The organism is Bacillus sp. EB01, from assembly GCF_000613125.1.
Lineage (GTDB): Bacteria > Bacillota > Bacilli > Bacillales > Cytobacillaceae > Bacillus_D.
The window spans coordinates 3,264,644-3,307,750 of sequence record NZ_HG964497.1 but is presented as its reverse complement, the minus strand read 5'-3'; the positions used below and the strand labels follow the sequence as shown (position 1 = coordinate 3,307,750).

The following is a 43,107-nucleotide window of genomic DNA, read 5'->3' as shown; positions in this document are numbered from 1 at the left end:
GTTCCCATCCCGAACACGGAAGTTAAGCTTCTCAGCGCCGATGGTAGTTGGGGCGTAAGCCCCTGTGAGAGTAGGACGCTGCCGGGCTATCCCAATTTTATTTTTGCGCTGTAACATGAAGTGTAGTTAGTGCATAGAATATTTAAGGGAAAAGTCATTGCTCGCTAAGAGCATGGTGAAAACAGAATCATTTTTATCGTCGCGGGGTGGAGCAGTCTGGCAGCTCGTCGGGCTCATAACCCGAAGGTCGCAGGTTCAAATCCTGCCCCCGCAATTATATTGGTCTGGTAGTTCAGTTGGTTAGAATGCCTGCCTGTCACGCAGGAGGTCGCGGGTTCGAGTCCCGTCCAGACCGCCATTTCAGTTTCATAGACTGATAAAGGAAAACGAAACATTGGTTTCGTCTTTTTTTATTTCTAGAGAATTTCTCCATTACTTCTGGCCTTTTTGCCCATTTTCATAAAATCATGTAAACTACATATAGGCGTATTATCCTTAGGAACTTACTTCCTAAGGTTTTTTTGCAGCCATAACCAACAGGTGTATCTAAAGTTCCCTGAATAAAGGTGATGACATGAACGTATTTGAATATATTTCATCAAGTACTGAGGAAACAATGAGCCTTTCTGAAAAGCTCGCCGGTTATCTTCAGCCAGGTGATGTACTAACTCTTGAGGGAGACCTCGGTGCAGGAAAAACAACATTTACAAAGGGATTGGCAAAAGGACTGGGCATTGAAAAAATGGTTAGTAGTCCGACCTTTACAATTATTAAGGAATATTATGGCCGTTTGCCCTTATATCACATGGATGTATACAGAGTAACAGATGAGTATGAGGACCTTGGCTTTGACGAGTACTTTGAAGGGGAAGGCGTAACAGTCGTTGAATGGGCACATCTGATTGGCGATCAGCTTCCCCTGGATAGACTAGATATAAGAATAAGCCATGAGCCAGACAATAAGAGGAAGCTTCTTTTTAATCCAAAAGGAAGCCGGCATGAGCAATTATGTAAGGAGTTCTTTTCATGAAAATACTTGCTATTGATACATCAAATTACCCGCTCGGTGTGGCAGTTACGGATGGGGATAAAGTAGTTGCAGAATATAGTACCAACTTGAAGAAAAACCATTCCATCAGAATTATGCCCGCTATCGAACTTACGCTACATGAAGCAGGTCTTAAGCCTGCTGATTTGGACCGTATAGTTGTCGCGGAAGGACCTGGTTCTTATACAGGGGTTCGAATTGGAGTAACTGTTGCCAAAACAATGGCCTGGTCCTTAAATATTCCGCTGGTGGGTGTATCGAGCCTTCATGTACTAGCCATGAACGGACGTTATTTTGATGGCTGCATTGCACCTCTATTTGACGCAAGACGTGGACAGGCTTATACAGGACTTTACAAAGCAAAAAGTGGATTGGTTGATGCTGTTGTATCAGATCGTCTGGTTCTGATGGATGATTGGTCTAATTATTTGGCGGAGCTTGGGGAAAAGGTATTATTTATAGGCAATGACTCAAGCCTTCATCAAACCGTGATACAGGCTTCACTAGGAGGAAAGGCATTTTTTGCAAGTCCTGCCGAAATGAATCCAAGGCCCTCAGAGCTTGCTTTTCTGGGAAAAGAATTGGAGGCTGCAGATACTCATTCCTTCGTGCCAAATTATATCCGTCTTGCCGAAGCGGAAGCAAAGTGGCTTGAAACAAGGGGAAATGGACATGAATGATATTCATGAAACCTTGTCGTTCAGATATATGAAAGAGGAAGACCTGGATCGAATTATGATAATTGAGAAAGAATCTTTTACACTTCCCTGGAGCAGGGAAGCATTTTATAATGAACTTCATCATAACCAGTACGCCGTCTATATAATCTTGGAGGAAAAAGGAGAACCTATAGGTTATTGTGGAGTATGGATCGTTGTAGATGAGGCACATATAACAAATATTGCTATCCTTCCGCAGTACAGGGGTAGAAGGCTTGGTGAAGCATTGTTGAGAAAAGTGATGGAAACATCAAAGCAAATGGGAGCAACAAGCATGACCCTCGAAGTAAGAGTTTCCAATCTTCCTGCAAGAAATCTTTATAGGAAGCTGGGCTTTCAGGATGGCGGAATAAGAAAAAACTATTACACGGACAATGGTGAAGATGGGATTGTAATGTGGGTGAAATTAGGATGAAAAATCAATTGATTTTAGGAATTGAAACGAGCTGCGACGAAACGGCTGTAGCCATAATAAAGAATGGAAGGGAAATTGCGGCAAATGTTGTGGCCTCCCAAATTGAAAGCCACAAACGCTTTGGAGGAGTTGTACCAGAAATCGCTTCACGCCACCATGTTGAGGAGATGACAATGGTACTAGAAGAAGCTTTGAAGCAGGCAGAGGCCACGATGGATGATATTAGTGCGATTGCCGTAACTGAGGGCCCAGGTTTGGTTGGAGCGCTTTTAATAGGTGTGAACGCAGCGAAGGCACTTGCTTTTACACATCAAAAACCACTTGTCCCAGTACATCATATTGCTGGCCATATTTATGCTAATAGGATTGTAACTGAAATGAAATTTCCCTTGCTGGCTCTGGTCGTTTCGGGTGGGCACACGGAATTGGTTTATATGAAAGAACATGGCCATTTTGAAGTAATTGGAGAAACGCGTGATGATGCAGCCGGAGAGGCTTACGATAAAGTAGCGAGGGTATTGGAGATGCCATACCCTGGCGGCCCTCACATCGATAGGCTTGCCCAAGAGGGGGCTGCTACTATCCCACTGCCCCGCGCCTGGCTGGAGGAGGGGTCCTATGACTTTAGTTTCAGTGGACTGAAATCGGCTGTTATTAATACCGTCCATAATGCGCAGCAACGTGGTGAGAGTATAATTCCTGCCGAACTTGCTGCAAGCTTCCAGGAGAGTGTCATAGAGGTACTTGTCACTAAGACTCTGCGGGCCGCTGAGGAATACAATGTAAGGCAGGTCCTGCTTGCTGGTGGTGTTGCGGCCAATAAGGGATTAAGAAGTGCGCTTAAAGAGGCATTTAGAGACAAGGAAGGCTTAGAACTGATTATCCCGCCTCTTTCTCTTTGTACAGACAATGCGGCTATGATTGCTGCTATAGGTAGTATTATGTTCGACAAAGGAATTAGAGCAGACATGACGCTGAATGCAAACCCTGGCTTGGCAATTGAAAAATATAACGAATAGAGTCATACTATTTAAAAGAAGCATCGGAATTTCCCGGTGCTTCTTTTTTGTGGATAACCAAAAACATAATAATCTTCATTTTGAAAAAATTGTGGATAAGCACGTGTGTTCCTGTTGATAATGTGGATGATTTTATTGAACTCTGTGGACAAAGTGGATAAGTCAGTTGATAACCCATTTATAAAGGAATCTCATGTGGACAAAAATGTGGATAAAAGTGTAGAAAAGCGCAGGATAACCTGCGCTTTATTCTGCTAATTCGGCCCATTCTTCGAGAAGGCTGTCAAGCTCGGACCGTGCCTGTTCATTTTGCTGATTAATAGCCAGTACCCATTCATGATCCTGATAAACCTCAGGGTCACAAAGGAGAGTCTCATTTTTATCAATTTTTCCTTCCAATTCCTCAATGCGGTTTTCAATTTCCTCGAGTCTTCGTTTCCGCTGTCTATCAAGTTTCTTTGATTCCTTGTCCTTTTGAAAAGTAGACTTCGCTGTATCTGTACTAGTTTCACTATCTATTTGAGCCTTTTTTTCCAGTTCAGCAATTTCAAGCATTTCCTGCTTTTTCTCCAGGAAATAATCATAATCACCAAGGTACTCGTTACAACCTGCCTTATTTAATTCAATAACCTTTGTGGCAATTCGATTGATAAAATAACGGTCATGGGAAACAAACAAGAGGGTTCCAGGATAATCAATTAAAGCATTTTCCAATACTTCCTTGCTATCAAGATCAAGGTGGTTGGTTGGTTCGTCAAGTATTAGAAAGTTTGATCTTTCCAGCATAAGTTTCGCCAGGGAGAGCCTTGCCTTTTCCCCGCCGCTCAATGCAGAAACTGGCTTAAGAACATCATCACCAGAGAATAGGAAGTTTCCCAGAATCGTCCTGATTTCCTTTTCAGGCTTTAGTGGATAATCATCCCAAAGTTCATTCAGGACGCGCTTATTGGATTTTAAGTTTGCTTGTTCCTGATCATAATAACCTATCATGACGTTAGTACCATACCGGATTGAACCCGAAATAGCAGGCAATTGCTTGACGATGGTTTTAAGTAATGTTGATTTGCCAATCCCATTTGGCCCAACTAGGGCAATGCTGTCTCCTTTTGTAATGCTGAAAGTAACATTTTTAGATACTGCTTGCTCATAGCCTATCGAAAGTGCGTCAGCCTCGAGAACATCATTGCCGCTTTGCCGTTCAATTTCAAAGGAGAATACTGCAGATTTTTCATCCCCAGATGGCCGCTCCATTAATTCGATTTTTTCAAGCTTTTTTCGCCTGCTTTGGGCCCGTTTTGTCGTGGATGCCCTGGCTAAATTTCGCTGAATAAAATCTTGGAGTTTTGCAACCTCATCTTGCTGCTTTTCAAAAAGCTTTAACTCACGCTCATAATTTTCGGCTTTTTGAACTAAATATGAACTATAATTCCCGGTGAATTTCTGAATTTGCATTCGGGATAGTTCGTAAACCTGGTTAACAACCTTATCAAGAAAGTATCTGTCATGAGATACAATTAAAATTGCACCGTCATAACCTTGCAAATATTGCTCAAGCCAGGAAAGTGTTTCAATATCAAGATGGTTGGTTGGCTCGTCCAAAATCAGGATGTCCGGTTTACGAAGGAGCAGTTTTCCTAAAGCAAGCCGAGTTTTTTGGCCGCCGCTCAAGCTTGAAATATTGGTTGAATAATCATAGCTCTGAAAGTTCAGACCGTGTAAGACTGAACGTATGTCTGCCTCGTATTGATATCCACCTTGTTCCTTATAGCGGACTTGAAGGCCATCGTATTCTTTAAGTATCCTCTCATACTTAACCACATCTTCAAAAACTGCCGGGTTTGCCATCTCGTTTTCAAGTAAGCGCAACGAGGCCTCCAGCTTGCGTACCTCCTCAAATACTTTCAGCATTTCATCCCAAATTGAGAGACTTGATTCAAGACCTGTATTTTGAGCAAGGTAACCGATAGTGACATCTTTTGGCTTGATAATTTCTCCACCATCGTGGCTAATTTGGCCAGCAATGATTTTTAAGAGCGTGGATTTTCCAGCTCCATTCCTTCCGACAAGCGCAACCCGGTCCCGGGTTTGCAGTTCTAGCTTTATATTAGATAAAATAAGATCAGCACCAAAGTATTTTGCAACCTGGTTTACTTGAAGCAAGATCATAAGTAATCACCTCATTACTATTAAAGTGTAACGTATCCCCCGTTTAACGGCAATAACCGTACCTGACAAGAATTTTTGCTGCCTTGAACTTGTGAATCAAAAAACATAGCCCATACACAATTTGCGGAAAATAGTGTATTATTCAATAAGAAACTAATAATAACATCCATACTATGGATAACTGAACGGTTAAATACAGGGAACCGCACTCGAGAGGAGTATAGCAATGGCTGAATTCACCCATTTTAACGAAGAAGGCCGGGCAAGGATGGTAGATGTCAGCAATAAGCCTGAAACAGTTAGAACCGCAGTTGCCTATTCGAGCATATTAGTGAATAACGAAATATACGAACGAATTACCAACAATCAAATGAAAAAGGGAGATGTTCTTGCGGTAGCCCAGGTGGCAGCAATTATGGCTGCAAAGAAGACGTCTGAAATTATTCCAATGTGCCATCCCATTCCTCTGACGGGTGTGGACATCACGTTCCTATGGGAAGAAGAAAAAGAGGGACATAGGCTGAAAATAGCCGCTGGCGTGAAAACAAAAGGGAATACGGGTGTGGAGATGGAAGCGCTAACGGCAGCCTCCGCATGCGCATTAACCGTTTATGATATGTGCAAGGCAATTGATAAGGGAATGGTTATTGGCCCAACTTATCTTATGGAAAAGACAGGCGGGAAAAATGGGGATTTTAAACGAGATTCTGAATTGGGCTAAAGTAATAAGTCACATTACCTTGGCATGGAAGAGAATTGGGGGATAAGGGATGAGTGAAACAATGAAAATACCGCAGGCCACAGCAAAACGCCTGCCACTTTATTACAGGTTTTTGAAGAATCTCCATTCGTCTGGAAAGCAACGGGTTTCATCAGCTGAGCTGAGCGAGGCGGTCAAGGTTGATTCAGCTACAATCCGCAGGGACTTTTCTTATTTTGGGGCGCTTGGTAAAAAGGGTTATGGGTACAATGTCAATTATTTGCTCGGGTTTTTTCGAAAGACACTGGATCAAGATGAATTGACAAAGGTTGCACTTATTGGTGTAGGTAATTTGGGAACAGCTTTTTTAAACTATAACTTTTTAAAAAATAACAATACAAGGTTTGAGATGGCGTTTGATGTCGATTCATCAAAAGTTGGGACTAGCATTAGCAATGTGCCAATTTATCATATGGATGAATTGGAAAGCCGCTTAAATGAAGACCCCATTTCAGTTGCAATTTTAACTGTACCTGCTTCAGCAGCCCAACCGATTACGGATAAACTTGTTGAAGCTAATGTAAAAGGGATTTTAAATTTTACTCCAGCACGATTGAATGTACCGCCGTTCATTAGGGTACATCATATTGATTTAGCGGTTGAATTGCAATCATTAATTTATTTCTTAAAAAATTATCCTACGGTAGATCTTTCAGAAGAAACCGAGGAAGAAAAAAAGTGAGTCCACTTTAAATGGGCTCACTTTTTTTTGTCAGTCTGTGCTCTTTTAATTTTATAATATAACATAATGATCCTAATTCCAGCTCCCAAATCAAAGGTTGCCAAAATAACGAGGAGCCAGGAAAAGAATCCCCATCCTTCTTGTTTGACATTCTCTATAGCAAAATAAGTAAATAATACGCCTAACAGAATATAAATGAAGGCTGAAAACAATGGTGTTGGTCTCATAGGAACCCTCCGATGAAGTTTTGCATTTTTTCTGCTTCACGCATTATTTTTTCAATATCATCTTTAAAGACGATCTGAATAATAACAACCATCGTATTCATGGCAACGTGGGCAAAAATCGGTACGATAATTCTTTTGGTTTTAACATAAAGGTATGCAAAGGTAAAGCCCATGGCGGAATATAAAAGGATATGCTCAAATTCCATATGTGCAGCAGCAAAAATAATAGAGCTGAGAAGTGCGGAAATAAAAAAGTTAAAGCGGTGATGAAGGCTGCCAAAGATAATTTTCCTGAAAACAAGTTCCTCCAGTATTGGTCCTACTATCGAAGTGACAAGCATAACGGCAGGGAAACCAAAAATCATCTCCATAATACCTTGAGTATTTTCCGATCCAGGTTTTATTCCAAGCATTTGCTCGATGATGATCGCAACATATTGTGCGAAGTAGGCAAGAAAAATACCGCCGATTCCCCATTTTAAGATTTCCCTGACATCTTTGCCTTGCATCGAATTTAGAGATTCCCTCATTTCCTTGCGAAGGATAAAAAGGATGATGAGAAGTGCACTTATAAAGCTGATCAAAATCCAATAATTCATGGCGTTAATCCGGGCTGATTCTAAGCTTTCCCCATTCCCGGCAATCAAAAACGCGAGGAGCGGAACACCAACAAGGCTTGAAAGCTGCATTGCAATATAAACAATTAAGACAAATCCATACTCACGTTTCAAGTCAAATACTCCTTTTTATAAATAAAGTACCCTTATCTTTAGTTTGAATGCTTAGTACTTTCAATTCCAGGGATTAAGCGTGGTTCTTTCTATCTCCTGCCTTTGCACTATCCTTAATTCTTTCATAAAGCAAAGTGTATTTCAATCAAGAAAGCTTCGCGCATATCTTTTAAGGGAAAGGAAATACTTTTATGGTGATTTTTTTCATAAAAAATTGACTTCACGCTTGCAAAAGAAATAAGGATTCATTATTATAATAATTGTGTTAGCACTCGAGTTGATAGAGTGCTAATAAAAATTCTACATATGCTTTGAGGAGGTTGTTCGAATGTTAAAACCACTTGGTGATCGCATTATCATTGAGCTTGTTGAGTCGGAAGAAACGACTGCAAGCGGAATCGTTCTGCCGGATACAGCTAAAGAAAAGCCGCAAGAAGGCAAGGTTGTGGCAGTTGGCACTGGCCGCGTCCTCGATAACGGTGAAAAAGTTGCTCTTGAGGTTTCAGAAGGCGACCGTATTATCTTCTCAAAATACGCTGGTACAGAAGTTAAGTACCAAGGCGCAGAGTATTTGATTCTTCGTGAAAGTGATATCCTTGCTATCATCGGCTAATTTAGCAGGACGAATTATGAATAAATACATGGAGGTTTTGAACAATGGCAAAAGACATTTTGTTCAGTGAAGATGCACGCCGCTCGATGCTTCGCGGTGTAGATGCACTTGCAAATGCTGTTAAAGTTACACTTGGACCTAAAGGGCGAAACGTTGTTCTTGAAAAGAAATTCGGTTCTCCGCTTATTACAAACGACGGTGTAACCATTGCGAAAGAAATCGAGCTTGAAGATGCTTTTGAAAACATGGGTGCCAAGCTTGTTGCTGAAGTTGCAAGCAAAACAAATGACGTTGCTGGTGACGGTACCACTACTGCAACTGTTCTGGCGCAAGCGATGATCCGCGAAGGATTGAAGAACGTTACAGCGGGTGCCAACCCAATGGTTCTTCGCAGAGGGATTGAAAAAGCAACGAAGGTTGCTGTTGAGGAGTTAAAGGCAATTTCCAAGCCAATTGAAGGAAAAGAATCGATTGCACAGGTTGCTGCGATATCGGCTGACAATGATGAAGTAGGCCAATTGATTGCAGAAGCAATGGAACGCGTTGGAAATGACGGCGTTATTACAATCGAAGAATCCAAAGGCTTCACTACAGAGCTTGATGTAGTTGAAGGTATGCAATTTGATCGCGGTTATGCTTCTCCTTACATGGTAACAAACACTGATAAAATGGAAGCTGTCCTCGACAATCCATTTATCTTGATTACTGATAAGAAGATCTCTAATATCCAAGAAATCCTTCCTGTTCTTGAGCAGGTTGTTCAACAGGGAAAGCCGCTCTTGATGATTGCTGAAGATGTTGAAGGCGAAGCTCTTGCTACATTGGTAGTCAACAAGCTCCGTGGCACATTCAACGCTGTTGCTGTTAAAGCTCCTGGTTTCGGTGACCGTCGTAAAGCCATGCTTGAAGATATCGCTGCTCTTACCGGTGCAGAAGTCATTACTGAAGAACTCGGCCGTGACCTCAAATCTGCAACCATCCAATCACTTGGCCGCGCGTCCAAGGTTGTTGTAACAAAAGAAAACACTACAATTGTTGAAGGTGCTGGAGACTCTGCAGCTATCGCAGGCCGTGTAAACCAGATCCGCGTTCAGCTTGAAGAAACAACTTCCGAGTTCGATCGGGAAAAGCTTCAAGAGCGCCTTGCAAAACTAGCTGGCGGCGTAGCTGTTATCAAAGTTGGTGCTGCAACTGAAACTGAATTGAAAGAGCGCAAGCTTCGCATCGAAGACGCCCTGAACTCAACTCGTGCTGCAGTTGAAGAAGGTATCGTTTCCGGTGGTGGCGTTGCCCTTCTTAACGTATATAGCAAAGTAGCTGAAATCCAGGCTGAAGGCGATGAAGCAACTGGAGTGAACATTGTTCTTCGCGCAATGGAAGAGCCAGTACGAACAATTGCCCACAATGCAGGCCTTGAAGGTTCTGTTATCGTTGATCGCCTGAAGCGTGAAGAAATCGGCATTGGTTTCAACGCTGCTAACGGCCAATGGGTAAACATGATTGAAGCTGGTATTGTTGATCCAACTAAGGTGACACGTTCAGCGCTTCAAAACGCTGCATCTGTTGCGGCGATGTTCCTGACAACTGAAGCGGTTGTTGCTGACAAGCCAGAACCAGCTGGTGCAGGCGGCGGAATGCCTGACATGGGTGGAATGGGCGGAATGGGCGGCATGATGTAATTAAGGTTTTAGAACCTTGTTATACCAACGTTTAAAATGAATATATGCTTTTCTTGTCCTCGTTTTACAAAAAACAAGGCAACCTAGGACAAAAAAGTTAACTAAAGGAGAAGGTCTTTCATCAGTTTGCTAAACTGTTGGGAGGCCTTTTCTTCCATTTTTGCAGTTATATGGGCGTAAATGTTCATGTTATATTGTTATCGGTATCACCTAACCGCTGCTGAATTTCTTTAATCCCACCCGGGCTTGGATTAATAAAGAAGTATGAGTATGTCTGAACGAATGTGCGAGGATATTTTTTTCTATCCTGATTTATTCTGCAATCGTTTAAGCCTTGTTTCAATTACTTTTCTTAATTGCGGATGTCCATCATCCCGGGCAAATATAAACCCACTGTCTTTATAAATGAGTCTGTTTTTGAGTTTAATCTTATTTTGCTTTACACGATACTTTTTAAGTAAATTGACCAGATATAATCAATCTTTGCTATTCGGACGGATTCCTTTGTTTTGGGAGTAGGTAGCTGATAGCCTTCAAAATTGTTATTTGGATTATATAGGGTTTTGGTAACCCGTCATTTATTTGGTTAGGAAAAACAGAAAACATATGTGGGGTTATCAAAAAAATTTGTCCAAACTTTAGATGGGAATTACATTTAGAAAAATTATAATAATAATGCTTTCTATTTTATAATAGAGGCTTTTTTTTTTGCCAGAGTACTGTTGCGGATAGGCGAAGGCCCATTTTTAGTCGACCACCAACATTAGACTGCACCGGAGAATATAATGAAAACAGATCCCCTGTATTTAATGTACCTGAGAGGATGTGCAAGCTTGAAAATTCATTTTGTAAAAACTGAGCCTGACGTTATGTTGTTGCCGAACAGACAGATTGTGGAGTATCAATTAAATAAGGATTGGTATTGGCTCCATATTGGAAAATGGTCGAAAAAGATGAAGATTAAAGAGGCTGAAGGTTTGGAGGATCAGTCCATAGGGGTGAGTAAGCAAATAGATTTTCCTTTTGAACTGCCTGATTTAAGCTATGAGATCTCGGTTGATGATAACGGAATTCACATAGGACCAGTCATTGCGATGATTCTAACAAACAAGAAACTAACGCCTAAAAGGGTGGAAAGCTTGAAGCCTTACTTTAAACAATATGAAAGTGTCAATGGTTTAGCTTATCTAGCACGTTGGTCAGATTTTGACTGGAAAACCCAAACGGTCAAAGGATATTGTTATTCGCCAGATTCTCAAGGGGAACCAAACTGGGTGAGTGGTACGTTTCCATTGCCAGAAGTCATCTATAAACGAAAAAATCCGCCTAACGAGCTCGAGGAACAGTTGAGCGAAAAATATAAAGGAAAGATGTTCAACTCGTATATGTTTAACAAATTGGAATTTCACGATGCCCTAATGAAATCAGATGAAACAAGTACCTACCTTTTGCCAACCTGCCAATACACTGACCCCCACAACTTATTCGAAATGTTAAATACTCATCATGAGATATACTTAAAACCGGTGAAAGGCTCGCTAGGAAACGGGATTTTTAAAGTCGTCAACCTCCGCAGCCATTATGAAGTGATATTCGTCAAAGGACAAAAACAACTAGCTAAGAAGAAGGGAATGGAGCATTTTTGTGAAAAAATGCTTAGCCGAAAAAAATATCTAATCCAAAAAGCCGTTACCTCAAAAAACCAAAACAAGAATGTCGATTTCAGGGTCATCATGCAAAAAGACGAGACAAAAGAATGGAAATGCACGACGGTCATTGCCAGGTATGGAAAGCCAAAACACATTATTACGAATGATGCAGGTTCACTTGTAAGCGGGATAGAGGCCCTTGAAACAGTATTTCAATTGAAACACAACGCCGCGATTAAAAAACAAAATGAAGTCATCTCAGTTTGTAAAGAGGTTTGTCTTCAATTGGAGTCGGTTTTTGGGGTTTATGGTGATTTAGGTTTGGATGTCATCATCGATAAAGAGTTAAAACCATGGGTATTAGAGGCCAATAAATTTCACGCACATAAAATGATCCTGGATGCAGTTGAGGTTGATATGGAAATTTATGAAAAGATTGTCAGTACACCGTTGTTGTATGCCAAATCATTGGCGGGGCTTACTGTAGTTTAAACGTATGTGAAGTTTTGAAGAGGATGTATGAACCTATATTTCCAATATATTAAAAATAGGCACAAACAGAAGGTTAGGCGCCCTTACAACTTGCTTTAAAAAGAATAATGTATGAAGGAGAGCGAATAAAATAGAAGGAGATGGGCAAGTTGGGAGTAAAAAAAGACAAACATTGCTGCTGTAATGAGAGACATTCATGTAAAAAGGATTGTCTTTGTCAAATTCTCAAGAAATTTAGATTTCAAGAGGTGACAATTAAGACAAAATCAGGTGATATTATTGAGGGTGAATTGGAGAATGTAACGAAGGATTGTTGCATAAAAATTATTGAGCCTGGTATGATTACACCTTTTGTTGAGTCAAGGTTAACGGTTATACGTTGTAAAGATGTTGAGAGTTTTTCTTTAGATTTACTTGATAATTAGGAGTAAAGCTTCTATATATATAATGCTCCTAGGGACTCATTTATTTGGTATGAAAAAACAATCCACTAATAAATTAAATGGATTGTTTTTTTTATAATCTTAATTTTTTTAGAAAGGAGCTGAGTTTGGAGAGATTAATTACTATATTATCTGTACCATGCCACCCTTGGTCTGATTTGTACTTATCCTGTTCACTTAATTGTCCAATGTAATAATGGTAATTTAGATTACCGAAATTGCTAATGGTCCAATAAAGAGGAGTTATATAGGTAGGTGAGAAAATTTCAAGTACCTGTGTACCGGGGGTACAAAAGGTCAGATTTGCTAAACCCGCTCCATGTGCGGCGATAATAATTTCAGCTGAAGAAAATAGCTGCACTTGCTCAAAAAAGGAAAGGGTTTCAAGTTCAACCTGTAAAAATTTATACTTAAAGAGTAACTCGTCTATATCCCCTTGGTTTGTAATTCTCCGGTAGCCCTTCCTGCGTATATAAATCCTTTTTGATGGCTTTAAGGAATTTTCCTTTAAAAATGATCTTCTTAAAAAGTCAAAACCCCATTTCGTTGCGTAGGATGGCTGTGAAGGTACAATTAACTCTTCAGCTTGTAAATGGGTATCGTGGTTGGTTATTACTATTTTTTCCAAAAATCCTAATTGGCTTAACGTTTCAGATTGAAAAGGTAAAGCGTTGTATTTACAGATATAATATTCGGGTTTTATGCCTCTTTGTTCGAGTAAATGAATTCGAGGAAGCACCTCATATAACCAGTGATAGTAATTTTCACTAAACACATGTGTTAAGTCTGCTGCGCTTTTGTAATAGTGGGATACAGGAGGTAAAGACTTTTGTTTGAAAATTGAATGTTTATACGGAGTTTCAACCATTTCTTTTGAAACATCCCAAATTAGGTGATTATTAGCAGTAATAATGGCGCCATTTAATCCCCATATTCCACCATGAGGTATAATTCCAATATCTCCCCCCTCTAATACTATGGGATACCGAGAAGGCGGGTGTTTAATTGTTCTTTTAAAGGAGGTGGCAGGATATATTTGATGATATTCGCTTTCATTGGGGTCCGTATATGAAAACCAATCCTTTAGTGAGTTATAAATTCCTATCGGTGGCAATAATTGCTCCAAGTTTTTCCCTCCAAACATTTTTAAGGTTTATGCCAAATAAAAAGTAAAGCAACCTTTCTAGATTATTACCCATACAATGCTTTCGCTTATCCCATATTATGTAGGAGGCTGGTTAATAAGTGTCTTCCCATTTGCATTTTAAAATAGGGGCTATATTTGTTAAGGAGTGAAAATGTTGATTATATGTACTGTTTGCTGTAACAATCACCTTCCACTGTCTTTAAATATGGCAAAATCCGCAAAACAGCATCATCCATTTAGTGAGCTAGTTTTATGCCTTGTTGAAGAAGAGATTCATCCAATTGTAAAGGACTTTCCATACTTTGATCGTATCGTTCTTGCAAAAGATATTGGGATACCAGATTTTGACAAATTTGTGTTTAAATATAACCAATACGAAGCCGCATGTGCAGTTAAGCCTTATTTGTTGTCATATCTAGTGAATGAATATAAGCATATTAATGAGTTTATCTATTTGGACTCGGACATGAAGGTGTATAGCCCGTTAGAAGAGGTTAGGGAATTGCTGCAATCAAAGTCTATTATGGTTACCCCTCACAATACAGAACCGGTTGAAATCAATTATCACGAGGAGTTTTCAAGATTACGAGATGGAGTGATTAATGGTGGGTTTATTGCCATTAATAGGTCCAAAGAAGCCAAGGATTTTCTTTATTGGTGGGCTGAAAGATGCCGTTTTCATTGTTATATCGATTATAAAAATGGTTTATTTTTAGATCAAAAGTGGTTAGAATTTGTTCCATGTTTTTTCCCCAACTCCCACCTTTTACTTCATCCAGGATATAATATTGCTAATTGGAATTTTACAAAACGAAACATCAATAAAGGCTCAAATGGACAATACGTTGTAAATGGAGAGCCAGTCCGCTTTGTTCATTTCTCCGGATTAGAAAATATTTATTTACCCGATAAAACTAATTTCTTTTCTCTCTTAAGAGATGAATATTTAGATGAAATTACTGAGATGAAATATCGGGAACTAAAGGATATCGCGTGGAGTTATAATTATTTTACAAGTGGTGAACAGATCAAACCTCGCACAAAAATTTATTACCGCCACAATCAAAAATTACAAGATAAATTTCCCTTTCCCTTTAAATACTCAAACAGGGTGTTAGCAAGAAGAGAAAAATAACGAGCAGAATACAGTGGGCATCTAATTCAGGCTACGGCTATGTATATTCTCATTTGAAGGGAGAGTGTGTATGAAAATTATTTATTTAGTCCATCAATTTGTACCTGAACATTACCGTGGAACAGAAAAGTTTGTGTTAAACCTTGCAAAGCAAATGAAGGTATTAGGGCATGAGATTAAGGTCATTACAATGAGCTTTTATGAAGAAACTTTTTATGACCAATCTTTTAATGAGATCCTATATAGAGAATTTTCATATAAAGAAGTTGAGATTATTGCTTTAAAGAGGCCAGAACGAGATTGGAAACAATTAACCAGCGAAAAAGACCTTCGAGAGCTTGCGAAGGAATTGCTCATAAAAGAAGCACCTGACCTTGTTCACGTTAGCCACACCATTAGAGTGGCCGAATTTGTCGAAGCAATTCAAGAGCTTAATATACCCTATATCTTAACTCTGACAGATTTTTATCTCATGTGTCCTTATGCAATTCTAAAAAAATCGAATGGCGATTTATGTTTTGGTGCCAATCAAACAAGGGCATGTTTGAAGTCATGCCCAGAATTTGAGCAGGAGTGGATAGGGCATAGATACAATAAGTCTAAAGACATTCTATACGGTGCAAAGACTGTCGTTGCTCCTTCTAAATTCTTAGGAAGTCTATTTAAGCAAGAGTATTCTGGACTTAATCTGGAAGTCATTAACTACGGAGTAGATGTGGAACACCTTAAAGTGAACAAAAAATTTTATAAAAAAGAGGATAAACTTACTTTTGGATATGCAGGAAGTATTGAACAACATAAAGGAGTCCCATTATTATTAGATGCCTTTAAAAATTTAAAATCAAATTCAAACAGTCCATTATTAAAAATGTACGGTTTGGGAGACGAGGGACTTATCCAACTATGTAGGGATAGTGAAAATATAGAATATTGTGGGGTCTATGATGAAACTCAATTAGGAGATATTTTTAATCAAATAGATGCGCTAATCGTCCCTTCAACTTGGCATGAAAATAGGCCGCAAGTAATAAATGAGGCATTATCTTGTAACTTACCTGTTATTGCCTCGGATGTGGGGGGGATTACAGATATCATCACCAATGGCTATAATGGATTTACATTTAAATTAGGTAACGTTTCGAATTTGAGAAATACTTTACAAAAAATAATTACCAACCCAACGATTCTTAATTCAATAAAGAAAAAGCTGGATAGATATGCGAATTTTACCGTTGCAGAAGAGGCCTATAGCTATCAGCAAATATATCTCGATATAGTAAAAAATAAATAGTAAAAAAGAATAAAAAAGTGTTATGTTGACTTTTGCCTGACATAACACTTTTTATTATGAGTAAAGACAAAGACAGCAACCTGTATGCTTTTGACATGATACTTATCTTTTTCCATAGTTTGACCTCAATATTTTATATCTTAGAGACATAAATATGTATAAATGAATATAGGAGGTAAAATATTGATTTCTGTTGTAACCAGTACAATGAGACCAAATATGTTAGATCGAGTAATCGATAACTTTAAAAGGCAAAATGTGGAGAAAAAAGAGCTAATTATTATTTTGAATAAAAATGGAATAAAAATCCACAAGAGCACATCACCGAATATTAAAGTATTCCATCTAGATGAGGCTAAAACATTAGGGGAGTGCCTAAATTATGGTATTAGTAAAGCACAATATGATGTAATTGCTAAATTTGATGATGATGACTACTATTCCCCATATTATTTAAGTAATTCACTTAAATTGCTTGCAGACACAGGTGCAAGTGTTATAGGGAAGGCATCCATATTTGTTTATTTTAAAAAGGATAAGTTGTTATCATTATATCGGCCAAGAATGAATGACTTATTTTTAAAGAATAAAAGGGTACTCCTGGCAGGAGGTACATTAGTTTTAAAAAGGCAGGTAATGGAGAAGGTACAATTTCAGGAATTAAATACTGGTGAGGATGTACAATTTCAAAAGGATTGTTTTGATCAAAAAATATCTTTATATTCAGGCAAATATTACGATTACGTATTGATACGATATGAAGATCATCATCAACACTCTTGGAAGATTGACAACCAAACCTTTCAAAAAGAGTGTATAAAAATTGGCTTAACAGAAAATTTCGAAGAGGTTATTTTGGAAAGAAGGGGAGATTCTTGACTTCAGTAGTTGTTTGTACAAATAGGGAGAGCTTCTTACCCAACATCCTCTACAATTTTCAAAGACAATCATTAAAGGAGAAAGAACTCATCTTAATTGTTAATTCTATGAGAGTAAATTTAGAGGAGATATACAAAAAGTTACCAAGGAATAAGATTAAATTCCAATTAAGGCAATTCCCTGAGGAAATGAGTTTGGGGAATTGTCTAAATAAAGGAGTGGACATTGCCTCCAGTAAATATATAGCAAAGATGGATGATGATGACTTCTATGGCTCCCAATTTTTATTAGAAGCACGTGAGACTTTAGATCATACAAAAGCAGATATTGTTGGGAAAAGTAGTTTTTATGTTTACTTCAAAAGGGATCAAGAATTACGATTATACAACCCTAACCATGAAAACAGGTGGATTTTAAATAACGGAAACGATCAATACAGATCCTCTTATTTTTTTAGTGGTGCCACACTTGTCTTTAAAAAGGATATTTTTAAAAGTGTGAGTTTTCCAGATTTGAATCGAGGGGAGGACAGTGGATTTCAACGAGAATGCTTTCAGCAGGGTATGAAAATGTATTCGCTATCTAAGGAGCATTATGTATATATGAGATATAATCAGCCAACTCACCATCATTCGGATGTGAATGACTTTTTATTAAAAAGAAGGAGCATTTATGCAGATATTCCTTCTATAATGCCAGGTTTTTATGACTGGGAAAATAATTAGTGTTTTTACTGTCTCCTAAGCACCGACCCTTTCTGCACTTTTCTTAGACTCTCTTGCATTGTTAAAGATTCCTAAACAATTAGAACTTTCTTGCATATTATGTCTGAGAAAAGTGATTAAATTGTGGAGGGTTATAATTTGAAGAAAATTATTATAACAGGTGTAGCAGGTTTCCTCGGTTCACAGTTGGCAAAGGAACTAGTAGAAGAAGGCGATACAGTCATAGGAATAGATAATATCGTCTCGGGGAAATTGGAGAATATCAGGGAAATAAACAATGACCGCTTTTTCTTTATCCGAACAAATATTTGCTCCGATGAATTACTACATGATCCTAGGCTAACCGGTGTGGACGAGATTTTTCATTTGGCCTCTCCAGCATCACCAAAATATTATCAAAGGTATCCATTCGAGACCATTAATGTAAATACATTAGGAACAAAGAATATGCTTGAAATTGCTAAACAAAACGGGGCAGGAATAGTATTTTCCAGTACAAGTGAAGCTTATGGGGATCCAGAAGTTCACCCCCAAATTGAAGACTATCGTGGAAATGTGAACACATGGGGACCAAGGGCATGTTATGATGAATCAAAAAGATTAGGTGAAGTTTTATGCTACCTTTATTATTCTCTTTATGGAGTAAAAGTGAAGGTTGCAAGGATCTTTAATACTTATTCTGCAGATTTAGCTAATGATGATGGCCGGGTCATTTCGAATTTTGTCACACAAGCTTTAACAGGGAAAGATATTACAGTTTATGGTGATGGAAAACAAACTAGGTCGTTTTGCTATGTTTCTGATACCATCCGCGGATTGAGACTCCTTATGGAAAAAAAAGAAGCTAATGGGGAAATTATAAATATTGGAAATCCAGTAGAGTTAACCATTCTTGACCTTGCAACCAAAATAAAGTTATTAACTGAATCAAAAAGTAATATTACATTCCATCCACTTCCCCATGATGATCCAAAAATGAGACGACCAGATATTGCAAAGGCAAAAAGAATATTGTCCTGGGAACCTAAAGTTTCTATTGAAGAGGGATTGAAAGTAACCATTGAGAAGTTTAAAGAGAAAATAAACTTGTCCAATTAATTTTTGTTGAGTCATAAATTTAAAAAAGCCATGCTCGAGTTATACCGGTGGTCGAGCATGGCTTTTTAATTTAAATTGACTTGGCTATTTAAACCCCTCCGGGTACTTTTTATGCCAAGACCATGCAGATTGAATGATTTGGTCTAGGCAGTATTTTGGACTCCATCCTAGAACCTTTTTGACTTTCTCAGAGGAAGCTACTAACTTCGGGGGATCGCCACTCCTGCGTCCCAGAAATTGAATAACAGCCCGTTTATTTGTTACCGCCTCGCATGTTTTAATAACATCCATAACTGAATATCCCATACCATTGCCAAGGTTAAAAGTTTCTGAACACTTATGTTTGCTAATCAAATATTCAAGTGCCAAGATATGAGCATTGGATAGGTCAGAAACATGGATATAATCCCTAATACATGTACCATCTGGAGTATTGTAGTCTGTACCAAAAATTTCTATAGAATCTGTTTTTCCTTGTAGGTGTTTTAAAACATTGGGAATCAAATGAGTTTCTGGTTCATGATCTTCTCCAATTTCCCCTGAAAAGTGAGCACCGCCAGCGTTAAAGTATCTTAATACCACAAAATTTAATCCAGTACTAGTGTAAAGATCTTTTAAAATTGTTTCTATCATCAGTTTAGAATGACCATATGGATTAATAGGATTTGTTGGATGGTCCTCTGAAAGAACTTCAGTGGTTGGTAATCCATAAGTAGCACAGGTTGAAGAAAAAATAATCTTGTTAATATTAAATTGTGTCATTGTTTTAAGTAAAACAAGGGTTTTACTCACATTATTTTCATAATATTTTAATGGATTTTTAACAGATTCACCTACCAAACAATTTGCAGAAAAATGCATTACTGCTTTTATCGGTAAAGTACTGAAGATTTTATCTAATAATTTTTCATCTCCCATATCACCAAAGATAAAATGTGCCCGTTTATCAACAGCCTTTAAATGCCCAGTTGACAAATTGTCTAAAATTGCCACCTTATGTCCAATGTCTAGGAGATCTTTGGTAACATGGCTGCCGATATACCCTGCACCACCAGTTACGAGTATCATTTACTATCACCTCGAAACTATGTTTTTCTATTAAAATCTACTTCACCTTTATATGGGAAGAGGTTTAGTTGTTAATGGTCCCTAATCCTTATCTTAATGTTAAACATTTCTAATCTAAGCACATATTATACTGTGGAAAAAATGAACTTAAAAGGTGACTTTTAAGTTCATTTTTTAAATGATGAAATCTAACCATTCGCTATTCCCACGTAATGATAACCCAAATCAACTACTCTATTTTTGTCCACTATATTCCTCCCATCAAAAATATAATACTGCTTCATTAAACCTTTCAATTGGTCCCAATCCAGATTCCGATATTCTTCCCAATCAGTACAGATGATAACTGCATCTGCACCAGTAGCTGCTTCCTCAAAGGATGAACACTGAGTAAATTTGTCAGGTTTGAGTTTAACGATTGGATCATGAACTTTTACATTGCTTTTATGGTTCACCAAATAATCAACGACAGCCAGACTAGGAGATTCCCTAGTATCATCCGTGTTGGCTTTAAAGGCTAATCCAAACACGGCAATGGTTTTTCCGCTTAGGTCTCCAAGTGTATCCTTTATTTTTTCCAGAAAATAGACTGCCTGGGTTCTGTTCACTTCAGTTGCGCGTTCAAGGATGGATAGATTGATTCCTTTTTGGCGTGAAGTATGAAGCAAGGCCTGCACATCCTTCGGAAAACATGATCCCCCATAACCAATGCCTGCTTGAAGGAAATGAGAACCGATCCTATGATCTAGGCCGATCCCTTTTGAAACTTCTTTAACGTTTATTCCAAGTACATCACATAATCTCGCCAGCTCGTTCATAAAGGAAATTTTTAATGCCAAAAAGGAATTGGCTGCGTATTTAATCAGTTCAGCCGATGTTGGGTTGGTTTCGATAATGGGACAAGAAACCTCTTTGTACAGTTCCTTCATTATTTGAGCTGCCTTTCTGCTTGTTGACCCAATGACAACTCGGTCAGGGTGCAAGGCATCACTCAAGGCAGACCCTTCTCTTAGAAATTCGGGGTTGGAAACCACATCAAAGGGGACTTCCGAGGTTTGATTTTCTTTTATGATGTTTGAAACGAGCTCCGCTGTTCCAACGGGGACCGTACTTTTGTTAACCACTACTTTATACCGATTCATATGAGTTCCAATTGAGCTTGCTGCATTTTTGACATACTGCAAATCAGCGCTTCCATTTGGACTTTGCGGGGTACCGACGCATAAAAAAATAACATCGTTTTGTTTAATGGCTTGCTGTGTATCCGTGGTAAAGGTGATATTTTTAAGGTGGAGATGCTTTGAAAGAAGATCATTTAAACCAGGTTCGTAGAAATGGAGTTTTCCGGATTGCAGAGAATTTACCTTTCGTTCATCAAGGTCCAGTCCGGTTACATTGTGGCCCATTTCACAAAAAACAAGCCCAGTGGTTGTCCCGACGTACCCTGTACCAATAATTAAGATTTTCATCATCATCCTCCAGTTATTCTAAGTTGTTAATCATCGGCAGCAGAAGATAGACCGCAAATTTTATTAATAAGCTTTACATAGTCCGAAACGGTCGCAATATCATATCTGGACCCGAGTATTTTCACCCCATAACAACGGGCATCATGTAACATCAGTTTAATAGCATCCGTTAACTGGATTTCTCCTCCTTTGCCGGGAGGGATTTTCTCTAGAGACTGAAAAATTGAAGGTTCTAACACATACCGCCCAATCACAGCTAAATCAGACGGCGGCGAACGATCGGGTTTTTCGATAATATTGGAAATCTTAATAATACCGTCTTGCCGCCCTTCTGGTTCGACAACCCCATATTTGTGGAGGAATTTCTTGTCTACCTTATTTAATCCAAGAATATTGCTTTGATGGAGATTATATAAATCAATCAGCTGCAGTAAAGCCGGTTTTGCATCGGAAAGAATGATTTCATCTGGCAGCATTACGGCAAAAGGTTCGTTTCCAATAAACTGTTTGCCTAGAAGGATGGCATCTCCCAAACCTCTTGCATATGGTTGTCTTACATATTGAATATGAACTTTAGGAAGTTCAAGTTTCTCTAATAAATGGTGTTTCCCGCTTGATGCTAAATGATTCTCTAATTCTGGACAACGGTCGTAATAATCGAGAATCATATTTTTAGAGCGTGAAACAACGATTAGAATCTCTTTTATCCCTGATTTTATGGCCTCATCAACAACATAGTCGATGGCGGGGCGCCCACAGATAGGCATCATTTCCTTCGGTAATACTTTTGTAATCGGTAAATTTCGCGTGCCATACCCAGCTGCAGGGATAATTGCTTTTTTCACCATGGTTAATCCCCTCCTTCCTAACTGATTTCAATATATTCAATTTTGTCCGAGAAGGGGATAGTTCTACAGCATAAAGGGCGATAAATAGGTGATTATCAGGCCTATTGGTTCACCTGGCTATTATAACGGGGTGTGCATTTCCTGTATCAGCGCTCGAATACTAGTCCGTTAGCCTTTGATGGAAGCGGATTTGTCTCCAAACCCAAAGAAAGACCTTGCTACGTTCACCACTGGCAAAGAATATCATGCAGACCTTTCTGCTTCCTACAATATCGGAGCAAGATCTTTATCCGAGAACTAACAAAACCCTTTTCAGAAATGAATAGGTTGTCCATTCAGGCAAAAGTCCTGAATTGGCAAAAAGGACTTTGCAGACATTGGCTTCATTAATTAGTCTTCACTCGGTACCCGAGACAAAAGCGTTGTCTCACAGCTAGGCGTAGACTGTATTTAAGTCAAATGAAGCCGCTGCCGTTAATTTGCACTACCATGTCTTTAGGACAATTAAAGATGCGGGAAATCGGTTGAAAATCAGTGGGTAAAAGCGCCTGTTGAAGCGTAAGTTGGAGGATAGCGGCAAGATGTGCTACCGCCAATTAACCTCTGATATGACTGAGTTTTTAAGTAAGATGAAAGTATTTAAATAAGTTAACAGAGGCTTTCCTTAAGATGAGAAAACTTTTGGGGAGCTTCTTTTTTTCATTTCTTGAGTAACATTGTCTGAGTGAAACCAGTTTCAACATATTTTACTATCAAACTGACGGGAAAGATTTAATAACATCTTGTAATATTAAGCCTGCCATTGTCATAATAAATCACTCAATTAACGAATAATAGTTGGTATTTATTTGAAATCATTCGTCTTTTATTGACAGTTATAATTCTCGGTGTTACGATGTGTTAGTAAAAATTAAATATTATTCTCGTATAATATTGGGGATATGGCCCGAAAGTTTCTACCAAGCTGCCGTAAATAGCTTGACTACGAGGTTGTGTATATTTTGTATGGAGATATATTTATTTTTATGTCCATCATCTACCTTCCTGAAGTCAAGCACCGGTATTTTACTCGGTGCTTTTTTTAATTTTTACATGAGCGACAATTCAACAAGACTATCAGAGGAGGGTCATTTTAATGACTAAAGGTACAAAGAAACTAGCAATGGTATTATTCATTGCTTTACTAACTCTTGTTATGGCAGCGTGCGGCAATAACGCAGATAAGAAAAATGAAGCTAAGGCTGGAACCGATAAAGACGGGTTGAAAATTGCCATTGTAACAAGTCCTTCAGGCGTTGATGATGGCAGCTTTAATGAAGATAACTATAACGGTATTTTGAGTTTTATTGAAAAGCATCCAAATGCAACAGTGAAGGCAATTAAAGAAGAAACAGGTGATCCTGCCGCAGCTGTACAAGCTGTTGCTGATATTGTGGCAGATTATGATGTAATCGTAACACCTGGGTTTCAATTTGCTGGGGTTTCTAGCATTGCTGTAGAAAATCCTGATAAAAAATTTATTTTAAATGACTCTGAACCTGCACCAGTAGGTGACCAAACAAAATTTGATAATATCTATGCGATGAATTTTGCTGAACAAGAAAGTGGTTTTTTTGCAGGAATGGCTGCAGCACTTGAAACAAAATCAAATAAAGTAGCCGTAGTAAATGGTATTGCATATCCTTCAAATGTAAACTATCAATTTGGCTTTGAATCAGGTGTAAATTATGTGAATTCGGTTTTTGGTAAAAACGTTGAACTTGTTGAATTATCAGGTTATGCAGGGACAGATGTAGAAGGTACTGATGTTGGAGGTAACTATGCAGGTTCGTTCGCGGATGAAGCAACTGGAAAAGTGATTGGAAATACCTTGATTAAAGAAGGCGCAGATATCATCTTTGTTGCAGCAGGCGGGACTGGGAATGGTGTATTCACAGCAGTTAAGGAAGCCAAAGACGATGTAAAAGTAATTGGTGTCGATGTTGACCAATTTGATGACGGTAAAAACGGCTCTGAAAATATCGTATTAACATCTGCAGTAAAATTCATGAGCATGAATATTGATAAGGCATTAAATTCTGTTGTTGATGGAAGCTTTAAAGGTGGAAACGTCGTTCTTCATGCAGATACAGATTCAACTGGTTTCATAAAAGAAGAAGGCCGCCATCAATTATCAGATGATACACTTACTAAATTGAATGAAGCTTACAAGTTAGTACAAGACGGTACAATCGTACCTGCATCTAACTTTAATGGCCATACTCCAGAAAAGTTCCCTGGTTTATAACAGTAACTAGTAAATTATGAAATGACCAGCAGAAGTTTATCATTCCCTAATCTCTGGGGGATGATAAACTTCTTATTTTTCCTAATAAAGGAGCAGAAAGATGTCTGATTATATTGTAGAAATGAAACATATAACCAAACGATTTCCTGGAATAGTGGCAAATGATGATGTGTCCATTGGCATTAAAAAAGGGGAAATCTTTGCCTTGCTTGGGGAAAATGGCGCGGGTAAATCAACGCTAATGAGTATGCTTGGCGGTATGTACGAACCGGATGAAGGAGAAATTTTCCTTCGGGGTGAGAAAGTGCAAATTAGCTCACCCAATCATGCTGCAAAGCTTAACATAGGCATGGTCCATCAGCACTTTAAGCTCGTCTCCGATTATACGATTACAGAGAATATTATTTTGGGAGTTGAGCCAATTAAAAAATTGGCAGGTCTTTTTCCATACGTAGACATTCGAAATGCCAATCGCAAAATTGAAGAACTGTCTAAAAACTTCGGCTTAGAAGTGGATGCTGCAAAAAAAATAGACGACCTGACTGTTTCCATGCAGCAACGAGTGGAAATTTTGAAGGTGCTTTATCGTGAAGCGGAAATCCTTATTTTCGATGAACCAACTGCAGTCTTGACGCCACAAGAAATTGATTTCTTGCTCGGTATTATCGAAGGTCTGCGAAACGGTGGAAAAACAATCATTTTAATTACACATAAGCTGGAAGAAATTAAGAAAGTTGCCGATCGATGTGCTGTTTTGAATAAAGGAAAATTAGTTGGCATGTTGGATGTAAAGGAAACGTCTACAGGGGAAATGGCACGGCTCATGGTCGGACGGGAAGTAAATTTTGAATCTAATAAAGCCCCAGCTGTAATGAAAGAGGAAGTATTGAAGGTAGAAAACTTAACCATTAAAAATGATGATGGTTTTGAAGTAGTTAAGGATGTATCGTTCACCATCCATGGCGGCGAAATTTTTGCTATCGCGGGAGTCGCAGATAATGGACAAGTTGAAATAGCAGATGCCATTGCCGGATTAACAAGTGTTAATAGCGGAAAAGTGTTCCTCCAAGGTAAGGACATTACGACTGAAAGTATAAGAAACAGAACAGAAATTGGGATATCGTATATACCTGAAGATCGACAAAGATTTGGACTTGTATTGGATTTTGATTTATCTACTAACTTAGCATTAAAGCAGTACTATCAGGAGCCTTTTTGCAGTAAGGGAATCCTGAATAAAGATGAAATTGACCAATTTGGCAGCAAATTGATTGATAAATATGATATTCGAAGTGGCCAAGGTATTAAGACGCAAGTTCGCTCAATGAGCGGCGGTAATCAGCAAAAGGCCATTATTGCCCGTGAGATTGAATTGCAATCGCCGCTGATGATTTTCGTCCAGCCGACAAGAGGAGTAGATATTGGTGCGATTGAAAATATTCATAGAATGATTATTCAAGAACGGGATAAAGGAAAAGCAATCTTGCTCGTTTCATTGGAACTGGATGAAATTATGAATATAGCGGATACCATTGGAGTTATTTATAATGGCCAATTTCAAAAAATCGCCAGCAGTGAATCGTTAACAACTAATGAAGTTGGCGAATATATGATGGGGGCAAAGCATGAATAAAGATAGTAAAAGAAAAAGCTTACGTTATAGTCTTCTTCAGCCAATAAGCAATGAGAAATGGCAGCCTATCTCCATTCCATTCGTCTCCATCCTAATAAGTTTTATTGCAGCGGCCATTGTTATCCTATTGATTGGCAAAAATCCCTTGCAGGCATTTTTCAATCTGCTCCAAGGGGCAGGAATCTTGCCTAAGCCTTCTTATGCTGGATATAAGAGCATGTTGACTGATTTTTTGAGTTTGCTAAACGCGATGACGCCGCTTGTGTTTGCAAGTTTGGCAGTTGCTGTTGCATTTAGGGCGGGCCTATTTAATATTGGGATTTCCGGTCAAATGCTCGTCTCTGGTTTTTTAGCGACGATTATCGTTGGCTACAGTGGTTTGGATGCGATACTCGCCAAGCCGCTTGTACTGATAATCGGACTTGTCGCTGGGGGATTAATGGGGGGATTAGTAGGGTGGCTAAAATATAGATTTAATATTAATGAAGTCGTATCAACTATCATGTTAAATTATATTGCTCAATATGTGATAAGCTTTTTTATTCACATGTATTATATTGATCCTGTTTCAAGACAATCCAAGTATATTGGAGAAGCAGCAAGGTTGACTTTAGTTAATGTCGAGATAGCCAACCTGAAAATGGATATTCCACTGGGCTTTATTTTAGCTATTATTACCGCTATTTTAATTAAATTTGTTATGGATAAAACTGTGGTTGGTTTTGAAATTAAAGCGGTAGGTTCCAACCGCAATGCAGCTAAGTATGCAGGAATTAATGTAGGAAAAAATACGGTCCTGGCAATGGTTATGTCAGGTGGTTTAGCTGGCCTGGCAGGTGTGACATATTATTTAGGTTATTTTTCTTCCATCCAGCCAAAGGTTTTATCGAGTATCGGTTTTGACTCGATTGCTGTATCACTATTAGGAAACTCTCATCCAATTGGCGTCATTTTTTCATCATTTTTAGTATCGATTATTGATCAGGGAAGCACATACATGAGTTCACAGGCTGGAATCAGACAAGAAATTTCTTCTGTTATCATCGGGTTAATCCTATTGTTTAGTGCATGTGGCGGATACTTGAAACATAAAGCCAGCCGCTTGAAGGAAAAAGAAGTAGAACGAAAGGAGAATGAATCATAATGGATACAGTAATTATTGATGGATTATCCTTTGCTCTGCCTCTTTTTATTATCGCAATAGGCGGCATATATAGTGAAAAAAGCGGCATTACCAATTTAGCACTCGAAGGCTTTCAAGGTTTCGGGGCATTCATCGGGGCACTTTCAGCTGTACTAATCGCAAATGCTTCTGGAAGAGATATTCAAGATCTTGTTTACGTCGCGTTACTTTTTTCGATGATTGGCGGGATGGGTTTTTCGATTATTCATGCTGTACTAAGCATTAAGTTTAAGGCAGACCAAGTGATCAGTGGTGTTGTTATAAATATATTGGCATTAGCACTAACGACCTTTTTAACGACTCAAATAAATGCCCTTGTATTTGGATCGGCTTCTGACAAGTTTCGTTTGGGTGTATCCGAGCGGTTTACGATTGAGGGTTTGTCCGCTATACCTGTGATTGGTGCGGTTTTTACGAATGTGTATCCGTTCGAAGTAATTATCATCATGATAGCCATTTTTGCCTGGTATCTTTTATATAAAACAAAATTTGGCATTCGTTTAAGAGCGAGCGGAGAAAATCCTCATGCAGTTGATGCTGCAGGTGTAAATGTATCAAAAATTAGATATTCCGCAGTCCTTATATCGGGTCTGCTAGCAGGTCTGGGCGGCATGTGTTTTGCCTATTCCATATCAGCTAACTTTTCATCAAATATTTATATGGGATATGGATTCTTGGCGATCGCTGCCTTAATTTTTGGGAATTGGAGGATTCTCCCTACTTTAGGCGCTTGTCTTTTATTCGGGTTTGCAAAATCCGGGGGAACGTTTATTGCCCAGTCAATGGCATTGCCGAGCAGTTTCACCGATTTGTTCATGATTTTACCGTATGTATTGACGTTATTGTTATTAATCTTTTTCTCTAAATCAAATCGCGCTCCAAGAGCATTGGGTGAAATATATGACAAAGGGAAGAGATAGATATAACGTGGAACTTCAAGCAAATGGTTTTTAGTGTTTCTAAGGGGTTAGATCCAACGGTTCGACTGAATTAAGAAAATGAGTCTGGACAGTTGGTTAGACTTTGGGGATAGAGGCCTAACCTTTTGAGGTTAGGCCTTTTTCTTTTGACAACAGCGACTTTATCTGACTTGGACCAAAGTTTCATATTTAGGAATAAGGGATTCATGGATACTTGCATAATTTGGATGGTCAGAGGGCCTTTCAGACTATTTTGATAAATGCAGGTACCGAATGTTTATTCATCCAACATTTTTTGTGTATAGTATTTTTATGTATATAATCCGTCAAATTTCGAAAAATACTAAGGTTCATAAGAATAACAATGAGGAATTTAAAATGCAGATTACTTTAACGGAATTGCTTCGCAAGGTTGGAATCTCCTGCAATAATGATAGTATTATTACCGGGATTGAGTCCGATTCAAGAAAAATTAAACAAGGTAATCTATTCGTGGCAATCTCTGGACATGATTCTGATGGACATGAGTTTATTAGGCAAGCGATTAAGAATGGAGCAGCTGCCATAATAGGTGAGCGCGAAATTGAAGATGTTCTGCCAACTCCTTATTTCAAAGTGCCCAATTCGAGGTATTTGGTTTGGGCATTGGCAAACTCTTTTTATGGGCAGCCTCAAAACAAACATAAAATGATTGGTATTACCGGTACAAATGGAAAAACAACCACAGCATATCTCTTACACCACATCCTAACTTACAATGGGAAGACATCATCTTTGCTAGGAACAGTGGAGTATTTTTTAAATGGGGAACGGCATAAATCAACATTAACAACACCTGATGCTATTTCGTTTCAAAAAATGATTCATGAAAGCAAGGATGAATTTGTTGTAATGGAAGTGTCCTCACATGGACTAGACCAGTACCGGGTTGCTGGCCCGATGCTAGACTATGCTATTTTCACCAATCTTAGCCACGAGCACCTTGATTATCATTCAGATATTGAGGAATATTTTAAGGCGAAAAAAATGATATTTCAGTGTCTGAAGCCTGGAGGAAAAGGGATTGTTGGAGCGTATACTCCATGGGGTGAAAAAATGGATGAGGAATTGGCACAGGAGCGGGTCCCTGCTATATCTTTTGGGTATAGAGGGAAAAAGGAAACAATCAAGATTAAATCGTTTATTTCAGCTCCACACCTGTCCCTGATCATTGAAGATAACGGAAAAGAATATACAATTAATATGAAAATCCCAGGAAAACATAATGTATACAACGCTTTGGGAAGCTATATATGTGCAAGGGATATAGGGTTTACACCCGAACAAGTCATCACTGCTTTGCAATGTTTTCAAGGGGTGCCGGGAAGATTTGAGCAAATCGAACTTCCTACTGGCTCAAAAGCGATTATCGATTATGCCCATACTCCGGATGGGCTGCGCCACGCTTTAGAAACAGCAAGCCATTGTGTTGAAAAGGATCTCTATCATATATTTGGTTTCAGGGGAAAGCGGGATTCATCCAAACGCCGTGAAATGGTTGATATCAGCCAAGCTATTTGCAGCCATGTCTATTTGACTCTTGATGATTTAAATGGAGTGGAAAAAGAACAGATGATAGAGGAGTTAAAGGAATTAAGCAAACCTTATCAGAATATTACCATCATAGAAGATCGTACCGAAGCAATAGCTTTTGTCATAAACTCTTTAGAGAAAGGTGATGGCCTCATCATAACCGGGAAAGGGCCGGAGCCTTACCAGGAAGAATATGCATATAAAACCAAAAGCGACAGGGATACTATTCTTCATTTGATTTCTGAAGAAATGGCCTTTGAGCCTATAAATGGTTAAAGCAAATGTAATAAAGGGCAGCTGACTTTGGTCAGCTGCCCTTTTGTATGGAAATAAATTGAGGAGTTTAATCTAGCGTATCTACATCTAGCTGCAGCGCCTACGCGTGCGCAAACAAAGGTCTCCTCCCTACGATAAGTCATTATTGAATGACTATCGCTCTTCGTGTTTCCTTTATCCCACACTTAAGGCTCAGTAAGTCTCCTTGGGAGACAACTGAGCCTAAAGGTCCGATTCGTGAAATAAGATTTTTCTTAGGGCTTCAGCCCTTAGAAAAATCAATCGGGCTCTGCGCGACTAACCATCAGCAAAAAACGCTGATGGAAGTTTCACTTTATCTCCTACGAGGCCTTCCAGTCCATACGGCGCTGGGTAAGGTGCTTCCGCTTTTGTCCTACCAGCTTTGGCGGGCTGTCCTGTTTTGTGAACGGTACGCATCGATCAGTATAACGACCGCGGAAATCATATGCATAATCATGCCCAATACAGGAATCCAGCCGAGTAAAGAGGTGACCAGGCCGAGGATGTTGCCCGCTTTCGGCTCATTTTCCTTAACCGCAAATACAATTGTAACAATATGAAGGATGGCCATTAAAAATAGCGGCGTCCAAGCTGTAGAAATAATGATTAGTCCGCCGAGTACAGGGATTCCCAGCAAAGCCTCAAGGCCTCCTGAAACCCACTTAAGGGTTGTTGATACATTATTCATATTTCCGTCCCCTTTCTTTTCGTATTTAGTTTACGTATTGGTTATAGGTTTAGTTTCACCTAATCTTTATATTTTTTGGACATCGAACTAGAAGATATCTTTGTCATGACGATATATTCAATAAAACCGCTTTGAAAGCGGCAGATTTCCTTAAATCCCTCCTTACGATATAAGGTTATTGCCCGCAAATTAAAAGCCGCGACGGTAAGCCGGAATGTACAGCCTGGATGTTCCAAACTTATATCATTAAGTATGAATGAGAAAAACTCTTTTCCAAAGCCTCTTCCTGTAAGTTTAGGATTCATTCCAAGGCCAACATCAATAAAACCCTCTGGATAGGCTTTAAATTCCCTTCCAGCAGGTACTTGTGCGGCAGGCCCCTTGCAATAAAACCCTACCAAGTTCCCATTCTCATCTACTAGAACAACATAAGTATTTTCAAAGAGCTCTTTCATTCCTTCTGGGGAAGGATCGCTATTATAAAAGTCATAAGGGGGTTCATAGTGCCAATATAAAATTTCATAAGCAAACTGTTCATTCATATTCACTGTATCAAGCTGCATCCAAAAGCCATCCTTTTAATATTAATTCAAAAAAAATTGAAACTTTTACCATGTGTAAATCGTCAATTAATAATCGGTTTTATTAGTTTTTTTATGACAACAGGAATTTTACAGAATTTATAGAATTATCTTATGTATGTTAAACTTACTATAAGAATATGGGATTATCAATCATAGAAAGCGGGAGGAATAAGATGGCGCGTGAAACGATGAATCTTAACATCAACAAAATTTTGATGAATATTGAGAAGGTAATGACAGGCAAGCGTAATGTAGCGGAACTAAGCCTGGTGGCATTATTAGCCGAAGGACATGTGCTGCTGGAGGATGTTCCAGGTGTAGGGAAAACAATGATGGTCCGCTCTCTGTCAAAGTCTGTTGGCGCAACTTTCAGAAGAATTCAGTTCACCCCAGATCTTCTTCCTTCTGACGTGACGGGGATTTCCATATACAACCCGAAGGAACTGGAATTTCAGTTTCGCCCAGGCCCTATTATGGGCAACATCATTCTGGCGGACGAAATAAACCGGACCTCCCCGAAAACACAATCCGCCCTCCTAGAAGCAATGGAGGAACAAAGTGTAACAATAGATGGAGTTACACGCCGACTTGAAAAGCCTTTCTTTGTTATGGCTACACAAAACCCAATAGAGTATGAGGGGACATATCCTCTGCCAGAAGCCCAGCTTGACCGCTTCTTGCTTAAAATGAAGATGGGCTATCCGGAAATTGCGGAGGAAATGGAAGTACTCAACCGTGCTCAAAACACGCCTCCAATCGAGGAACTCGAACCCGTTGTCACATTGCAAGAACTAAGAGATCTCCAAAAGGAAATTAAGCATGTGTTTGTCGATGAGACGGTTAAACGGTACATAGTTGATATCTCTAACAGGACAAGAGTTCATGAAAATGTTTATTTAGGTGCCAGTCCGCGTGGTTCGATTGGTTTGATGAAAGCAGCCCAGGCATATGCATTCATCTATGGACGGGACTATGTACTTCCGGATGATATTCAATACCTTGCCCCATTTGTCCTTTCACACCGATTGATTTTGAAATCCGAGGCCAAGTTCGAAGGAATTACCGCAGAGGAAATCATTAACCGCATCGTCGCGAGAGTGCCGGTACCGGTTCAAAGGCTCGTGAAATAATGAAGGAAAAGCTGGCGGCAATTAAGCATACTTGGAAGTTCATTGTCTTACTTGTTCTTGTGGTTTTGGCTTTTTGCTATGCGATGTTCCAAGGCGGGTTTGTCAGTTGGTTTTTGTTTTACAGTTTCCTGCCTTTTGCAATCTACTCAATTGCTGTTTCCCTCTATCCAATAATGGATGTTCAAATTGAGCGGCATTTGCCAAAGCACGAATTTAATGCAGGTGAACCGCTCAAGGTCCAAATGATTCTTAGGCGTACCAATTCTTTTCCGCTGTTTTATATTTTTGTTGAAGATCTTTTATGCGAAACGTTGAAAACTCCTGGAAAAAAGGCATTATTATTTCCGGGCTTCAAAAAGGAAATAATCTTTGACTATTCAATCGATGATTTGCCACGTGGGGAACATTTCTTTCATTCCGTTAAACTTAAAACGGGAGACTTGCTTGGAATGATTGAAAAAGAACGAGAAGCAAAATCCGAGAGTAAAATTATTGTCTATCCATCCTTTACAGAAATGCTTTACCGGCCATTTGAAAATCACTACGACCAGGGTATGACTGCTTCAAGGGAGAGGGTTCAGCGAGATACAACTATGGCAATTGGCATCAGGGATTATCAGCCTGGTGATCGTTTTTCGTGGATTAACTGGAAGGCAACCGCAAAGCGTAATGAAATTATGACAAAGGAATTTGAGCAAAGGCAATCGCATGATGTGATGGTTGTTTTGGATTGCGCGCCAGAGCACCGTTTTGAGGCGAATGTTTCATTCACAGCATCCGTCACAAGGGCTATTTTGAAAAAAGGAGCTCAAGTTGGACTTCTCACCGTCACAAGGGAGAGAGCATCATTTCCAATCCGGGGTGGAGAATCCCATCTTCAGCAAACTTTTTATCATCTTGCCAAGGTTCAGCCAGTTTGCGCAGTATCAGTTGATAAAGTTCTTGAAGCGGAAATGTTTTATACCGGACAAAATGTAACAATGATGATCGTGACTTCAACACTTACGAAGCAGTTAATTGAAAAAGCAAGCTTTCTCGGACAAAAGAAGGGTATGGTGACAATTTTTCTTTTAAAAAATGAGAAAGAGTCTCCATCTAATGAAGAATTGTCTCTGAAAACGATGGGGAATGCGAGGGGTGTCAGGGTGATCATGGTTCATGAGCACCAATTTGAAACAGCCTTTTCGGAGGTGACCCTGAGATGAACACACATGCTACGAAGAGAGATACTACTTCGCTAATCCTTTACGGACTGGGCTTCTTGCTCATATGGGAATGGCTGAGGCCGGTTCAGGAACTGACGGATACCGAACAAATAGAAGTCTTTTTGATTTTCCTGCTGATTTCGTTTGCAGGGCCAATATTTAAGCTGCCGGCGGCAATGCAGTTTTTTATTAATACGTTTTACATGTGCTATGCCATCTATAGGCTTTATTTTACTGGCGGCTTTTTTAAGCTTGAATGGTGGAAGCGTTTTTTTGTGGATATTAAAGTAAATCTTAGCTTAATCATTAATTTGGATTTCCAGCAGCTTTCCAATAGTTTCAGGACAATTATGTTCTTCCTCCTTCTTTGGCTCATGGTATATCTGATTCAATATTGGCTTTTAAACCGGCGCCGTATATTTGTCTTTTTTCTTATGACTATAATTTATATCACTGTCATCGACACATTTACGAACTATAACGGAAACGCATCAATTGTAAGGGCGGTCGTTGCGGGATTTTTAGTAATGGGAATATTGACTTATTCCCGCCTATTGGCTGAGGGAAAGCTTAGCGGAAGTTCCGCACTTGCCCGCAAATGGATGGTCCCTCTTGCTATTATGATTTTCTTCAGTACAGCAGTTGGTTACGCGGCACCAAAGGCTGACCCGGTATGGCCGGATCCTGTTCCATTTTTGAAATCATTTAATGATAACAGCGGCTCCGGCAGTGGCGGGGTTTCCCGAATTGGTTATGGAACAAATGATTCCAGGCTTGGCGGGCCGTTTTTACCGGATGACACAATTGTGTTTAGGGCAAAAGCTGAAAGCCGGCAATACTGGAGGGTAGAAACGAAGGATGTTTACACCGGAAAAGGCTGGGTCGTATCTGACCGCGGTGCTGACTCCCTGGAATTCACACAAGAGGATACAGTCCCGCTCGAAGGATATCCTGCAAGTGTAAAGATGGAAGAAGAAAAGGCTAATATATTTATGTTGTTGAAGTACCCGCACATCGCCTACCCAACAACTGTCAAACAGATTCAATCTGATCCCGGTGTGACCTATACAATGGACCCTGTTTCAGAGAAAATACTTACTGTTGACAATGGCCGTCCGGTTAAGCTTGATAAATTTTCCTTTCAATATGAGGTTCCAGCCTTCAAAATGGAAGACTTGAGATGGGCGGATGGGTCGAATAATGAGAAGATGAGCGAAGCATTTATTGAACGCTATACCCAACTGCCAGAGGAGCTCCCAGAAAGGGTAAAAGAGCTTGCCGAGGAGATTGCGGGCGGGGCGGATAACTGGTATGACAAGGCGAAGTCGATTGAGAACTATTTCGATAGCAATGGTTTTACCTATGATCAGAAGGAGGTAGCTGTTCCTGGTGATAATGAGGATTACGTTGACCAATTTCTGTTTGATACAAAACAAGGGTATTGTGATAATTTCTCCACCTCGATGACTGTAATGTTAAGAAGCATTGGGATTCCGGCACGCTGGGTTAAAGGTTACACAGAAGGAGAACTAAAAACGGTTGGTAAAGAAGGATCTCGAGAGCGCCTCTTTGAAGTTACAAATAACAATGCCCACTCATGGGTCGAGGTATATCTTCCAAACCTTGGGTGGATCCCATTGGAGCCGACTATAGGTTTTTCTAATAGCATTCAAATTGACCGTAGTATAGATCAAAATTCATCCGGTGCTACTCCCGATTCCTCTCCGAGTCCAAGTGATTCCAATCCTCGCAACCAAATCGATCCATTGGAGGAGGTTGATCCTGTAACCCAGCAGGAGATTGCAGGACTGAGTGCTATGGAAGAAGCAAGACAGTTCGTTAAGAATAAGTGGAAGTGGATAGTGGCGGGCATAATGGCAGTTCTTGCGGCAGCTTTTTTAATATACAGAAAGCGGGGGAGTTGGCTCCCTTATTATTTGGTTCTCAGGTTCAAGTTTGCCAATAATGACGATCAATTCGCCAAAGCATACCTTGCCTTGTTAAAACAGCTGGGCCGATATGGCTTAAGGAGAAAAGAAGGACAGACGCTCAGGAACTATGCAGGCTACATCGATCACTTCTTCTCTTCGAGGGAAATGGGCAAGCTTACATCCTTTTATGAACACTATCTATACAAACATGAATTGCCTAAAGGAACCTGGCAGGATAATAAAAAATTGTGGGAAAAATTAATTAAAAAGACAATCTCTTGACCGAATGCAGATGAATGGCTAAAATGATAAAATAATTGAATCATACTCAACCCTTCATATATCCTCGATGATATGGATCGAAAGTCTCTACCGGGCCGCCGTAAATGGCCTGACTATGAAGGCAGTAATTTCAGTGCCTTTGCCGGAATTCTGCCTTCTTTTTGTTTTTAAAAAGTGGCAGGATTCCGGTTTTTTTATTTGTTGAAGAGGTGTGTTTCCTGCTTTGTGTACATACTAAAGCTGAGGTGGAAAATATGAATATGATTAGTGGGAATTTGGACCAGGAAATGGTCGTGGTCCTCGATTTTGGCAGTCAGTACAATCAACTTATCACTAGACGGATTAGGGAATTTGGAGTTTACAGCGAGCTTCACCCTCATACGATGACGGCTGAAGAAATTAAAGCGCTGAATCCTAAAGGTATTATTCTTTCCGGCGGGCCGAATAGTGTATATGATGAAAATTCATTTCGTTGTGATGAAGGAATTTTTGAATTGGGGCTTCCGGTACTAGGGATATGCTATGGCATGCAACTGATGGCTGTTCATTTTGGCGGAAAGGTTGAAAAAGCTAAAAACCGTGAATATGGAAAGGCAGCAATTTCTGTCGGGCGAGAGAGCCGGCTATTTAGCGGATTGCCTGAAAACCAGGTTGTCTGGATGAGTCACGGCGACCTAGTTACTGAGGTTCCTCCAGGTTTTACTGCGGATGCAGATAGTCCGTCCTGTCCGATTTCATCCATGAGTGATGAGGATCGGAAGCTGTATGGCGTACAATTTCATCCTGAGGTACGTCATTCTGTGCACGGAAATGAGCTGCTTCAAAATTTTGTTATGGGAATTTGCGGCTGTAGCGGTACTTGGTCGATGGAGAATTTCATAGAATTTGAAATGGAAAAAATCCGACAGACCGTTGGGGATAAAAAGGTATTATGCGCCCTTAGTGGCGGGGTTGATTCCTCTGTTGTTGCTGTTCTAATTCATAAGGCAATTGGCGACCAGCTTACATGCATTTTCGTTGACCATGGGCTTTTACGCAAAGGGGAAGCCGAGCAGGTAGTGAAGACATTTGCTGATGGTTTTAATATGAATGTCATCAAAGTTGATGCCCGCGATCGCTTTATGGATAAGCTCCGGGGAGTATCCGACCCTGAGCAAAAGCGAAAGATTATCGGCAATGAGTTTATTTATGTTTTTGACGATGAGGCCAGTAAGCTTGAAGGAATCGACTATCTGGCTCAGGGGACGCTATATACCGATATTATTGAGAGCGGGACAGCAACTGCCCAGACAATAAAATCACATCATAATGTCGGCGGGCTGCCTGAAGATATGCAATTCCAATTAATTGAGCCGCTTAACACATTGTTTAAAGATGAAGTACGCGCACTTGGTAGTGAGCTCGGCATTCCGGATGAAATTGTTTGGAGGCAGCCATTCCCCGGCCCGGGACTTGGTATCCGTGTTCTAGGAGAAATTACCGAGGATAAGCTTGAAATTGTTCGCGAATCTGATGCTATTTTGCGCGAAGAAGTTAGAAAAGCCGGGTTAGAACGAGAAATCTGGCAATACTTTACTGTGCTTCCGGATATACGGAGTGTCGGGGTTATGGGAGATGCCAGAACCTATGATCACACAATTGGCATCCGGGCAGTTACCAGTATTGATGGAATGACCTCTGATTGGGCAAGGATACCTTGGGATGTCCTTGAAACGATTTCAACTCGAATTGTTAATGAAGTATCGCATGTTAACCGGGTTGTTTACGATATCACAAGCAAGCCGCCTGCTACAATTGAATGGGAATAACAACGATACGAACGATTTTTAATTGATATTAAAAATCGTTCGTATTTTTATTGACGCCAACCATTTCACCTGATAAAATGACAAAGTACTTATCAATTTCATATGTTTGCTTCGTATAATGCCGGGGATATGGCCCGGAAGTCTCTACCAGGCTGCCGTAAATAGCTTGACTACGAGGTAATATAGATTGGTTTGCCTCTCTTTGGCTAACAGTTTATATTTGCCTTTGTCAGCGTCCCGGCGGTTTTGTACCGGGGCGCTTTTTGTTTTTTAAAAATGGGAAGAACACGCCCATAATTTCAATTAGGGGGATATTAATATGAAGAAGTACTTCATGTTTGAGGAGCTTGGAACCAATTACCGTCGCGAAATTATTGGCGGTATTACTACTTTTCTTGCCATGGCATATATATTGATCGTCAATCCGCTAACCTTGACGCTTGCAGATGTTGATGGTTTGCCTGATGCAATGCGAATGGATCATGGGGCAGTCTTTGTAGCGACAGCATTGGCAGCTGCGGTTGGTTCCATTATTATGGGGCTGATTGGAAAATATCCGATTGCGTTAGCTCCAGGGATGGGCTTGAACGCTTTCTTTGCTTATTCAGTCGTGCTTGCACACGGCGCGCCATGGCAGCATGCCTTGGCAGCGGTATTTATATCCAGTGTGTTCTTTCTGCTTTTAACGATTTCAGGCTGGCGTGAAAAACTAATCGATGCGATCCCTGTGGAATTAAAGTATGCAGTCGGTGCTGGAATAGGATTGTTCATTACGTTTATTGGATTGAAAAATGCGGGGATAATTGTTAATAACGATGCGACCCTTGTAGGATTGGGTGACTTGACCTCGGGTAATACACTGCTTGCAATTTTTGGCTTGCTGATTACTGTCATTATGATGACTAGGAAAATAAGCGGTGCTGTATTTTATGGAATTGTCATTACTGTTATTGTAGGCATTATTTTTAATCTTATTAAAATGCCTACAGGAGTGGTTGGTCCGGTTCCTAGCATTGAGCCAACCTTTGGTGCGTTGTTCTCATCTTTTAATGACGCTTCATTTTATACTTCTACAATGCTTGGCATCATCTTGACATTCTTGTTTGTTGATTTCTTTGATAATGCGGGAACATTGGTGGCTGTTGCAAACCAGGCGGGATTAATGAAAGAAAACAAATTGCCTCGTGCTGGCCGCGCGCTTTTCGCGGATTCAATTGCTTCATTGGTCGGTTCGGTCTTTGGGACATCAACAACAACTTCATATGTTGAATCAACCGCTGGGGTTGCAGCGGGTGCAAGATCGGGTCTAGCGGCTCTTGTCACAGCGGCTTGCTTCATTCTGTCACTATTTTTCTTCCCGCTTCTATCGGTGGTAACATCACCAGTCACGGCACCGGCATTAGTTATTGTCGGGGTCCTGATGGTTTCGAATCTGGGTAAAATAGAGTGGAACCGTTTTGAGATTGCAGTTCCATCCTTTTTGACAATTATCACAATGCCACTTTCCTCGAGCATTGCAACCGGGATTGCGGCAGGCTTCATTTTCTACCCGATCACGATGCTTGTTGCAGGGAAAAAGAAAGAGATTCATCCGATCATGTATTTGTTCTTTGCTATATTCCTGCTTTATTTTATCTTCCTAACAGAATAGATTTATCAAAGAACCGGCCGTATTGGCTGGTTCTTTTTCCGTTCTACTATGAAGGTACAAACATTTGACTATCCTATACGTCTCTTTTAGAGTTAATAGTACAACCCTATTGTAGGAAAAGCAGGTGCGGGCTACATGGCAAGCTTGTCTATTAACAAGATTCTAAATAATAATGTACTTATTGCAGACCATCCAGACTATGGCGAGGTTGTTTTGATAGGAAAAGGGATTGGCTTTAATCGTAAACCTAAAGAGGTACTTGATCCCGGGATAGCAGAAAAGGTCTTTGTCTTAAAAAGCGAGAAAGAACAAAAAAGCTATATCCAGCTTCTCCCGTTTCTGGAGGAGGGTTTACAGAGGCATATTATTTCTGCAATTGAATTAATTAAAGAGAAAGTACCTGGAACATTAAATGAGCATATTCATGTTGCACTTACGGACCACTTAATGTTTACTGTCAGCAGGGTAACTAACGGCATGGAAATCCGAAATCCTTTCTTAATCGAAACAAAAGCCCTTTATCCGACAGAATATAGTATTTCCAAGTCTGTGATGCAAGTTTTTGAGGAAAGGGCAGGAATTCACTTGCCTGAAGGGGAAGCCGGATTTATTGCTCTTCACATCCATAGTGCTTTGACCAACAAAGAGTTATCCGATGTAAACAAGCATTCGCAACTAGTGACAAATTTGGTACAAATGATTGAAGAACAACTTGATATGACTATCGACAAGGAAAGCGTTGACTACATGAGATTAGTGCGTCACCTGCGTTTTGCAATCGAACGAGTGAAAAATGGTGAGAAAGTGGAAGAGCCTGAAACAATATCTCAACTATTGAAAGAATTATATCCAATATGCTACAATTTATCTTGGAAGCTCATCAAGGTAATGCAACAGACGCTGAAACAGCCAGTCTTTGAAGCGGAGGCAGTTTACCTGACTATGCACTTGCAAAGACTGCAGAAGAAAATAAAATAGCAATCATCTTTTTACGTGTTACTGATTCGATCAGGCATGAGTAAAGAAGATAGTTGCCATGGAGTTAGGAAACGGGATGATTTGCCCTTTTTGGGGTAAATTAATTCCAGCCCTTTCTCTGTTGCAATTGTTTTCTGAACTCATGCCTTTTTTGCGTTTGTTGACTTATGTGAGGATCCAAAATTGAGTTTAGGAGGAATCATACGATGTTTAAAAAAATCTTTGGTGTTTTACAAAAAGTCGGTAAAGCACTGATGCTTCCTGTCGCGCTTCTTCCCGCCGCTGGTATTCTGTTGGCGCTAGGTGCGGCACTGCAAAACCCTGTCCTGCTGGATATCGCACCGTTTTTAGATAACAATGCGGTAGAAATGGTTGCGGCTGTTATGCAAAAAGCAGGTGACATTATCTTTAGTAACCTTCCGCTTCTATTTGCGGTCGGCGTAGCAGTCGGTCTGGCAGGTGGAGAGGGTACCGCAGGGCTGGCAGCAATAATCGGCTATCTCATTATGAATGTTACGATGGGTACAGTCCTAGGTCTTACTTCTGAAGATGTAAATGGCTTGAATTATGCAAATGTACTTGGAGTTGCAACTCTTCAAACTGGTGTGTTTGGGGGAATTATCGTTGGTATAATTGCAGCTGCCTTATATAACAAATTCTATGAAATTGAACTGCCGGCTTATCTTGGTTTCTTTGCTGGAAAACGTTTTGTCCCAATTATTACAGCAGCTACTGCTGTCTTGCTCGGTTTGGCGATGCTTATTGTTTGGCCGCCAATACAGAACGGCCTGAATGCATTCTCGCAAAACATGGTCCATGCCAATTTGACCTTGTCTGCATTTGTATTCGGTGTAATTGAACGATCGTTGATTCCATTCGGACTTCACCATATTTTTTACTCCCCATTTTGGTATGAGTTTGGCCAATATACAAACTTGGCGGGAGAAGTCGTCCGTGGTGACCAGAGAATTTTCATGGCACAAATTGCCGACAGGGTTCAAGATCTTGAAGCTGGAACGTTCATGACAGGGAAGTTCCCGTTCATGATGTTCGGCCTGCCTGCCGCCGCACTTGCGATTTATCAGGAAGCTCGGCCGGAGAGGAAAGCGGTAGTTGGCGGTTTGATGCTTTCTGCTGGTTTAACAGCCTTCCTAACTGGTATCACCGAGCCAATCGAATTTTCATTCTTGTTTGTTGCTCCCGTCCTATTCGGTATTCACGCAATCTTTGCTGGTCTTTCATTTATGACCATGCATCTTCTGGATGTGAAAATCGGGATGACCTTCTCAGGGGGACTGATTGACTATATTCTGTTTGGATTGATCAATCCTCAAACAAATGCGTGGCTTGTCATTCCTGTCGGACTAGTATTCGCCGTTATTTATTATTTTGGCTTTAGGTTTGCCATCCGTAAGTTTAATTTAATGACTCCTGGCCGTGAAAAAGAAGAAGAAGGACAGCGGGAAAATGGCAAAGGAAACGGTGGAGACCTTCCTTATAACATCCTTGAAGCAATGGGCGGGCAGGAGAATATTTCGCATCTTGATGCATGTATTACACGTCTCCGCGTTTCAGTAAATGATGTTGGAAATGTTGATAAAGATCGATTGAAGCAGCTAGGTGCAGCTGGTGTCCTTGAGGTAGGGAACAATATTCAGGCTATCTTTGGCCCTAGGTCAGAAACAATCAAGGGACAGATGAAGGACATAATGAGCGGAAAGAGGCCGCGTCCGGCTCAAAGTGCAAGTCAGTCTGAAGCACCTAAAGCATCTGAAAACTGTGATGCAGCCGTTGACACCGGAATAGTTTCTCCATTAAATGGGGAACTAAAGCCAATAACTGATGTGCCAGACCAAGTATTTGCCGGAAAAATGATGGGAGATGGATTTGCAATCGAACCGACTGAAGGGATTGTGGTTTCTCCAGTTGATGGCAAAATCATTAATCTTTTTCCGACAAAGCATGCAATCGGGATATTGTCTGATGCAGGGCGGGAGATTCTGATTCATGTTGGTATTGATACTGTGAATTTAAAAGGCCAAGGTTTTGAAACGCTGGTGGAGGAGAATGCTGTTGTTAAAAAAGGCCAGCCTCTTTTGAAATTCGATCTTGAATATATAAGAAGTAATGCAACTTCGGTTATCACTCCAATCGTCTTTACTAACCTCCAGGAGGGGGAAAGCATTGCGATTGAAAAACTTGGTTCTGTGAATCAAGGTGATGAGGGGATCATTATTATTAAGAAGTAATAGGAAACAAACAGGCCTCTTATGGAAAGAGGCCTGTTTTTAATTCTACATAATGGAACAAAGTGGAAATAAAAAGATAGTGGAAACTTGTTGACGATAAGTCACTGTAGATGCTATCATTGTGAAACACCAGTTGCGAATGGTTATCGCTATCAAGAAGTTATAATTATTTAATTTGGTAGTTGACGTCCAGGCGCATTGATGTTATATTAGAAAAGTTGTTTTGCCAACACGTGCTTTTAAATGAATTATTTTTAAAAGAAAGTTGTTGACTTAGAAACGACGAAATGGTATATTAGTATAGTTGTCATTTCGGCAAATTGTTCTTTGAAAACTAAACAAACAAGCGTCAACAAACAATAATATTTTGATGGCTTCGGCCATCAGCCAACGTAACTTTATGAGC

General features: G+C 39.8%; 36 protein-coding genes, 2 tRNA genes and 3 riboswitches. Of the genes, 29 read left to right on the top strand and 9 right to left on the bottom strand.

The window, feature by feature from the left end; all coding sequences use genetic code 11:
* Positions 1-200: 200 nt before the first annotated feature.
* The 6 genes from TY16_RS15100 to tsaD all read left to right on the top strand — a co-directional run bounded on the left by TY16_RS15100 (position 201) and on the right by tsaD (position 3,201).
* Positions 201-274, top strand: a tRNA-Met gene (locus tag TY16_RS15100).
* Between the two features lie 7 nt (positions 275-281).
* Positions 282-358 (top strand) — tRNA-Asp (locus TY16_RS15095).
* A 216-nt stretch (positions 359-574) separates the two neighbouring features.
* Entirely contained in the window at positions 575-1,030 is a 456-nt protein-coding gene (gene tsaE / locus TY16_RS15090) for a tRNA (adenosine(37)-N6)-threonylcarbamoyltransferase complex ATPase subunit type 1 TsaE (RefSeq protein ID WP_043932685.1), read from the top strand.
* Positions 1,027-1,728 carry a tRNA (adenosine(37)-N6)-threonylcarbamoyltransferase complex dimerization subunit type 1 TsaB gene (gene tsaB / locus TY16_RS15085; protein ID WP_043932684.1) on the top strand — a complete coding sequence of 234 codons (702 nt, stop codon included), beginning with the start codon at positions 1,027-1,029 and terminating at the stop codon, positions 1,726-1,728. Before tsaE ends, tsaB begins: the two co-directional genes overlap by 4 nt.
* Positions 1,721-2,182, top strand: a complete 462-nt coding sequence (gene rimI, locus TY16_RS15080; RefSeq protein WP_442853223.1) for a ribosomal protein S18-alanine N-acetyltransferase — start codon at positions 1,721-1,723, stop codon at positions 2,180-2,182. Before tsaB ends, rimI begins: the two co-directional genes overlap by 8 nt.
* Positions 2,179-3,201 carry a tRNA (adenosine(37)-N6)-threonylcarbamoyltransferase complex transferase subunit TsaD gene (gene tsaD, locus TY16_RS15075; protein ID WP_043932683.1) on the top strand — a complete coding sequence of 341 codons (1,023 nt, stop codon included), beginning with the start codon at positions 2,179-2,181 and terminating at the stop codon, positions 3,199-3,201. Before rimI ends, tsaD begins: the two co-directional genes overlap by 4 nt.
* Before the next feature lie 246 nt (positions 3,202-3,447).
* Here the strand turns inward: tsaD and TY16_RS15070 are convergent, their stop codons facing one another.
* Entirely contained in the window at positions 3,448-5,367 is a 1,920-nt protein-coding gene (locus tag TY16_RS15070) for an ABC-F family ATP-binding cassette domain-containing protein (RefSeq protein ID WP_043932682.1), read from the bottom strand.
* 226 nt (positions 5,368-5,593) lie between these two features.
* On the opposite strand from TY16_RS15070, the gene moaC reads away from it, so the two are divergent.
* Positions 5,594-6,088 carry a cyclic pyranopterin monophosphate synthase MoaC gene (gene moaC, locus TY16_RS15065; RefSeq protein ID WP_043932681.1) on the top strand — a complete coding sequence of 165 codons (495 nt, stop codon included), beginning with the start codon at positions 5,594-5,596 and terminating at the stop codon, positions 6,086-6,088.
* A gap of 49 nt (positions 6,089-6,137) precedes the next feature.
* Positions 6,138-6,809 (top strand): redox-sensing transcriptional repressor Rex, encoded by a 672-nt coding sequence (locus TY16_RS15060; RefSeq protein ID WP_043932680.1) that lies wholly within the window; start codon positions 6,138-6,140, stop codon positions 6,807-6,809.
* 17 nt (positions 6,810-6,826) lie between these two features.
* On the opposite strand, the gene TY16_RS15055 is transcribed toward TY16_RS15060, so the two are convergent.
* Together TY16_RS15055 and TY16_RS15050 are read right to left on the bottom strand one after the other, a co-directional pair.
* On the bottom strand, positions 6,827-7,036 hold the full coding sequence (locus tag TY16_RS15055; protein WP_043932679.1) for a YdiK family protein: 210 nt from the start codon (positions 7,034-7,036) through the stop codon (positions 6,827-6,829).
* Positions 7,033-7,767, bottom strand: a complete 735-nt coding sequence (locus TY16_RS15050) for a CPBP family intramembrane glutamic endopeptidase (protein ID WP_043932678.1) — start codon at positions 7,765-7,767, stop codon at positions 7,033-7,035. The genes TY16_RS15055 and TY16_RS15050 overlap by 4 nt, the downstream gene beginning before the upstream one ends.
* Before the next feature lie 328 nt (positions 7,768-8,095).
* Between TY16_RS15050 and groES the strand changes: the two genes are divergently transcribed.
* The 4 genes from groES (at position 8,096) to TY16_RS15030 (ending at position 12,625) form a co-directional block, all read left to right on the top strand.
* Positions 8,096-8,380 carry a co-chaperone GroES gene (groES, locus tag TY16_RS15045; protein ID WP_043932677.1) on the top strand — a complete coding sequence of 95 codons (285 nt, stop codon included), beginning with the start codon at positions 8,096-8,098 and terminating at the stop codon, positions 8,378-8,380.
* Positions 8,381-8,424: 44 nt separating this feature from the next.
* Positions 8,425-10,059 carry a chaperonin GroEL gene (gene groL, locus TY16_RS15040; RefSeq protein WP_043932676.1) on the top strand — a complete coding sequence of 545 codons (1,635 nt, stop codon included), beginning with the start codon at positions 8,425-8,427 and terminating at the stop codon, positions 10,057-10,059.
* Positions 10,060-10,892: 833 nt separating this feature from the next.
* Positions 10,893-12,200: a YheC/YheD family endospore coat-associated protein gene (locus tag TY16_RS15035; protein ID WP_197028407.1), complete on the top strand. Its 1,308-nt coding sequence runs from the start codon at positions 10,893-10,895 to the stop codon at positions 12,198-12,200.
* A 149-nt stretch (positions 12,201-12,349) separates the two neighbouring features.
* Positions 12,350-12,625 carry a hypothetical protein gene (locus TY16_RS15030; RefSeq protein ID WP_043932674.1) on the top strand — a complete coding sequence of 92 codons (276 nt, stop codon included), beginning with the start codon at positions 12,350-12,352 and terminating at the stop codon, positions 12,623-12,625.
* Positions 12,626-12,716: 91 nt separating this feature from the next.
* Here TY16_RS15030 and TY16_RS15025 read toward each other — a convergent pair whose 3' ends face one another.
* Positions 12,717-13,769, bottom strand: coding sequence for a glycosyltransferase family 61 protein (locus TY16_RS15025; RefSeq protein ID WP_052342752.1), 1,053 nt, complete (start codon positions 13,767-13,769; stop codon positions 12,717-12,719).
* Positions 13,770-13,944: 175 nt separating this feature from the next.
* Here TY16_RS15025 and TY16_RS15020 point away from each other — a divergent pair, with 175 nt between their 5' ends.
* From TY16_RS15020 to TY16_RS15000, 5 genes are all read left to right on the top strand, one after another.
* Positions 13,945-14,925 carry a hypothetical protein gene (locus tag TY16_RS15020; protein ID WP_052342751.1) on the top strand — a complete coding sequence of 327 codons (981 nt, stop codon included), beginning with the start codon at positions 13,945-13,947 and terminating at the stop codon, positions 14,923-14,925.
* A gap of 70 nt (positions 14,926-14,995) precedes the next feature.
* Positions 14,996-16,216, top strand: coding sequence for a glycosyltransferase (locus TY16_RS15015; protein WP_052342750.1), 1,221 nt, complete (start codon positions 14,996-14,998; stop codon positions 16,214-16,216).
* 183 nt (positions 16,217-16,399) lie between these two features.
* Positions 16,400-17,095, top strand: a complete 696-nt coding sequence (locus TY16_RS15010) for a glycosyltransferase (RefSeq protein ID WP_052342749.1) — start codon at positions 16,400-16,402, stop codon at positions 17,093-17,095.
* Positions 17,092-17,820 (top strand): glycosyltransferase family 2 protein, encoded by a 729-nt coding sequence (locus tag TY16_RS15005; protein ID WP_043932672.1) that lies wholly within the window; start codon positions 17,092-17,094, stop codon positions 17,818-17,820. The genes TY16_RS15010 and TY16_RS15005 overlap by 4 nt, the downstream gene beginning before the upstream one ends.
* Positions 17,821-17,958: 138 nt before the next feature.
* Positions 17,959-18,918 (top strand): GDP-mannose 4,6-dehydratase, encoded by a 960-nt coding sequence (locus tag TY16_RS15000; RefSeq protein WP_043932671.1) that lies wholly within the window; start codon positions 17,959-17,961, stop codon positions 18,916-18,918.
* A gap of 84 nt (positions 18,919-19,002) precedes the next feature.
* Here the strand turns inward: TY16_RS15000 and galE are convergent, their stop codons facing one another.
* The 3 genes from galE to TY16_RS14985 all read right to left on the bottom strand — a co-directional run bounded on the left by galE (position 19,003) and on the right by TY16_RS14985 (position 22,303).
* Positions 19,003-19,986 carry a UDP-glucose 4-epimerase GalE gene (galE, locus tag TY16_RS14995; protein WP_043932670.1) on the bottom strand — a complete coding sequence of 328 codons (984 nt, stop codon included), beginning with the start codon at positions 19,984-19,986 and terminating at the stop codon, positions 19,003-19,005.
* 188 nt (positions 19,987-20,174) lie between these two features.
* On the bottom strand, positions 20,175-21,455 hold the full coding sequence (locus TY16_RS14990; RefSeq protein ID WP_081772998.1) for a UDP-glucose dehydrogenase family protein: 1,281 nt from the start codon (positions 21,453-21,455) through the stop codon (positions 20,175-20,177).
* A 26-nt stretch (positions 21,456-21,481) separates the two neighbouring features.
* Positions 21,482-22,303: a UTP--glucose-1-phosphate uridylyltransferase gene (locus tag TY16_RS14985; RefSeq protein ID WP_043932669.1), complete on the bottom strand. Its 822-nt coding sequence runs from the start codon at positions 22,301-22,303 to the stop codon at positions 21,482-21,484.
* A gap of 903 nt (positions 22,304-23,206) precedes the next feature.
* Positions 23,207-23,308: riboswitch (purine riboswitch) on the top strand.
* A 130-nt stretch (positions 23,309-23,438) separates the two neighbouring features.
* On the opposite strand from TY16_RS14985, the gene TY16_RS14980 reads away from it, so the two are divergent.
* The 5 genes from TY16_RS14980 to TY16_RS14960 all read left to right on the top strand — a co-directional run bounded on the left by TY16_RS14980 (position 23,439) and on the right by TY16_RS14960 (position 30,174).
* Entirely contained in the window at positions 23,439-24,590 is a 1,152-nt protein-coding gene (locus tag TY16_RS14980) for a BMP family lipoprotein (RefSeq protein ID WP_043932668.1), read from the top strand.
* A gap of 100 nt (positions 24,591-24,690) precedes the next feature.
* The gene (locus tag TY16_RS14975) at positions 24,691-26,223 is read left to right on the top strand and encodes an ABC transporter ATP-binding protein (RefSeq protein WP_043932667.1); all 1,533 of its coding nucleotides are present in this window, start codon (positions 24,691-24,693) and stop codon (positions 26,221-26,223) included.
* Entirely contained in the window at positions 26,216-27,367 is a 1,152-nt protein-coding gene (locus TY16_RS14970; protein ID WP_043932666.1) for an ABC transporter permease, read from the top strand. Before TY16_RS14975 ends, TY16_RS14970 begins: the two co-directional genes overlap by 8 nt.
* The gene (locus TY16_RS14965) at positions 27,367-28,326 is read left to right on the top strand and encodes an ABC transporter permease (protein ID WP_043932665.1); all 960 of its coding nucleotides are present in this window, start codon (positions 27,367-27,369) and stop codon (positions 28,324-28,326) included. The genes TY16_RS14970 and TY16_RS14965 overlap by 1 nt, the downstream gene beginning before the upstream one ends.
* 378 nt (positions 28,327-28,704) lie before the next feature.
* Positions 28,705-30,174, top strand: a complete 1,470-nt coding sequence (locus TY16_RS14960) for a UDP-N-acetylmuramoyl-L-alanyl-D-glutamate--2,6-diaminopimelate ligase (RefSeq protein WP_197028406.1) — start codon at positions 28,705-28,707, stop codon at positions 30,172-30,174.
* Positions 30,175-30,568: 394 nt separating this feature from the next.
* Here TY16_RS14960 and TY16_RS14955 read toward each other — a convergent pair whose 3' ends face one another.
* Both TY16_RS14955 and TY16_RS14950 read right to left on the bottom strand, forming a co-directional pair.
* Entirely contained in the window at positions 30,569-30,883 is a 315-nt protein-coding gene (locus tag TY16_RS14955) for a hypothetical protein (RefSeq protein WP_043932664.1), read from the bottom strand.
* Positions 30,884-30,942: 59 nt separating this feature from the next.
* On the bottom strand, positions 30,943-31,446 hold the full coding sequence (locus tag TY16_RS14950) for a GNAT family N-acetyltransferase (protein ID WP_043932663.1): 504 nt from the start codon (positions 31,444-31,446) through the stop codon (positions 30,943-30,945).
* A gap of 194 nt (positions 31,447-31,640) precedes the next feature.
* Here TY16_RS14950 and TY16_RS14945 point away from each other — a divergent pair, with 194 nt between their 5' ends.
* The 7 genes from TY16_RS14945 (at position 31,641) to ptsG (ending at position 42,701) form a co-directional block, all read left to right on the top strand.
* Positions 31,641-32,597, top strand: a complete 957-nt coding sequence (locus tag TY16_RS14945) for an AAA family ATPase (RefSeq protein WP_043932662.1) — start codon at positions 31,641-31,643, stop codon at positions 32,595-32,597.
* Positions 32,597-33,802 (top strand): DUF58 domain-containing protein, encoded by a 1,206-nt coding sequence (locus tag TY16_RS14940; RefSeq protein ID WP_043932661.1) that lies wholly within the window; start codon positions 32,597-32,599, stop codon positions 33,800-33,802. The genes TY16_RS14945 and TY16_RS14940 overlap by 1 nt, the downstream gene beginning before the upstream one ends.
* A complete protein-coding gene (locus TY16_RS14935; protein ID WP_043932660.1) occupies positions 33,799-36,015 on the top strand; it encodes a transglutaminase TgpA family protein in 2,217 nt (738 codons plus the stop codon). The genes TY16_RS14940 and TY16_RS14935 overlap by 4 nt, the downstream gene beginning before the upstream one ends.
* A gap of 34 nt (positions 36,016-36,049) precedes the next feature.
* Positions 36,050-36,151, top strand: a riboswitch (purine riboswitch).
* Between the two features lie 124 nt (positions 36,152-36,275).
* Complete coding sequence (gene guaA, locus TY16_RS14930; protein ID WP_197028475.1) at positions 36,276-37,823, top strand: glutamine-hydrolyzing GMP synthase; 1,548 nt, start codon at positions 36,276-36,278, stop codon at positions 37,821-37,823.
* Positions 37,824-37,914: 91 nt separating this feature from the next.
* A riboswitch (purine riboswitch) is annotated at positions 37,915-38,016 on the top strand.
* 126 nt (positions 38,017-38,142) lie between these two features.
* Positions 38,143-39,474: an NCS2 family permease gene (locus TY16_RS14925; protein WP_043932658.1), complete on the top strand. Its 1,332-nt coding sequence runs from the start codon at positions 38,143-38,145 to the stop codon at positions 39,472-39,474.
* Positions 39,475-39,609: 135 nt separating this feature from the next.
* Positions 39,610-40,452 carry a glucose PTS transporter transcription antiterminator GlcT gene (gene glcT, locus TY16_RS14920; RefSeq protein ID WP_043932657.1) on the top strand — a complete coding sequence of 281 codons (843 nt, stop codon included), beginning with the start codon at positions 39,610-39,612 and terminating at the stop codon, positions 40,450-40,452.
* Positions 40,453-40,658: 206 nt separating this feature from the next.
* A complete protein-coding gene (ptsG, locus tag TY16_RS14915; RefSeq protein WP_043932656.1) occupies positions 40,659-42,701 on the top strand; it encodes a glucose-specific PTS transporter subunit IIBC in 2,043 nt (680 codons plus the stop codon).
* Positions 42,702-43,107: the final 406 nt, after the last annotated feature.

Excerpts from the sequence above, each read along its gene's own strand:
- tsaE (WP_043932685.1), top strand. The coding sequence starts at position 575 with ATGAACGTATTTGAATATATTTCATCAAGTACTGAGGAAACAATGAGC.
- tsaB (WP_043932684.1), top strand. The coding sequence starts at position 1,027 with ATGAAAATACTTGCTATTGATACATCAAATTACCCGCTCGGTGTGGCA.
- rimI (WP_442853223.1), top strand. The coding sequence starts at position 1,721 with ATGAATGATATTCATGAAACCTTGTCGTTCAGATATATGAAAGAGGAA.
- tsaD (WP_043932683.1), top strand. The coding sequence starts at position 2,179 with ATGAAAAATCAATTGATTTTAGGAATTGAAACGAGCTGCGACGAAACG.
- TY16_RS15070 (WP_043932682.1), bottom strand. The coding sequence starts at position 5,367 with ATGATCTTGCTTCAAGTAAACCAGGTTGCAAAATACTTTGGTGCTGAT.
- moaC (WP_043932681.1), top strand. The coding sequence starts at position 5,594 with ATGGCTGAATTCACCCATTTTAACGAAGAAGGCCGGGCAAGGATGGTA.
- TY16_RS15060 (WP_043932680.1), top strand. The coding sequence starts at position 6,138 with ATGAGTGAAACAATGAAAATACCGCAGGCCACAGCAAAACGCCTGCCA.
- TY16_RS15055 (WP_043932679.1), bottom strand. The coding sequence starts at position 7,036 with ATGAGACCAACACCATTGTTTTCAGCCTTCATTTATATTCTGTTAGGC.
- groES (WP_043932677.1), top strand. The coding sequence starts at position 8,096 with ATGTTAAAACCACTTGGTGATCGCATTATCATTGAGCTTGTTGAGTCG.
- groL (WP_043932676.1), top strand. The coding sequence starts at position 8,425 with ATGGCAAAAGACATTTTGTTCAGTGAAGATGCACGCCGCTCGATGCTT.
- TY16_RS15015 (WP_052342750.1), top strand. The coding sequence starts at position 14,996 with ATGAAAATTATTTATTTAGTCCATCAATTTGTACCTGAACATTACCGT.
- galE (WP_043932670.1), bottom strand. The coding sequence starts at position 19,986 with ATGATACTCGTAACTGGTGGTGCAGGGTATATCGGCAGCCATGTTACC.
- TY16_RS14990 (WP_081772998.1), bottom strand. The coding sequence starts at position 21,455 with ATGAAAATCTTAATTATTGGTACAGGGTACGTCGGGACAACCACTGGG.
- TY16_RS14985 (WP_043932669.1), bottom strand. The coding sequence starts at position 22,303 with ATGGTGAAAAAAGCAATTATCCCTGCAGCTGGGTATGGCACGCGAAAT.
- TY16_RS14980 (WP_043932668.1), top strand. The coding sequence starts at position 23,439 with ATGACTAAAGGTACAAAGAAACTAGCAATGGTATTATTCATTGCTTTA.
- TY16_RS14975 (WP_043932667.1), top strand. The coding sequence starts at position 24,691 with ATGTCTGATTATATTGTAGAAATGAAACATATAACCAAACGATTTCCT.
- TY16_RS14970 (WP_043932666.1), top strand. The coding sequence starts at position 26,216 with ATGAATAAAGATAGTAAAAGAAAAAGCTTACGTTATAGTCTTCTTCAG.
- TY16_RS14965 (WP_043932665.1), top strand. The coding sequence starts at position 27,367 with ATGGATACAGTAATTATTGATGGATTATCCTTTGCTCTGCCTCTTTTT.
- TY16_RS14960 (WP_197028406.1), top strand. The coding sequence starts at position 28,705 with ATGCAGATTACTTTAACGGAATTGCTTCGCAAGGTTGGAATCTCCTGC.
- TY16_RS14955 (WP_043932664.1), bottom strand. The coding sequence starts at position 30,883 with ATGAATAATGTATCAACAACCCTTAAGTGGGTTTCAGGAGGCCTTGAG.
- TY16_RS14950 (WP_043932663.1), bottom strand. The coding sequence starts at position 31,446 with ATGCAGCTTGATACAGTGAATATGAATGAACAGTTTGCTTATGAAATT.
- TY16_RS14945 (WP_043932662.1), top strand. The coding sequence starts at position 31,641 with ATGGCGCGTGAAACGATGAATCTTAACATCAACAAAATTTTGATGAAT.
- TY16_RS14940 (WP_043932661.1), top strand. The coding sequence starts at position 32,597 with ATGAAGGAAAAGCTGGCGGCAATTAAGCATACTTGGAAGTTCATTGTC.
- TY16_RS14935 (WP_043932660.1), top strand. The coding sequence starts at position 33,799 with ATGAACACACATGCTACGAAGAGAGATACTACTTCGCTAATCCTTTAC.
- guaA (WP_197028475.1), top strand. The coding sequence starts at position 36,276 with ATGATTAGTGGGAATTTGGACCAGGAAATGGTCGTGGTCCTCGATTTT.
- TY16_RS14925 (WP_043932658.1), top strand. The coding sequence starts at position 38,143 with ATGAAGAAGTACTTCATGTTTGAGGAGCTTGGAACCAATTACCGTCGC.
- glcT (WP_043932657.1), top strand. The coding sequence starts at position 39,610 with ATGGCAAGCTTGTCTATTAACAAGATTCTAAATAATAATGTACTTATT.
- ptsG (WP_043932656.1), top strand. The coding sequence starts at position 40,659 with ATGTTTAAAAAAATCTTTGGTGTTTTACAAAAAGTCGGTAAAGCACTG.